This is a genomic window from Agrobacterium sp. 6Ca8 (genome assembly GCF_055382765.1).
Genome location: NZ_AP026433.1, coordinates 2,394,381 through 2,449,920, shown reverse-complemented (window position 1 = coordinate 2,449,920; position 55,540 = coordinate 2,394,381). Strand labels below are relative to the sequence as shown.

The following is a 55,540-nucleotide window of genomic DNA, read 5'->3' as shown; positions in this document are numbered from 1 at the left end:
TCTTTCGCTTGTCTGTATGAAGACTTCGGCCGGCATGCCCGGATACAACCGTCCACCTGGTATATGGTCCATTCCAGTTTTGCTCGGCTTGATGCGCAGTGCGTAAAATGACGCACCGCTTCGGGAATCTGTCTGCAAGTCCGGGGCGACGACTGCGACTTCAGCGCTTACATCCGGCGTCGTGCTCTGATTGAAAGCCGTGAAGCGAATGGTCACTGGCTGCCCGACATAGATCTGGTCTATGTCGTTTGGAAGAACATTGGCGTCGATTGCAAGATCTTCCTTTGCCGGCACCACCAGCATAAGCACTTCGCCCGGCTGGATGACGCCGTTTATGTTGTGCACCGACAGCTGGTAGATACGCCCCGCAATCGGCGAGCGAATATCGAGGCGGTCGAGCTGGTCGCGTGTTGCCGCAAGCCGTTCCTCGTATTCCGCAACGGTGGCTTCGATTGACGTCAGATCTTTTGTGACCTCGGACTTGCGGTCCTCGTCAAGCTGAAGCGACTGCAAGTCCATTTCGCTCAGCTTGCCTACCGTCTGCGCACGCGCGGCCATATACTGGCCCTGTTGACCTTCGAGATTGGAAAGCTGCCGCTTGAGAAGGTTGAGGCGCTGAAGCGTTACCAGCCCCTTTGCATATAGCTCCCGTGTCTTTGAGACGTCTTCCCTTACGATAGCAAGTTCATTGTTGGTCGCCTCAATCTGCACGTCCATGCCCCGCGCTTCATCGGCTAGCTGATCCTTGCGCGTTACCAATTGCTTCTTCATGCCGATCAGTGCACTGCGACGGCTGTTGAAAAGGTTCTGCTCACTGTCGATGAATGTTTTGGCAGCCTTCGAATTGGTCAAGACGGCCAGATCTTCCGGCGTTGTGAAAGAGGTGGCGTCGGAGATTTCGGCACGCAGACGCGCGCGGCGTGCATAAAGCTGCGCGAGCGTATTTTCGACAATGGACAGGTTTGCCTGAACGATCGTGCCACTCAGCCGCAGCAAAACCTGACCGGCCTCCACCGTGTCACCTTCCGCAACATTGATCTGGCTGACGATACCGCCGGAAAGGTGCTGAATTTTCTTGGAGTTGCCTTCGACAACGACCCGGCCCGTGGCGACGACCGCCCCCGAAAGCTTCGCGAGAGCCGCCCAGCCACCCAGGCCGAAAAGAAGGCCGGCAGCGAGAACGACTACGGCGGTTGAGTGTTTGACGATAGATGTTTTCGTCACGCGGGTTTTTTCTCCCTCAACCATTTTCACCCACCCGGCTTTCCAGCTTACGTACTTCTTCTTCTGTTTCCGGCACCTGGCGAATATTTTGACGCAGGATTTGCGCAAGCACCTCTTCCTTGGTGCCGAAGCGAAGCATGCGGCCGTTGCTCATCACCATCACAAGATTGACGCTTTCGATGGCGCTCGGACGATGGGCAATGACGACCACGATGCCGCCCCGCGCCCTTATGTCGCCAATGGCGTTGCGCAAGGCTGCCTCGCCTTCGCTGTCCAGATTGGAGTTCGGCTCATCGAGGATGACAAAGAATGGCTCACCGAAAAGTGCCCGCGCTAGGCCGATGCGCTGTTTTTGTCCGCCTGATAATGCCTCTCCACGGTCGCCGATATAGGTGTCGTAACCGTTGGGCAGGTTCAAGATGAGATCATGAACCTGAGCGGCCTTGGCTGCCGAAACGATGGCTTCCGCCGTTGCGTCACGGTCGAAGCGCGCGATATTTTGCGCGACCGTGCCTGGCATCAGCTCCACCTGCTGGGGCATGTAACCGATGGACTTACCGAGAACCTCGAAATCCCACTGGTTCAGTGCGGCCCCATCGAAGCGCACGGAGCCGCGCTCATAGGGCCAGATACCGGTTATCAAACGTGCCAGCGTGGATTTACCGGAAGCGCTCGGCCCAATGATGCCAAGGCCATCGCCCGCGTTCAACGTGAAGGAAATATCGGCCACGGTATCTCGCGCACCATTGGGCGGACCGCCGGTCACGCGATCGATGGCAACGGTATATTTCGGTGGCGGCAGGGAAAGCGGCTGTGCGGGTTCCGGTACGAGTTCGAGAAACTCGTTGATGCGTTTCCAGCCCTGTCTCGCAGTCATGAAGCTGCGCCAGTTTGCAATTGCGTGTTCGACAGGGCCCAGCGCTTTGGCCGAGAGGATGGAGCCTGCGATGATGCTACCCGCTGACGCATGCCCCTCGATAACCAGCAGGGCGCCGATTGCCATCACACCCGACTGTAACAAAAGGCGGAATGTTCGGGAAATCGCGGCGAGCATGCCCGCCGTGTCCGACGTCGAGAGTGTGACGGCGCGGTAATTGGAGTGCAGATCGTCCCACATCGACGTCACCGCATTCATCATGCCCATGGTTCTTATGGATTCGATGTTGCGCTGGCTGCTGCCGACGAGTGCATTTCTCTGCCCGCGCACGGTGTAGGCCTGTTTGGTCGCCCTTTCGGTCAGCCAGTTGGTTACGAGCGTCAGCACAACAAGGACCAGGGCGCCGCCAAGCACGGCAAAACCGATCCAGGGATGCAAGGCAAAACAGATCAGCAGATAGATGGGCAGCCAGGGAATATCAAAGAAAGCTGCTGGTCCCGGCCCGGACAGAAATTGACGTATCTGATCGAGATCGCCGACGATCTGCAGCCCGTCTACCTTGCCGTAGGCGGCAAGTGGTGCGCTGATTGATGCCCTGAAGAGCTTTTGATTGAGCTCGTCGTCCATATTGTCCGAGATGCGAGCCAATATCCGGCCGCGCAGAGCATCGAACCCCACGAGAAAGGCATAGAGAATAACCAGCAGAACAACGAGAGCGACAAGAGAAGGAATACTCTTGCTCGGCAGAATCCGGTCATAAACCTCCAGCATGAAAAGGGAGCCGGAAAGATTGAGAATATTTATGAGTGCGCTGGCAAGGCCGACAGCGAAGAAAGCGCGCTTATTTTTTGTTAAAAAAGAATTAAAAAAAAACATATCAACACCTAAAACTGCGCGAAAATTGCACAATAAGTGAAACTAGGCAATGCTATTAGAGAATGTTCTAAATAAATTAGGCAAAGAGATAAGTAGCAATACGACTTTGATCTTGATCTGTCGATACGGAGATGGGGTCGAAGGCTGGACGTGACGCTATGTCGCCCACCAGATTGTTATGGCGCATCGATGCAACAAAAAAGGCGGTCCAAAGACCGCCTTCTCCGTAAATCCATCAAAATGGAAATCTTATTCCGCTGCAGTTTCCGCAGCCTTTGCTGCTTCTTCCGCTGCCTTGGCTTCTGCTGCTTCGGCTGCTGCCTTTTCGGCGGCGAGAGCCTGTGCTGCTGCTACCTTTTCAGCTTCCAGACGTGCCTTTTCTTCGGCGACTGCCTGGCGCTCGGATTCGTTCAGCTTGCGGGCGCGCGTACCGGTGTTTTCAACGATACGGGCAGCCTTGCCGCGACGGTCGCGCAGGTAGTAGAGCTTCGCGCGGCGAACCTTACCGCGGCGAACGATTTCAACGCCTTCGACCAGCGGCGAGTAGATCGGGAATACGCGCTCGACGCCTTCGCCGTAGGAGATCTTGCGAACGGTGAAGCTCTCGGAAAGGCCGCCGCCGGAACGGGCGATGCAAACGCCTTCGTAAGCCTGAACGCGGGTACGGTTACCTTCGGTAACGCGCACGTTGACGCGCAGCGTGTCGCCCGGAGAAAACTCAGGCAGGGTGCGCTTCGCTTCGATCTTGGCAGCCTGTTCGGCTTCCAGCTGCTGAATGATATTGGTCATGTTAACCTCTGATTTCTTCTGAAACAGCCAGAGCGCTCAACGTTTCGTCTGTCGGTCAATGCCTTCAGACCATGCCGTGCGGCAGGAGCGGGTTCGCCATTCTTTGCTTGTGGTTAAAGGGGAAAACCCCAATTCCACGCGGGCACATACACGAGGCAGCGCCATTTGTCATCCCTTCATGACAATATTTTATCAATTGTGGGCGACGTACGGGCTGTTGCGAAGGTGCGTTTCCCCGGTTATGGCATGAAAACCTTGGGAGGGGCCATGTCCGTACTTATTATCATGATGCTGTTTGCGACCGGCTTTCTATCTGGCGTGGTCAATGCGATCGCCGGTGGCGGCACCTTTTTGACCTTCGGGGCGATGACGCTTGCAGGCCTGCCGCCGATTGTCGCCAATGCCACGTCGGCGATCGTGCAGTTTCCCGGTTACATCACCTCCGTGATCGCCTACGGGCCTGAAATCCGCGCCCACTGGCGCGAGGCGATCCTCCTGTCGGCCGTCTCCATCGTCGGCGGGCTGGCGGGGTCGCTTTTGCTCCTGTCGCTCGACAACCCCTCCTTCCGCCAGCTTGTGCCGTGGTTGCTTCTGGCCGCAACCGTTGTTTTCGCCGCTGGCCCGTGGCTGCGACCGAAGGCCAGTGCCGAGCGTTCACCCGGTAATGTGCCGAGCCTCTTCTTTCAGGGGCTCGCCTCCATCTATGGTGGTTTTTTCGGGGCGGGCATGGGCATCATGATGCTGGCCATCCTCGGAATGGCCTCGGGTGGCAGCTATCACCATCTGAATGCCCTGAAGAACCTGCTCTCGGTGGTGATCGCGATCATCGCCATTACGATCTTCGTCAGCGGCGGCGTCGTTTCCTGGTGGGCCGCCCTCATCATGTTCCCGGCGGCCGCGCTTGGCGGATATGTGGGGGTGCACACGGCAAGGCGGGTGCCGCAGTGGATCATCCGCTGGCTGGTCATTGCCGTCGGGCTGGTGCTGACGGCCTATTATTTTGTCTCGGTTTAAACCTTGGCCTTTTCCAGCAGGTCGGGCCGTCTTTCCTTCGTCAACGCCAGCGCCTGCTCGTGCCGCCATTTGTCGATGACGGCGTGATTGCCAGAGGTGAGAACGGCTGGGATGTCGCGGCCTTCCCAGACCTGCGGACGGGTGTAGTGCGGATGCTCCAGAAGCCCACCCTCGAAGCTTTCATGCACGCCTGAGAGATCGTTGCCCATGACGCCCGGCAGAATGCGGACAATGGCGTCCAGAAGCGTCAGGGCGGCCGGCTCGCCGCCGGAGAGAATGTAATCGCCGATCGACACTTCCTCCAACCCGCGCGCCTCTATGACCCGCTGGTCGACGCCTTCGAAGCGGCCACACACGATAATCGCGCCGTCGCCTGCCGCCAGTTCGCGCACTCGGTCCTGCGACAGTGGCTTGCCGCGCGGGCTCATCAGCAGACGCGGTCGCGTATCTCCATCTGAAACATGGTCGATGGCTGCGGCCAGAATGTCGGGTTTCAGCACCATGCCGGCGCCGCCGCCTGCCGGGGTGTCGTCCACGCTTCTGTGCCTGTCGGTCGCGAATTCACGGATCTGCACGGCCTCAAGCGACCATTGCTCGCGCTCCAGCGCCTTGCCCGCCAGCGAATATCCGAGATGCCCGGGAAACATTTCCGGGTAGAGCGTCAGAACTGTAGCCTTGAACGTCATGGCCTTATTTCTTGCCGAAAGGCGATGCGCCGGTTTCGTCTTTGTCGTCCGGATTGTCGATCAGGCCGGCAGCCATGGGATCGATGAGAATGCGTCTCGCCTCCAGATCAATTTCAAGCACGGCTGCTTCCGAAAAGGGGATGAGGGCGGGACGGCGGCCCGCACCTTTCAGCTCCAGGAGATCGCCTGCGCCGAAATCGTAAACCGCGCTGACGGCGCCATAGCTTTTGCCTTCGGCATCGACGGCTTCCAGCCCTTCGAGGTCGGCATAATAAAATTCGTCGTCGTCCAGCTCGTCATCCGGCAGATTGTCGCGTTCGATGAACAGTTCGAGCCCGTTCAGGCTTTCCGCCGCATTGCGGTCGTTGATACCCCTGAAGCGGACGACAACCACATTCTTGCCCTCGCGGACTTCCAGAATTTCGAAGACGCGGCCATCGGCGCTGACAAGATTGCCGTAATCGCCGAGCGCCATCGGTTCGTCCGTATAGGTGCTGACGCGGACTTCGCCGCGCAATCCCTGTGCGCCGCCGATCTTTGCCATGAGTATCGGGTTTTCCAGCTTTGCCATCGGGCCGTCCGTCTTCTGGTGTTGGTTGCGTCTGGTTTACAGCATCAGCGCGAAAATCGGAATCGATTTTCACAGGGCACGATGCGCAGATCCAACGCGTTAGAGCATAGTTCCTGACGCTCTAAAGTTTGTTGATACCAAAATAAACAAAAAACGGGCGGCATGGAAAACCACGCCACCCGTTCTCTAAAATTCTATTGCAGATTATTCTGCAGCAGAAGCTTCTGCTGCGGCAGCAGCTGCGTCTTCAGCCTTCTGCTTCTTTTCTGCAACGCGTTCCAGAGCGCGCTTGCCCGGCAGTGCCTTTTCCGGGTTGCTGCGAGCGGCGCGATCGGCAAGGCCTGCCTCTGCGAGGAAGCGCAGAACGCGGTCGGTCGGCTGTGCGCCCTTGGCGATCCATTCCTTGATGAGGTCAGCCTTCAGCTCGATGCGCTGCGGGTTGTCCTTGGCGAGCATCGGGTTCCAGGAACCGACCTTCTCGAGGAAACGGCCGTCGCGGGGCGAACGGGCGTCAGCAACGACGATCTGGTAGTACGGGCGCTTCTTGGAACCACCGCGTGCGAGACGAATTTTAAGTGCCATGTTATTTACTCCTTGAGATAGCTTGTCCGCCGGTTAGGCGGTCTTTTCATTACCGCCATGTTCGGCGGCTATTGCTTCATGATGCCGGATGACTTCCTTGATGACGAAGTTTAGAAACTTCTCGGCGAAATCCGGATCCAGATTGGCATCCTTTGCCAGACGGCGAAGGCGTTCGATCTGGTATTCCTCGCGCGCCGGGTCCGCCGGCGGCAAATTGTATTTTGCCTTCAGCACGCCCACCGCCTTGGTACAGCGGAAACGTTCGGCAAGAATGTGAACCAGTGCGGCATCGATATTGTCGATCGACTGGCGGTATTCGGAAAGCTGGGCTTTCACTTCTGCGTTGTTCACTGGCGTCGCCCTCACTTCTTTTTCGGGAAGCCGGGCAGGCCCGGCATGCCGCCAAGACCCGGCAGCTTTGTCCCGCCCAGACCGGGTAGCCCGCCGGGCAGACCACCGAGACCGGGCATTGCGCCCGGCTTGCCAAGACCGGCAGCTTCAGCCTGTTTTTGAAGCGCTTCGAGCTGCTTCGGGTCGATGTTCGACAGATCAGGCATGCCGCCGCCCATCATGCCACCAAGCCCCATCTTGCCCGCAAGGCCGCCCATCATCTGCTTCATGATGCCGCCCTTGCCCTTGCCGCCCATGGCTTTCATCATGTCGGCCATGCCACGGTGCATCTTCAAAAGCTTGTTGATTTCGGCGGCATCGGTTCCGGAACCGGCGGCGATGCGCTTTTTGCGGCTGTGTTTGAGGATATCGGGATTGGCGCGTTCGGCCTTGGTCATCGACGAGATGATGGCGATCTGGCGGTCGAACATCTTGTCGTTGAGGCCTGCGGAAGCCATCTTGTCCTTCATGCCGGCCATGCCGGGCATCAGCCCCATGATGCCGCCCATGCCACCCATCTTCTTCATCTGGGCAAGCTGGTCGGAGAGATCGTTGAGGTCGAACTTGCCCTTGGCCATCTTCTCGGCCATGGCGCGGGCTTTTTCCGCATCAATGTTTTCGGCAGCCTTCTCGACTAGCGAGACAATGTCGCCCATGCCGAGAATACGGTCGGCTATACGGCGCGGATGGAACTCGTCGAGTTCGTTCATGCGCTCGCCGATACCGATCAGCTTGATCGGCTTGCCGGTGACGGCGCGCATGGAGAGGGCCGCACCACCGCGCCCGTCGCCATCCATACGGGTGAGCACGAGACCGGTGATGCCGACGCGTTCATCGAAGTTGCGCGCCAGATTGACGGCGTCCTGACCGGTCAGCGAATCCGCGACCAGCAGGATTTCATGCGGGTTGGACTTCTTCTTGATGTCGGCCATTTCCAGCATCAAGGGTTCGTCGATATGGGTGCGGCCGGCGGTGTCGAGAATGACGACGTCATGGCCGCCGAGCTTGGCGGCCTGCACGGCGCGTGCGGCGATATCTGTCGGCGACTGGCCGGCGATGACCGGCAGCGTGTCGACACCGGTCTGCACGCCCAGTTGGCGAAGCTGTTCCTGTGCGGCCGGACGGCGCGTGTCGAGAGATGCCATCAGCACCTTCTTCTTGTCGCGGTCGGTCAGGCGCTTGGCGATCTTGCCTGTGGTCGTGGTCTTGCCCGAACCCTGCAGACCCACCATCATTATGACGACGGGGGCGGCCGCATGCAGATCGATCGAGACGCCTTCGGTGCCGAGCATCTCGACAAGTTCGTCATGCACGATCTTGACGACCATCTGGCCGGGCTTGATGGATTTCAGAACGGCTGCGCCGACAGCCTTTTCACGCACCTTGTCGGTGAAGGAACGCACGACTTCCAGCGCAACGTCCGCTTCAAGAAGCGCACGGCGAACCTCGCGCAGGGCGGCGGCAACATCGGCTTCCGTCAGCGCGCCACGGCCGGTCAGTCCATTCAGAATGGAACCAAGGCGGTCCTGGAGGTTTTCAAACATCGTTTCTTCCTTCTTCGTTCCGGGGTCTCCGAAACGTCGGTGCTTTCGCTGCCAAAAACAAGACGCAAAGCCAAAAAGCACCCGAGGGCGCATCGCGCTGTCGGGTGTTGACCTCCGGGATCTCTTTATACCTTTGCGGGTCCCGGTCGGCGGCTTGGAGTCATGAAACTGCCAGCTGATTGGCCGCGATAAACAGGAAAGTGCCGTGAAAGTCAAGACAGTGCCGATTTTCATGCGGCAAAGCATGCATTGTCATCTTTGCGTGATCAGACGAAAGCTGCGATGGCGGTGCTTGAACGGCGTCGCCTGGCTTCTTATACCTTTCCCATGAAACGTCGAAACTTCTTTCGTTTTTCCGCACTTGGTCTGCTTGCTCTTGCGGGCGGCGGCCTGTTTGCGCGCCGCTCTAACGCCAGCGCCTATTATAGTGGGCCGGTCTCCGATCATTTCGACGGGGTGCGTTTCTTCAATCCCGGCGGCTCGCCGCCCGGTAATTTCATGGGCCTCCTGAAATGGCGCTTCAACGGCGAGCGCGCCACGTGGCCGGAAAACTACCCCAGCCCGTTTCCGTTCGCAAAGCCGGAGCCCCGCATCGACGGCAAGGACATTCGCGTCACCTTCGTCGGTCACGCCTCCTTTCTCATCCAGACGGCAGGGCTGAATATTCTCATCGATCCGGTGTGGTCGCAGCGTACCAGCCCGTTCAGCTTCGCCGGTCCCAAACGCGTCAACCCGCCGGGCATCCGTTTTGAGGATTTGCCGCCGATCGATCTGGTGCTGGTGACGCATAATCACTACGACCATCTGGATATGGAAACGCTGAAGCGCCTGCATGTGGCGCACAAGCCGCTTTTCATCACGCCGCTTGGCAATGACGCCATCATCCGCACCGGCGTCGAGGCAGCGCGCATCAAGGTGGGGGACTGGGGCGATGTCCTTGAGATTGGTTCGGTCAAAATTCATTTCGAGCCGTGCCACCATTGGTCGGCGCGTGGGCTGAACGACCGGCGCATGGCGCTGTGGGCGGCCTTCGTCATCGAAACGCCTTATGGCAAGATTTATCATATCGGCGACACCGGCTTCCACGACGGCCTCAATTATCACGCCGCGCGCAAGAAACACGGTGAGTTCCGTCTCGCCAACCTGCCGTTTGGCGCCTATGAGCCGCGCTGGTTCATGAAGGGCCAGCACCAGAACCCTGCGGAAGCCGTGGAAGGCATGAAGATCTGCGGTGCGGCACATGTCTGCGGCCACCATTGGGGCACTGTGCAACTGACCGATGAAGCGGTCGAAGCTCCTCTTGTCGCGCTGAAGGCAGCGCTTGCTGAGCAGGGGATAGACGAGAGCCGCTTCCAGCCCATGCGGCCCGGCGAAGTCTTCGACGTACCTTCCGCCTGAGCGGCTCAGCGGTTTGCGCCGCAACAGTCTGGTAATTTGCCGTCCTTTCCGCCATATAGAGCGAAAGTGCGGGCAAAGCCCGTCTTTGTTCCGGTTTCAGGTAGTTTTCAGGTTCAGTACGATGGCGGATACGGTCGAATTTGCGAAGATGAACGGGCTTGGCAACAAGATCCTCGTTGTCGACATGCGCGGCCGCAGGGATATGGTGACGCCTTCGGCGGCCATCGCGCTCAATGCCGATCCCGCCACGCAGTTCGATCAGATCATGGCGATCCACGATCCGCGTGTCGGCGGCACCGATGCATTCATCGATATCCTCAATTGCGACGGCACGAAGGCGCAGGCCTGCGGCAACGGCACGCGCTGCGTGGTGCAGGCGCTGTCCTCTGAAACCGGCAAGACCACCTTCACCTTCCAGACGGTGGCGGGCATCCTGAACGCCGTCGAGCATGAAGACGGCATGATTTCCGTTGATATGGGCCTGCCGCGTTTTCGCTGGAGCGACATTCCGCTTTCTGAAGAGTTCCACGATACCAGCCGCATCGAGTTGCAGATCGGGCCGATCGACGCGCCAATCCTGCATTCGCCCGCCGTCATGTCCATGGGAAACCCGCACGCCATTTTCTGGGTGGATCGCGATCCGATGGAGTTCGATCTGGAACGCTTCGGCCCGCTTCTGGAAAACCACCCGATGTTCCCTGAAAAGGCCAATATCACGCTGGCGCAGGTTATTTCCGACAGTGCGCTTCGCACCCGCACCTGGGAGCGCGGCGCCGGGCTGACGCTCGCCTGCGGTTCTGCCGCATGTGCCGCTGCCGTTTCCGCTGCGCGCACCGGCCGCACGGGCAGGAAGGTCACCATCGATGTCGCCTCCAGCCATGTGCGTGTGCCGCTGACAATTGAATGGCGCGAGGACAACCACGTCATCATGACGGGGCCGGCCGAATGGGAGTGGTCCGGCATGGTCGATCCCATCAGCGGCGCCTGGTCGCGCGATGCCGTGGCTGAGCAGGGGGCCATATGAGCGGCGTCGAGGTCATAACCTTCGGCTGCCGTCTCAATACCTATGAATCGGAAGTGATGCGGGCGGAGGCCGAAAAGGCCGGACTCAACAATGCCGTCTTGGTCAATACCTGCGCGGTGACGGGCGAGGCGGTGCGCCAGGCGCGCCAGGCCATCCGTCGGGCAAGGCGCGACAACCCGCATGCGCGCATCATCGTGACCGGCTGTGCTGCCCAGACTGAAAAACAGACCTTTGCCGAGATGCCCGAAGTGGATGCGGTGCTGGGCAATGAGGAAAAGCTGAAAAGCGCCTCCTATCGCGCACTGCCGGATTTCGGCGTTTCGGCGGAAGAAAAGCTGCGCGTCAACGACATCATGAGCATCAAGGCGACGGCGCCGCAGATGGTCAAGCACATTGACGGGCATGTCCGTGCCTTCATTCAAGTGCAGAACGGCTGCGATCATCGCTGTACCTTCTGCATCATTCCCTATGGGCGGGGCAATTCCCGCTCCGTGCCGATGGGCGCTGTGGTCGAGCAGGCGCGCAGGCTGGTGGAAAGCGGCTATTCCGAAATCGTGCTGACCGGGGTGGATGCTACCAGCTACGGTGCCGACCTGCCGGGCGAACCTTCGCTAGGGCTTCTTGCCAAGACATTGCTGAAGCAGGTGCCGGAAATCTTGAGACTTCGGCTATCCTCGATCGACAGCATCGAGGCCGACCACCATCTGATGGATCTGATTGCAGGTGAGGCGCGTTTCATGCCGCATCTTCACCTGTCCCTCCAGCATGGCGACGACATGATCCTGAAACGCATGAAACGCCGTCATCTGCGGGCCGATGCCATCCGTTTCTGTCACGAGGTGCGGTCGCTCCGGCCGGATATCGCATTCGGTGCTGATATGATCGCCGGTTTTCCGACCGAGAACGAAGAGATGTTCGAAAACGCCGCGACGCTTGCGGAAGAATGCGGCATTTCCAGCCTGCACGTATTTCCCTACAGCCCGCGTGCCGGCACGCCGGCGGCGCGTATGCCGCAGCTCGACCGTGCGCTGGTGAAGGAGCGGGCGGCGAGGCTTCGTGAACGTGGCGAGGCACTCAGGCTCGTGCATCTGCAAAACATGCTCGGTTCGACGCAAACGATCCTCGTTGAAAACACCGGTTTTGCGCATACCGACAATTTCACGCTGGTGGCGGCGCCCGATCTTCTCCCGCGCACTCTTGCGCAGGTTGAGATTACCGGCCACAACGGCAAACATCTGAACATGAAGCTTCTCGCAGCGGACGCGGCCTGAAGCGGCACAGGAAAAGACACGGGAACGACCATGGCCCTCGGCTTCATCAAAAAAGTCTTTTCTTTCGGCAAGGACAAGGCCGGGACTGACGGCAAGCCGCAAGAGGATTCCGCGCTTGAACGCGCCAGAGAAAATGTCTCTTTCGATGAGGCACTGAGCGAAGCCGAAGCACATCCAATTGTCGAGAAAGACCCGGTTTCCGAACTGGAGATCGAGACGGCCGGTGGGCCTGCTCCGGATGCCGATGCGGCCCTTTCCGACGACCAGGAGGAAGAGGACGCGCCGCTTCTGCCCGGCGCCGAGCAGGCCGGAGACATCGGCGTTGTTCCGCTGTCGCTGTTGCAGGCCGAAGCTGCTGCCGAAGAACAGGCCGAGGTTTTGCCCGAAGCTGCCGATGCCGTGCTCGATGCGGATGCGATGGATGCGCTGCTCGATGAGGCGGAGGCTGCCGGTGCCGTCGAGCCCTCTGCCGTTTCGCCGATTTTGCCGAAAGGTTTTGCGGCGGCAAGCGAGCGCGAAGAGCCTGTCGCCGAAGCGCCGCAGCCGAAGCTCAGCTGGTTCCAGCGCCTGCGGGCCGGGCTTGCGCGCACCTCCTCGCAACTTACCACCCAGATTTCGGCGCTGTTCACCAAGCGCAAGCTGGATGAGGATACGCTCGACGAACTGGAAGACCTTCTCATCCAGTCGGATCTGGGTGTCGAGACCGCCATGCGCATCACCGGCGCCCTGTCTTCGGAACGTTACGGCAAGGATGTCAGCGGCGAGGACGTGGCGCGCATCATGGCAGGTGAGATCACCAAGGTCCTGAAACCAGTCGCCAAGCCGCTGGAACTCGATCTTTCACACAAGCCGCATGTCATTCTCGTCGTCGGCGTGAACGGTACGGGCAAAACCACGACCATCGGCAAGCTCGCCTCCAAGCTCTCGGGCTCTGGCCTCAAGGTTATGCTCGCGGCCGGCGATACGTTCCGTGCGGCGGCAATCGAGCAGCTCAAGATCTGGGCGGATCGCACCGGCTCGCAATTCATTGGCACCAAACTCGGTGCGGATGCCTCGGGTCTCGCTTACGACGCCTATGAGCAGGCGCGTGCGCAAAAAAGCGATGTGCTCATCATTGATACTGCCGGCCGTTTGCAGAACAAGACGGAGCTGATGGCGGAGCTGGAAAAGATCGTGCGCGTGCTCGGCAAGCTCGATCCCGATGCGCCGCATACCGTGCTTCAGACACTGGACGCCACGACCGGGCAGAACGCCTTGAACCAGGTGGAGATATTCCGCAATGTTGCGGGTGTTTCGGGCCTGATTATGACAAAATTGGATGGCACGGCGCGGGGCGGTATCCTCGTGGCCATTGCCGCCAAACACAAGCTGCCGGTGTATTTTATCGGTGTGGGTGAAGGCGTGGACGATCTGGAGCCCTTCGAGGCGGAAGATTTCGCCAAGGCCATTGCGGGAGTTTGAGTATGGATATTGAAAGCAATTCCAAGGAAAGCGAAAAGATGGTGGCGGAAATCAGCCCGCTCCTGAAATTCGTGCTCGAGCTTGGCCCGCTTATGGTGTTCTTTTTCGCCAATTCCCGCGGCGAATGGCTGGCCTCCACTTTTCCGGTACTGACGGAGTTCGGCGGGCCGATCTTCATCGCCACCGGCCTGTTCATGATCGCAACCGCAATTGCGCTTTCCGTCTCATGGATGCTGACGCGCAAGCTGCCGATCATGCCGCTGATATCAGGCATTGTGGTTCTCGTGTTCGGTGCGCTGACGCTGTGGCTGCAGAACGATACCTTCATCAAGATGAAGCCAACCATCGTCAATGCGCTGTTCGGCGTCATTTTGCTGGGAGGCCTGTTTTTCGGCCAGTCGCTGCTTGGCTATGTCTTCAATTCGGCCTTCAGGCTAAACGATGAGGGCTGGCGCAAGCTGACGCTGCGTTGGGGCGTGTTCTTCCTCTTTCTCGCCGTGCTGAACGAGGTGGTCTGGCGCATGTTCTCAACCGACGCATGGGTTGCGTTCAAGGTGTGGGGCACGATGCCGATCACGATCATCTTCACCATGGCGCAAATGCCGCTCGTCATGCGTCATTCGCTCGAACCGCTGAACAAGGACGAAAAATGACAGTTGCAGAGATGCTGGCTTCCCGTCCGCGCTCGTTCAAATGGTTCGGTGTCGCCGCCGGACTTCTTCTCCTGCAGATCGTCATCCTCTATGCCATGGGCCGCATTCCCATTTGCGAATGCGGTTATGTGAAGCTGTTCGAACCCGGTGTGAACACGCCGGGCAATTCCCAGCATCTTGCCGACTGGTACACGCCCTCACACATTATCCACGGCTTCCTGTTTTACGGGCTCGCCTGGCTGCTGTTTCGCAAGAAACCCCTTTCCATGCGACTTTCTTTTGCGGTTTTGATAGAGGCAGCGTGGGAAATCCTCGAAAACTCGCCGCTCATCATCGATCGTTACCGCACGGCGACCATGGCGCTGGGTTATACCGGCGACAGCATCCTGAACTCCGCGATGGACACCGTTTTCATGGCGCTGGGTTTCCTCTTCGCCGCCCGCGTGCCGGTGTGGCTGACGGTTGTGATCGCCATCTTCTTTGAAATCTTCACCGGCTGGCTGATCCGCGATAATCTGACACTGAACGTAGTGATGCTTGTCTGGCCCGTCGAAGCGATCAAGCAATGGCAGAACGCGCTCCCGCCAATGTGAAGATATCTGCCCGTACGTGCGTCGGAAAGGCACGAAAACCCTGCGTTATATGCAAGTTTTCTTAAGGGCATTGCGGTAGTGTCCGGGCTCAAAGGCTCGTCTTTCCGTCCGGCAGAACACTGTGCAAGATAATTTCGCCTACCTTCTCCCCTTCATCATGCTGACATTCGGTGTGGTATTCCTGTTCCTGCAGAGGACCGGCCACGCTTCGGCGCGATATTGGGGTTTCGGATATCTTTCGGCGGCGTTTGGTTTTGCCGCACCTCTGGTGCTTGGCGGCTTGCCCTTCGAAGTACAGGCGATCGTATCGAACCTGTTGTTTTTCTCTGCCTTTTTTCTCTACGGCCATGCGCTGCTTACCCATTTCGGACGGCCGCTTTATACGACGGCGCGACTGTCGATCGTGGCTGCGGCGGTTTTGCTGGTCTCGTTCCATGTCTTCGTCACACCGGATCTGAAACGTGAGCTGGTCATCGGTGATCTTGTCTGCGCCCTGCTGCTCGCCATCCCGGTCTGGATCGTGCGGAAGCGGCCCCTGGCGCTTGCAGACAGGCTGATGGTGGCGATTGCGTCACTCGTGGTGCTCGAAACGCTGGTGCGCATCGGCATGTTGCTGGTGATGACGCCGAACGGTTCGATGATCGAACTCAGTGAATTCTTCGAATCCGATTATGCTTTCTACATGCAGCTTGCCGCGAGCATATTCGGCTTTCTGCTTGCGCTATCCGTACTCGCGAGCCAGATTTCCGTGACTGTCGACCGGCACCTGCAAGCGGCTGAGCACGATCCGCTGACGGATGTGCTGAACCGCCGTGGGTTCGACCGGCGCGTTCCCGATTTTCGCAGCGGGACACCAATAGGCGCAGTAATTGCGTGCGACATAGACCATTTTAAGCGTATCAACGATGACTATGGCCACGCCGCCGGCGATATCGTTCTCATCGGCCTTTCAGACCTTCTCAGGAAAAGCGCGCGTAGCGACGCTCTGGTGGCGCGTTTCGGTGGCGAGGAATTCGTGGTTTTCCTGCCCGGCCACACCGCCGCCGCGGCCGGTCACCTTGCCAATGCCATGCGTTTGAACCTTCTGTCGCTGGATTGGCGTAGCCGTGGCGTGGCCACCAAGGTCACGGCAAGCTTCGGCGTTTCAGCTGTCGCGAGGGGAGATCATTCAATTCACGATGCGATCAAACGCGCTGACGACAGCCTGTATGCGGCAAAGCGTGGTGGCCGCAATCAGGTCGTGCTTGAAGGAATGGGTTTGCAGGCGACAGCCGAAGGGCCGTCGCTAAGGGTGATTTCCAAGGTATAATACCGTTCGGCGCGCGGGCTACTTTCCGGCCGCAGCGGTGATCGCCGGCAATAAATCCCGCTCGACGCTGCGGGCATCGAAGGGGCCGACCTTTTTGTAGAGGATCGTGCCGTCGGCGCCGACCAGATAGCTTTCAGGGATACCATAGACACCCCAGTCGATCGCGGCCTTGCCGTTCGGGTCGACGCCTATCGCGGCAAAGGGATTGCCGAGTTCGCCGAGAAAACGAAGCGCGTTGTCCGGTTTGTCCTTATAGTTGATGCCGACGACGGTGATGCGTTTGTCTTTCGCCAATTCCTGAAGGATGGGATGCTCCTGACGGCACGGAATGCACCAGGAGGCGAAGACGTTGACCAGCGTCAGCTTACCCTTGACGGCGGCATCGTTGAGGGCCGGCAGGTTTGAGCCTTCCAGCGGCGGCAGCGACAGTGCGGGCGCCTTGGTTCCGATGAGCGCCGATGGAATGGCGCTGATATCCAGCCCGTTGACGTCCTGATCGTAGAGCATCTTGCCGGCGATAATGGCAAAACCGCCGAAAAGCAGAAGCGGCAGAAGCGCCAGGGCATATCGTGTGCGCCCCGTGCTTTTGGCTTTGGTGTTCTGGTCCTGGCTGGCCTGCGTCATCGGGTTTCACCCGCAGAAGCGGCTTTTGCCCTGCGGCGCACGCCGGATGCTTCCAGTTCTTTCAGTTCCCGTTTGCGCGCCTGACCATCCAGAATGACCCAGGCGATGAGACAGAGGACGACAAGGCCGGTCGCCGCATAGGACATGCCGATATAAAAGGCGTGTGTCATGGCCTCATGCCTCCCGGTTTGCCATGCGGGCGGCAAGCCGCCGTTGGGCTGCCACGCGCCGGCGCCAGATTTCGTTACGCATTGCGGCGATGTGCAACGTGAAGAACAGTAGCGTGAAGCCGATCGCCATGGTCAGAAGCGGCCAGAGAAACTCCGAATCGATTGCCGAGCCGCCCATGCGGATGACGCTTGCCGGCTGGTGAAGCGTGTTCCACCATTCAACTGAAAACTTGATGATGGGAATATTCACAAAACCAACGAGGATGAGCACGGCGCTGACACGGGCGGCTCTGGAAGGGTCGTCCATGGCGCGGTTGAGCGCTATCAGGCCAAGATACATCAGAAAAAGCACGAAGACGGACGTCAGCCGCGCGTCCCATACCCACCAGGTTCCCCACATGGGTTTACCCCAGAGCGAGCCGGTAACAAGCGCAATCAGCGTGAAGGCAGCGCCTATGGGTGCGGCCGCCTTGTGGCTGACATCCGCAACCGGATGACGCCAGACGAGCGTGCCGATCGCTGAGACCGCCATGACGGTATAACACATCATCGAAAGCCAGGCGGAGGGGACATGCACATACATGATGCGCACGGTATAACCCTGCTGGTAGTCGCCCTCTGTCGTGAAAGACAGATAGAGACCGGCGGCCAGCACCAGTGCCGTCAGGACCGCAAGCCAGGGCAGAATGCGTGCCGAGAGCGCCAGAAACCGCGTGGGATTGGCGAGATCACTGAATTTGGTGATGGTGAAAGTCTGCTCGTTCATGCCGTTTGTGTAACCCGAGAATGGCTGCCCCGCAATTGATCGCCGTCAATCGTAGATCGGCAATTGCGGTTTCATCAATCCATAACATTGCGCAATGCCAAAGCGGCAAAGAAAGGACCGGTCACGGCTGAAAATAACGTGATCGCGCAGAGAATGAGGAAGGGCGGCAGAAAGGGTGCCGGATCCTGCACCGCCGCATAGGACGCGCTGACGCCGAAGATCAGTACCGGAATGGCCAATGGCAGCACAAGGATGGAGACCAGAAGGCCGCCGCGCGGCAAGGCAACGGCGACAGCGGCACCCACCGCGCCGATGAAGGTAATGGCGGGCGATCCGACAAGGAGTGTGAGCATCACCGCGCCGATCGCCACTTCGTCCATGTTCATGAACAGGCCGATGAGCGGCGAGGCGATGACCAGTGGCAGACCCGTTCCCACCCAATGTGCCAGGCATTTGACGAGCACGGTCAGCACAAGCGGGTTTTCCTGCATGAGTATGAGGTCTAGCGAGCCGTCATCCCGCTCTGCCTGAAACAGCCTGTCGAGGCCGAGGAGGGTGGAGAGCAGCGCGCCGATCCAGACGATGGCCGGGCCAATGCGCGCAAGCAGATTGAGATCAGGCCCGACACCGAAGGGGATGACGGCGACAACGGTCATGAAGAACAAGACGCCGATCAGCGCGCCACCGCCGGCGCGGATGGAGAGTTTCAGGTCGCGGAGGAAGAGGGCGGTCATTGGAGGCGCCTCGGTAGGCGGGCATACCCCGCACACGCACCCATCACGCCCAAGCCTCCACACCTGCAAAGCCCGTCATCTGCAATTCCCGCGCATTTTCGAGCCCAAGCGGCTGATGGGTCGCAGCCATGACGATGCCGCCTCTCCTCAGGTGGCTCTTGACCAGATCCGTAAACATGCCGTCCGCTGCTTTGTCGAGCGCCGCTGTCGGCTCGTCGAGAATCCACACCGGCCGCCACGCGACCAAAAGCTTTGCCATGGCAAAACGTCGCTGCTGACCCGCGGACAGGTAACCGAAGGGCAGGTGGGTGATGCCCGCAAGGCCGACGATGTCTGCCGCCTCATCAATATCGACACCGGCGCCGCCGGCGAAGTCACCGAGAAAGTCTTTCCAGAACCACAGATTCTCCGAAACCGTCAGTTCCGTTTTCATTGCGTTGCGATGGCCGAGATAATGGCAGGCCTCCGATGGGCGCATGTCCGTTTCTATTCCTTTGCCGGCTATCTTTACCCAGCCCTGCTCGGGGCGCAGCAGGCCGGCCACAGTGCGCAGAAGCGTGGATTTTCCCGAGCCGTTGCGGCCGGTCAGCACCAGCGCTTCGCCGTCACTTAACTTGAAGGAAATGTTCATGAATATGAAATCTTCGCCGCGCCGCACGCCAAGATTTTCCGCCGTCAAATCCATGCTGCGTTTCCGTATAAGATTTTCATCGTCTCACATAAAAAAATCGATTTGATTTCCTGAATGGTCTGGCACGTTTCTGAGAAATTATCTATATGGGTGTCAACCACGCCAGCGGCCGGCGTGAACATCATCTTGCGCCGGACTTGACGATTGCGAGGAGCAATTTTCACGTGCGGACAGCGGAAATGGTCGTACCCGCATCCTGATGTGCATGAGTGCATAGGTGTCCGCACGCACGTGTTGGCTATCAGAGTAAGCGGGGTTTTTTATCCATGCCCAAATCACTCGACAGTTTTCATTGTCGTTCCGTCCTTACCGTTGATGGTAAGGACTACGTCTATTTCAGCCTTCCCAAGGCTGAGGCAAACGGCCTGAAGGGCGTTTCCAAGCTCCCCTATTCCATGAAAGTTCTTCTGGAAAACCTGCTTCGTTTCGAGGACGGCCAGTCCGTCACCAAGGAGCATATTCTGGCCGTTGCAGAGTGGCTGAACAATAAGGGCCTGACCGAAAACGAAATCGCTTATCGTCCCGCCCGCGTTCTCATGCAGGACTTCACCGGCGTTCCGGCTGTGGTCGATCTCGCCGCCATGCGCGATGCCATGGTGTCGCTCGGTGGCGACCCGGAAAAGATCAATCCGCTCGTTCCCGTCGACCTCGTGATCGACCACTCTGTTATCGTTGACGAATTCGGCACGCCGACTGCGTTTGCCCGAAACGTCGAGCTTGAATATGAGCGCAATGGCGAGCGTTACCGCTTCCTGAAGTGGGGCCAGCAGGCATTCAAGAACTTCCGCGTGGTTCCGCCCGGTACTGGCATCTGTCACCAGGTCAACCTCGAATATCTCGGCCAGACCGTCTGGACCAAGGAAGAGGACGGCGAAACGATCGCTTATCCGGATACCTGCGTCGGCACCGACAGCCACACCACCATGATCAACGGTCTTGGCGTTCTCGGCTGGGGCGTTGGCGGTATCGAGGCTGAAGCAGCGATGCTCGGCCAGCCTGTCTCCATGCTCCTGCCTGAGGTCATCGGCTTCAAGCTGACCGGCAAGGTGAAGGAAGGCGTGACTGCGACCGACCTCGTGCTGACCGTCGTGCAGATGCTGCGCAAGAAGGGCGTGGTTTCCAAATTCGTCGAATTCTTCGGCCCCGGCCTCGATTCGATGACGCTGGCCGACCGTGCCACGATCGGCAATATGGGTCCGGAATATGGCGCTACCTGCGGCTTCTTCCCGGTTGATGGCGAGACCATCAACTATCTGACCATGTCCGGTCGCACCAAGGACCGTATCGCGCTTGTCGAAGCCTATTCGAAGGCACAGGACATGTGGCGGACCGGCGACGGTTCCGACCTCGTCTTCACCGATACCCTTGAACTCGACCTCGGCGACGTCGTGCCATCCATGGCCGGTCCGAAGCGTCCGGAAGGCCGCCTGCCGCTCGAAACCATTGCACCGAATTTCGCAACGGCTCTCGAGAACGACTACAAGAAGCCCGGTCAGCTCCACAGCCGCTATGCGGTTGAGGGCGAGGAGTTCGATCTCGGCCATGGCGATGTGGCGATTGCCGCCATCACCTCCTGCACCAACACGTCTAACCCCTCCGTTCTCATCGCTGCCGGCCTTCTCGCCCGCAATGCGGTTGCCAAGGGTCTGAAGTCCCAGCCGTGGGTGAAGACCTCGCTGGCGCCGGGGTCGCAGGTCGTTGCCGAATATCTCGACAAGTCGGGTCTGCAGAAGGATCTCGATGCGATTGGCTTCAACCTCGTCGGTTTCGGTTGCACCACCTGCATCGGCAACTCCGGCCCGCTGCCCGCACCGATCTCCAAGACGATCAATGACAAGGGCCTGATCACGGCCGGCGTCCTCTCCGGCAACCGCAACTTCGAAGGCCGTATCTCGCCCGATGTTCAGGCGAACTATCTCGCCTCGCCGCCCCTCGTCGTGGCCTACGCGCTTGCCGGTACGGTCCAGAAGGACTTGACGAAGGAGCCGATCGGCGACGACCAGAACGGCAATCCGGTCTATCTCAAGGATATCTGGCCGACCTCGCAGGAAATCCAGGAATTCATCCTGAAATACGTCACTCGCGAACTTTACGAATCGAAGTACGCTGATGTCTTCAAGGGTGACGCGAACTGGCAGGCCGTTCAGGTTCCCCCGGGCCAGACCTATGCCTGGGACGACAAGTCGACCTATGTTCAGAACCCGCCTTACTTCGTGGGCATGGGTAAGACCGGTACGGGCCTTACGAACATCAAGGGCGCCCGCGTTCTCGGTCTCTTCGGCGACAAGATCACAACCGACCACATTTCCCCGGCCGGTTCGATCAAGGCTGCTTCGCCCGCCGGCGCCTATCTGACGGAGCACGGCGTGGGCGTTGCCGACTTCAACCAGTACGGTACGCGTCGCGGCAACCATGAAGTCATGATGCGCGGCACCTTCGCCAATATCCGCATCCGCAACCACATGCTCGGCCCGAACGGCAAGGAAGGTGGCTACACCATCCACTATCCGTCGAAGGAAGAGATGTCGATCTACGACGCTGCCATGAAGTACAAGGCGGAGGGCGTTCCGCTCGTCATCTTCGCCGGTGTCGAATATGGCAACGGTTCTTCCCGCGACTGGGCGGCGAAAGGCACCAACCTGCTCGGCGTCAAGGCGGTCATCGCACAGTCCTTCGAGCGTATCCACCGCTCCAACCTCGTCGGCATGGGCGTCGTTCCCTTCGTCTTCGAGGAAGGCACGACCTGGGCAAGCCTTGATCTCAAGGGTGATGAAGTCGTCGAGATCGATGGTCTCGAAGGTGAAATCAAGCCGCGTGAAAAGAAGATCGCCAAGATCACCTACAGCGACGGTTCGGTGAAGGAAGTTCCGCTTCTATGCCGCATCGATACGCTGGATGAAGTGATCTACATGAACAATGGCGGCATTCTGCAGACGGTTCTTCGCGATCTGGTTGCCTGACAAAGCTCAGACCAACAAAGGACGCCGGGATTTTTCCCGGCGTCTTTGCGTTTCATCATCTCTTTTTTTGTGATTGCCACTCACCCCTTCGTGACTTTCTATTGAAGTGGAATAGACGTTATTTTCCGGTTTGCATCCGGTTGGGTTGATCGCATCAATTCGTCTGGATATCTGCTCCGGACAAAGGTTCTTGTAATGCCGCTGAAATTGCCCCTGTCGATATGTCTTCTCGGCACGTTCCTCGTCACATCCGCGCATGCGCAGGAGGCTGTGAAGGGCGTTGTCGAGTTGTTTACATCGCAGGGATGCGCGTCCTGCCCGCCGGCGGACGAAGCATTGCGCAAGATGATCCAGAAGGGTGATGTGGTCGGCCTCTCCTACCATGTCGACTACTGGAATTATCTTGGCTGGACAGATTCCCTGGCATCGAAGGAAAATACAGAGCGGCAATATGGCTACATGCGCGCTCTCGGCCGCAACGGTGTCTATACGCCGCAGGCCATCCTGAACGGTCGCGACCACGTCAAGGGTGCGGATGTCCGCGGGATTTACGACAGGCTGGATGCTTTCAAGCGCGAGGGCCAGGGGCTGAACGTGCCGGTCGCGTCCAAATTTGCCGGTGACGAGGTGGAGATCGATATTGGCGCCGGTAGCGGCAAGGCCGACGTCGTGGTCGCCTATTTCACGCGCGAGCAGACGGTAGACGTGCAGAAGGGCGAAAACCAGGGGAAGAAAATGTCCTACTGGCACAGCGTCTATGACGTGCAGACCGTCGGCATGTGGGATGGTTCACCGATGACGGTGAAGCTTCCGGCAAGCGTGGTGGCAAAGGTGAAAAAGGGCGGCTGCGCCGTGCTGTTGCAAACGGCAAATGCCAGCGGCGATCCGGCGGCAATCGTCGGTGCAAGTATTTTACTGGGGAATGAAACACCCTGATCGCCTGTCTGGCGATGGAAGATCCGATCCGGGCATTGGGGGCTGGGGGTAAAGGGTCAATGCACCGGATCGGGTCATCTTGGTGCCTAGGCATCAATTGACAATAGGACTATTCCATTCAATTCGGGCCATGGTTTGACCGAAATACGGCAGGCCATGCTAAAATGGCTGCCTAAATGGTTACCTTTTTTACCCCTGCTTTTTTCTAAGGCAGCGTCCTTATGGACATCGGCTGGTGTCTTTCTGCGTCGCAGACGCCGGGTTTCGCTGCCGTCCTAAGACCGTAAAACCCTTCTCCAAAGTTGCGATCTCACGTTCAATGGCTGTTCGAGACTTGCAATTTTGTCTTCTCCGGCTCACATTAATCGGACGACTTGGGTGGAATCGGAGGTATTGGATGACCGATCAACCGGATGTGCAGCAGGTTCAGACCGCTTCACGCGACAGTTCCACCGTTGTCGATCTCCGCGAGTACAAAAAAGACAAAGACCCTCTGCCAATCACATTCCATCGGCGCGAGCTGGATGCGATCCTGCGCATCTATGGCCGCATGGTGGGAGAGGGCGAGTGGCGCGACTATGCCATCGACCACTTGAGGGAAAAGGCGGTATTTTCAGTCTTTAAACGCTCGGGTGAAATGCCGCTCTACAGGATCGAGAAGAACCCCAAGCTGGCGGCGAAACAGGGCGCCTATTGCGTGGTGAATACGGATGGCCGCATTCTCAAACGTGGCCACGAACTGCCGCAGGTTCTCAAGGTTTTCGACAAGGTCCTGAAGCTTATCGAGTGAGATGGGACGACGGGTTACCCATTCCGCCGCTTGATGCCACAGCGGGTTGGGAGACGGTCAGGTTTCGAATTTCTTGTAAATAAAAAGGCGGCCGAATGGCCGCCTTTTGCATGTTTGCCAGTTGGGTTCCTGCCCTTACTTGTCACGGTTGCCCATGAACTGCAGGAGGAACATGAACAGGTTGATAAAGTCGAGATAGAGCGTCAGCGCACCCATGATCGCCTTGCGGCCAGCCACGGCAACTTCGTCGCCATCGAAATACATTTCCTTGATCTTCTGCGTGTCATAGGCGGTGAGGCCAGCGAAGATCAGCACGCCAATCGCGGAGATCGCGAACTGAAGCGCGGAAGAGGCGAGGAAAATGTTGACGATGGACGCGATGATCAGGCCGAACAGACCCATGATCAGGAACGAACCCATGCCCGAAAGGTCTTTCTTCGTCGTGTAACCGTAAAGCGAGAGCGCGCCAAACGAGGCAGCGGTCACGAAGAACGTCTGTACGACGCTCTGGCCGGTATAAACCATAAAGATCGAGGACAAAGAAACGCCCATCAGCGCCGCATAGATCCAGAAGGTTGTCTGGGCGGCGGAAACGCTCATGTTCTGGATACGGAAGCTAAGGAAGAACACCAGTCCGAGCGGTGCGAGCATGACGACCCAGCGCAGCGGTGACGCAAAAAGCAAAGTGGCAAAAGCTTCGTTCGAAGCTGCAAGCGTATATGTGCCGAACGCTGCGATGCCGGTGATGACCAGAGCCAGCGCCATCAGGTTGTAAACCTTGAGCATGTAGGCGCGAAGACCTTCGTCGATCATCGCACCAGTCTGTGCACGGGTCTGGGCCATGCGGTTCTGGTAGTTATTGAAGTCAGCCATTGTTTCCTCTTTTGAGCTCCGTAATTGCTACGGTGTCGGGATACCTCCCGGGCGCCGCTGCGGAGCTTCAGCAAGCCTGCCCAAGAATATGATGGCAGAACGTGTCCGATACAAGGCCTTTCACAGTCGAAAAGACACCATATGCGCGAAAAGCGCTCACGTTTCAGCGATCATTACAAAGAATTAATCGTTAAAGTTAAGCAGCGCACAACCGAAGATTATTCACCCGCCTGCCGCAAAACCGGAGCGGCCTTCTGCCCGAGAATTCGCCATGTGCCCATGAGGCCGATGCCTACCGTCATGACGAGGGCGACGACGACCGTGCCGATCGCCACATCCGGCAGGAAGCTGGAGGGCAGCTTCATGATGCGGGAAATGACGAACCAGGCGGAGACGCCGCCGGCAAAAAGCGCAAAAACGGCGGTGGCGAGACCGAGCATCATATATTCATAGGAGAAGGCGCGGATCAGCAGGCTGCGTGTACCGCCCAGTGTTTTCAGGATGACCGCATCATGGGTGCGGGCACGGTTTCCGGCGGCAAGAGCGCCGGCGAGGACGAGGACGGAGGCTATGAGCGCAACGGCCGCTGCGGCGCGAATTGCGGTGGCAAGCTGGCCGACCAGCCGGTTGACCACATCGAGGGCGTCCTTCACGCGTACGCTTGTTATCGTCGGGTAGGCGTTGGTAACGGCGCGCAATATCTGGCCCTCCTCGCTTGCGGATGCGGAGGGGTCGGCGAGTGTGGCAAGCCAGGCATGTGGTGCGCCACGGAAGGTATTGGGTGAAAACACCATGACGAAATTGATCGACAGCGATTCCCATTCGACATTGCGCAGATTGGCGATCTTTGCCGTGATGCTGCGGCCGAGCACGTTGACGGTAACGGTGTCGCCGATCTTGAGGCCCAGTTCCTGCGCCTCTTTCGCCGCAAAAGAGACCAGCGGCTCGCCGCTATAATCTGGTCCCCACCATGTTCCTTCGGTCAGCTTGGCGTTTTCGGGAGCATCCTGCGAATAGGTTATGCCCCGATCACCGCGCAGCAGCCAGCGGCCGGATGGCGGCACGTCTATCTTCGTCACGTCCTCGCCATTGAGCGCCAGAATGCGGCCGCGCAGCATCGGCACCTCGGTCAGCGTGCCCTGAGGTGCTTCTTGCCTGAGAAGATCGCGGAAACCCTGCAACTCGGTGCCCTGAATATCCACGAAGAAGAAATTCGGCGCTCGTTCCGGCAGGCTGTCGGTCAGTTCGCGGCGCAGATTGCCGTCGATAAGCGTCAGGGTCACCAGCAACGTCAGCCCAAGGCCGAGGGAGAGAACGACCGAGGGGGTGAGCGCACCCGGCCGGTGAATATTGCCGATCGCCAAGCGAAGGGCGGCGGAATGAACGCGCGGGCTGCGTTTGGCAATGGCCTTGACGCCTGACGCCACCAGTCGCAGCACCACAAACGCGAAGGCGATGGCGGCAAGGAAAACCGAGGCGATGAAACGTTCTTCTGCCGAAAAGATGGCAAGTATGGCCAGCGCAGCCAACAACAAGCCCGTCACTGCAAAATAAGGCCAGGACGGCCAGCTGCCCTCCTCGAACCCCTGCTCTCGAAAAAGGGCGGTCGCGGGAACTTCGCGCGCCTGGCCGAGTGGCACGATGGCGAAGGCAAGTGTCGTCAAGATGCCGAACAGGGCGGCAAGACCAAGTGCTGCTGGATAAAAGGCAAGCTCTTTCGGCACCGGAAGCACACCCTCCAGAAACCGCATGGCGATCAGCGGGGCGATGGCGCCCACAGCGAGGCCGATGATGATGCCAACGGCGGCAATGAACACGATCTGGAAGAGATAGGTCATGGTGACCACGGAAGCCGGCGCGCCGAGGCATTTCAGCGAGGCGATCGTGGTGCGCTTGGAATCAAGAAAGGCGCGAACGGCGTTCGCAACGCCGACGCCGCCAACGATGAGGGCGGTCAGGCCTACCAGCGTCAGGAATTGCGAGAAGCGGTTGACGTTTTCGGTAAGCGATGGCGCTGCCCGGTCACTCGTGCGGATGGACCAGCCGGCATCGGGAAACGTCTTGTTGGCTGCATCGGTCATAGTTGCCCGCGCTGCAGGATCGTTCAGCATGATCTTGTAGGCGTGTTCGACCAGACTTCCGTTCTGAACGAGGCCTGAGGCGAAAAGCGCATCGCGGCTGACCATCAGCCTTGGGGCAAAACCGAAGCCGTCGGACAGGGCATCCGGCTCGTCGACAACCGTGCCGGTCAGTTTCAGCTTCACATTACCGAGAAGGATGTCGTCGCCGACCTTAATGCCCAGCCGCTCCAGGAGAAGCGGCGCGGCCACGGCGCCATAGGTATCGCCGTTCGCAGCCAGAAGCTCGCTCAGAGGCCGGTTTGGATCTGCCACGAACGCGCCGTAGAGCGGATAGGCGCCGTCTACGGCCTTCACTTCCGTCAGCGTCTGTTCGGAACCATCGGCAAGGCGCGCCATGGAGCGCAGCCCTGTGGAAACGGCGATTTTGCCGAGGCCATCGAGGTAGGCCCGTTCCTCTGCGGTTGCCTCCCTGTTGCGCAGCTCGAAGCGCACATCGCCAGCCAGTATCGATTGGCCTTCCGTCGCAATCGCGCTGGTGACGGCGCGTGACACGGAGTTGACAGCGGCAATGGCGCCGGTTCCGAGCGCGATGCAGGCGAGGAAAATATAGAAGCCACGAAGGCCGCCGCGAATTTCGCGCCGCGCGAGCCTCAATGCGTTTTTGATGTTGGCAACAGACGGGAGAATGGAGCCGATCATGCCGATACCGCCCGGGCCATATGGGCAGTGGCGCTGTCACCCTCTATCTCGCCGGAGCGCACTTTGATCTGTCTTGAGCAACGGGCGGCCAGTGACGGATCATGGGTGACAAGGATCATCGTCATGCCGCGTTCGGCCTGTTTTGAGAAAAGAAGATCGGCGATCTGCTGGCCCGTATCCGCATCCAGATTGCCGGTCGGTTCGTCTGCGATCAACACGGCGGGGGAGGGTGCAAGCGCGCGGGCGATTGCAACACGCTGCTGTTCGCCACCCGAGAGCTGGCCGGGATAATGGTTGAGGCGTTCGCCGAGACCGACAGCAACGAGTTCCCGTTTGGCGATCTCGAAGGGGTTCGGCACGTTGGCCAGTTCCAGCGGAACGGCTACGTTTTCCAGCGCCGTCATATTGGCGATGAGGTGGAAAGACTGGAAAACGATGCCGATATTCTTGCCGCGGAAATCCGCGAGAGCATCCTCGCCGAGCTTATGCAATTCCGTGCCCGCTATGACGATCTCGCCGCTATCCAGCCTTTCGAGACCGGCAAGCACCATCAGAAGGGTCGATTTTCCCGAACCGGAAGGGCCGACGATCCCCACCGCCTCGCTTTCGCCAATGGCAAGATCGATGCTCTTGAGAACGTGAACGGAGGCGGCGGCGTTGCCGAGCGTGAGGTCGGCCTTCTTAAGCTCTATGATGCTTTTCGTCACAATTCTCGTTCCTATATATGATGAAAACAGTCTGGCGGTGTCGATGCGGACGGTATTTCAGACAATGCAAACCAAGTTAGGAAAGCCGTGATGAGATTTAAAGCTGCCCTGTTTCACTTCATCGTCATTTTCGCCGCCGCCTTTTCCGCCTCGGCGGCCATGGCGCAGGAGCGGACATTGCAACTGGTTGGCCTGGGCGACAGTCTCATGGCGGGTTACCAGTTACCCCCCACCGATGGCTATACGGCACAGCTTGAAGCTGCATTAAAGGCCAAGGGCATCAATGTTACCGTCACCAATGCCGGTGTGTCCGGCGATACGTCCTCAGGCGGTCTGGCTCGGGCGGAGTGGTCGGTTCCCGATGGCACGGACGGGGTCATTCTGGAACTCGGCGCCAATGATGCGTTGCGCGGTATTGCGCCGGAACAGACGGAAAAGAACCTCGACGCCATCATTTCCGGCTTTCAGAAACGCAACATAGCGGTGCTGCTAGTCGGCATTATGGCACCGCCGAACATGGGTGACGATTACGCCAAGCGCTTCAACCCGATCTATCCGAAGCTTGCAGAAAAATACAACCTGCCGCTTTATCCGTTTTTTCTGGATGGCGTGGTGACGGATGATAAGTTGAAGCTGGAGGACAAGATGCATCCCAATACGCAGGGTGTGGCGATGATGGTGGAGAAATCTTTGCCGGCTGTTGAAAGCTTCATCAAGACAATCGGTGCGCAAAAAAAATAAGCACTTGCGCCCGCCTGCATTGCATGATTCGCTATGCTTGTTCTGCCAAGAGATTCGGGGAGCTCGCCATGCCGAGACTGTTTATCGCCCTCGAAATTCCGCGCAATGCGGCTATGAGCCTGTCATTGTTGCGCGGTGGTCTGCCGGGAGCCCGGTGGATCGATGTGGAGAATTATCACATAACCCTGCGTTTTATCGGCGATATCGACGGGAGAACTGCCGATGAAGTCGTTGACAGGCTGGACCGGATCGACAGGCCGGAATTCCAGCTCAGTCTCAACGGGATGGGTTCCTTCGGCTCCAAGAAACCGCATTCGATCTGGGCGGGGGTTTCCCCCTCGCCGGAAATGAATGCGCTTCAGGCGGAGGTCGAGAGGATCTGTCAGAGGATCGGCCTGCCGCCGGATCCGCGCAAGTTCATGCCGCATGTGACGCTGGCGCGGTTGCGCTCTTCACGGCTGGACGATGTGGTGCAGTATCTTTCCGGGCGCGGCAATTTCCGCACATCCGCCTTCACGGTCGGTCGTTTCGTGCTGATGTCGTCCAAGGAATCGGTGGGTGGCGGACCCTACATCGTGGAAGAGGTGTTCCCGCTTCACGAAGCGCGGTCCAGCGCCATCTTCTCGAGCAACGAGCTGCATCCTGCAAAAAGCATGTTGTAGACGGCCAGAAATCCGTCGTCGCCACCGAAGTAGGGATCGGGGACGTTTTCGTTGCGTCCCGAAGCGTAGTCCAGGAACAGGTGGATTTTGTGCTTCCGGTTTTCGGGCGCCTTTCGGAGCAGTTTCGCGAGATTTCCTCCGTCCATGGCAAGGATGAGATCGAAGGTCTCGAAATCGGCCTGGCTGACCTGCCGCGCACGCTGCAGGGAAATATCGATCCCATGCTTGCGGGCGATTGCGATGGATCTGCGATCCGGGGCGGTACCGGTGTGCCAACCGCCGGTGCCGGCGGAATCGACAGTGAGTTGGCGAGACAGGCCTCCGGTTTCGGCAAGGTTTGTCAAAATGCCTTCGGCAAGCGGTGAGCGGCAGATATTGCCCATGCAGACAAAAAGAACGGCTGTATGTTTCATTGAATATGCGTCGATCCGGTCGTTGAGGCGCTAATGTTTGTCCGAAACAGCGGATCGCATGTCAAGCGGAGGCAAGATGCATGAAATATCCCAGACTTGAACCGGAAGCCATCCGGCAGGCGCTTTTAAAACTCGAAGGCTGGTCCTTGCGCGAGGACGGGGCGGCAATCGTCCGGTCGTTCAAATTTGCGAGTTTTGCGGAGGCTTTCGGTTTCATGGCGGAGTCCGCACTCGTGGCAGAAAAGCTCAATCATCATCCAGAATGGTCTAACGTCTATTCGCGCGTCAGGGTCTGCCTCACCACCCACGATTCGCAGGGCGTTACCGAGCGGGATTTCCTGCTCGCGGAGGCCATGCAGAAGGCGGCAACGGGCCGTGGGAATTGAACGGCGGGCTTTACCTCCCATATAATAACCGTGACCGGAGGACCGTCGATCATGGATGATGTGAAAATCGGTGAAATTCTTTTGCCCGGGGAAACGGGCAGCGAGGGCGAACGCGAACGCGTCGTGCGCGCCAAATTCTGGCCGAAGCTGAAGCGTGTGATGACCAAGGTGCCCTTCGCGCGCGATGCGGCAGCAGCCTATTATTGCGCGATCGACCGGGATACTCCGCTGCGTGCCAAGGGCATCATTCTGGCCGCGCTTGCCTACTTCATCATGCCGTTTGATGCCATACCGGACATGCTGGCGGTCGTTGGGTTTACCGACGACATCGCGGTCATTACGGCCGCGCTTGCGATGATCCGCGCCCACATCAAGATGGAGCATTACGATGCGGCGGATGCCATGCTGAAACGGCAGCAGGAGGCCGAATAACACGTCTGTGATGACGAGGCTCCTCGGAGCCGGGCAGGTGACAAATTGTTGCCTGAATTTGTGTGTCATAGACATGACGGGGAGGGCGTGCCACGCCTTTCTTCTCAGGGCGCGGGCGTAGCCGATCTGTAACACTTCAAGACGTTTTCGGCATTTTATACGTGTTGTTGACGGTTTGGTAACCGCTTCCTGACCACAATGAGAAAAGACGATCCGCACCTGAACGTGGCCGATCCATAAACATGGAGCCCGCCGCTGCTTCGGGCCAATGGAAGACAATAACCCGGCAGGAAATTCTATGTTTGTAAGAAGTGTAGCAACCGCAGTGGCCATTTTGCTGACCAGCGTCGGCGTAGCATCTGCACAGTCGCCCACGCGCATCCAGCAGTTCAATGCATGGGGCGCCTATTCGTACAAATCGGGCAACAGCACCGTCTGCTACGTTCTTTCCATCCCAACTTCCAAGGAACCGGCGAGCGTCGATCACGGCGATATCTTCTTCATCGTGTCGCAGCGTCCGGGCCAGAATATTTCCTACGAGCCGCAGGCCATGGTGGGTTACCCGCTGAAGCAGGGCTCCAAGGTCAATGTCACGATCGACAACAAGAACTTCGTGATGTTTACCAAGGACAAGGCTGCCTGGGTTGAAAATGCTGCCGAAGAACCCGCTCTCGTGGCTGCGATGAAGGGCGGCAAGTCGATGACGGTGAAGGCGGTGTCCGGCCGCGGCACCGCGACTTCGTATTCCTATTCGCTTTCTGGCATTTCGGCTGCTTTTAAGCAGATCGAAAGCTGCAAGTAATCCTGACGCTTCGTCAGCTTCGTGATTGGCCGGTCATCGACCGGCCATTTGCGTTTTTGCTTGTTTGATGCTAAAGGCGCGGCAACATTGACAGGCGGATGCGCGAAAAGTGCTCCGCCTTTGATTTTCTCGACATGCAGACGATTTTCCGCCTTTCCTAAAGGCCGGTCGTGCGATGCATTGGATGATGGGATAGCGTGATGTCCGTATTGCATGCCCCTGCCGGTCTGGCAGTCAAAACTCCCCTGATCGCCAATAGCGATCTCATGTCCGGCAAGCCGTCGCTGATCGGCATGACGCGTGAGGAAATGGGCGAGGCGCTGGCCGAGATCGGCGTGCCGCAGAAGCAGGTGAAGATGCGTGTCAGCCAGTTGTGGAACTGGCTGTACGTGCGCGGCGTCTCGGATTTCGACAACATGACCAATGTTGCCAAGGAACTCAGGGAAAAACTGAAAGCAGCCTTCACCATTGCTCGCCCGGAAATCGTCGAGGAGCAGATTTCCAACGACGGCACCCGCAAATGGCTGATGCGTTTTCCGCCGCGCGGTGCGGGACGTCCTGTCGAGATCGAGACGGTCTATATTCCCGAAGAAGGACGCGGCACGCTTTGCATTTCGAGCCAGGTGGGCTGTTCGCTGACGTGTTCCTTCTGTCACACCGGCACGCAGCGTCTGGTGCGGAACCTGACGGCCGAGGAAATTCTCTCCCAGCTTCTGCTCGCCCGCGACCGGCTCGGCGATTTTCCTGACGGTTCGACGCCGGTCGGCGCCTATGTGCCGAGTGAAGGCCGCAAGGTCTCCAACATCGTGATGATGGGCATGGGCGAACCGCTTTACAATTTCGAACATGTGAAGACCGCACTTCTGATTGCCACCGATGGTGACGGCCTGTCGCTCTCCAAGCGTCGCGTGACCCTGTCCACCTCGGGTGTCGTGCCGGAAATCTTCCGCACGGGCGATGAGATCGGCGTCATGCTGGCGATTTCACTGCATGCGGTGCGCGACGATCTGCGCGACATGCTGGTGCCGATCAACAAGAAGTACCCGCTGAAGGAGCTGATCGAGGCTTGCCGCAATTATCCGGGTGTCTCCAACGCCCGCCGCATTACTTTCGAATATGTGATGCTGAAGGATGTGAACGACAGTCTGGAAGACGCCAAGATGCTGGTGCAGCTTCTGAGGGGCGTTCCAGCCAAGATCAATCTCATTCCTTTCAATCCGTGGCCAGGCACTAATTACCAGTGCTCCGAATGGGCGCAGATCGAGAAGTTTGCGGATTTCATCAATCAGGCGGGTTACGCTTCGCCGATCCGTACGCCGCGCGGCCGCGATATTCTCGCTGCCTGCGGTCAGCTGAAATCGGAATCCGAGCGCATGCGCAAAACCGAAAGGCTGGCTTTCGAGGCGATGATGATTGCCAACCACGGTGCGGACGACTGAATCGACGCCAATCGCGGCAGAAAGCTTGGTTCGTTACGGTTCTTTGATTGATTTCGGGCGGTCTTGTTTCTAATAAGACGGCAATAAGAAACCAACTGGAGGATACCTATGCGTGCATTCATTCTGGCGCTCGCAGCCGCGAGCGCCCTCGTTCTGCCGGCCAAGGCTGAAAACGTCACCGTTGCCGTCACCGCCATTGTCGAACATCCGGCGCTTGACGCCGCACGTGACGGCGTCAAGGCAGCGCTTGCCGAAGCCGGTTACAAGGAAGGCGAGAACCTCAAGTTCCTCTACGAGTCCGCGCAGGGTAATCCAGGCACCGCAGCGCAGATTGCGCGTCAGTTCGTGGGCGAAGCCCCCAATGTCATCGTGCCGATCTCCACACCGTCCGCCCAGGCTGTCGTTGCAGCGACGCGCGACATTCCGGTTGTCTTCACGGCTGTTTCCGATCCGGTTGGCGCACAGCTCGTTAAGGACATGCAAAAGCCCGGCCGCAACGTGACCGGACTTTCCGACATGCTGCCGGTTGCTGAGCATCTGGCGCTGATCAAGGAAATTTCGCCCAACGCCAAGTCCATCGGCTTTATCTACAACTCCGCCGAGGCCAACTCCGTCTCGACGCTTGCAGCGCTGAAGGCTGAGGCCGAAAAGGCCGGCCTGAAGGTCGTTGAATCTGTCGCCACAAAATCCGCCGAAGTGCAGGGCGCGACGCGCGCACTGGTCGGCAAGGCCGACGTGATCTACGTGCCGACCGACAATACCATCGTTTCCGCTTTCGAGGCGGCAGCTGGCGTTGCGAGTGAGGCGAAAATTCCGCTTTATGCCGCCGATACGGATTCCGTTGCGCGCGGTGCGGTTGCGGCTCTCGGCTTCAATTATTTCGACGTTGGCAAGCAGACCGGCGCTGTCGTTGTTCGCATTCTTAAGGGTGAGAAGCCCGGCGACATTCCGGCAACCGTTGCCGTCGGCACCGATCTGGTGATCAACAAGAAGGCTGCTGAAAAAGCTGGCGTCACCTTCCCCGAAAGCGTGACGAAGCGCGCCACCAAGGTCATCGACTAAACCGGACTTCGGGCGGCGGTCACTCGCCGCCCGCTTTGCGCGGCACGCAACGGTGCCCGTATCCGCCGACGCGGCGGCAATAACAAGGACATTACCGTGAGCCAAATCGCTTTCTGGGGTGCCGTGGAACTGGGACTGGTCTTCGCCTTCGTGGCGATCGGCGTCTATCTCGCTTTCCGGGTACTTGATTTTCCTGATCTGACCGTTGACGGTTCCTTTCCGCTCGGCGCAGCCGTTGCGGCCGTGATGATCATCGCCGGCCTCAATGCGTGGGTCGCGACGGCGATTGCGATGGTTGCCGGCGCCGGTGCTGGCATCGTTACGGCCACGCTCAACGTTCGGTTCAAGATACTCAACCTGCTTGCGTCAATCCTGACGATGATCGCGCTATTTTCGGTGAACCTTCGGGTGATGGGAAAACCGAATGTGGCGCTGCTCAATCAGGATACGATGATCTCGCCGTTCTACGGTCTCGGTCTTTCCGAATATCTCGTGCGGCCACTCTTTATCGGCGTTCTGGTGTTGCTCGCTGTCATTCTCGTCTGGCGTTTCCTTGAGAGCGACGCGGGCCTTGCCATGCGGGCGACGGGCGCGAATGCGCGGATGGCGCGCGCCCAAGGGGTGAAGACAGGCAACCAGATCTATCTTGGCATGGCGCTTTCGAATGCACTGGTCGCGCTCGGCGGCGCGCTTTTTGCGCAGACCAATGGCTTTGCCGATGTGACTGCCGGTGTCGGCACCATCGTCGTCGGGCTTGCGGCCGTCATCATCGGCGAAACGCTGTTCGGCTCGCGGGGCATTCTGATTGCGCTCATCGGCTGTGTTTTCGGCTCCATCGCCTACCGCCTTGCTATCCAGCTCGCTTTGTCGAGCGATGTGCTGGGTCTCAAGGCCTCCGATCTCAATTTCGTTACGGCGGTATTGGTAGCCATTGCATTGATCCTGCCTCGACTGCGCCGCGGGGGAGCAACATCGTGATTTCCCTTTCCGACATTCAGGTCATCTTCGGGCGTGGCACACCGCTGCAAAAGCAGGCGCTGGCCAAGATTGATCTTACCATCGAGGATGGTTCCTTCGTTACCGTGATCGGCTCCAACGGTGCCGGCAAATCCACGCTTCTCGGCGTTCTCGCGGGCGATGTCCTGCCGACGGCCGGAAAGGTGATGGTTGGTGGCGCCGATGTCACACGCAAAACAACCGCCAGCCGGGCTGGGCGGGTGGCGCGCGTGTTTCAGGACCCACTGGCTGGCAGCTGTGGCGCGCTCACAATTGAGGAGAACCTTGCGCTTGCGGCGTCTCGCGGAGAGCGTCGCGGCTTGTTGCCGGCGCTTGGGCGCGGCAGGCGGGATTTCTTCAAAGAGCGTATCGCTTCGCTCAATCTCGGTCTGGAAAATCGTTTGAAGGACCGCATGGACCTGTTGTCCGGCGGGCAACGGCAGGCGGTCTCGCTTGTCATGGCAACGCTTTCCGGTTCGGACGTGTTGCTGCTTGACGAACATACGGCAGCACTCGATCCCGGCATGGCGGAGTTCGTGATGGAGCTGACCCGCAAGGTGGTTTCCGAGCGCAAGCTGACGACACTGATGGTTACCCATTCCATGCGTCAGGCGCTGGACTATGGCGACCGCACGATCATGCTGCACGCCGGTGAGATCGTGCTCGATGTGTCCGGCGAAAGCCGCAAGGGTCTTCAGGTCGAAGATCTTATCGACATGTTCCGCAAGATACGCGGCCAGACGCTTGATGACGATGAGCTATTGATCGGCTGATGAGTTATCCGAAAGGCGCCTGCGGGCGCCTTTTTTATTTGTGCGTCATCGCGTCTGGGTGAGGAAAATCTTGACGGCGAAAAGCGAAAATACACCGGCGATCGTATAATCCAGCCCGCGCAGAACCTTCTTGTTGCGCTGGAGCCAGGCCGACAGCACATCGGCGGCAACGACGATGCCGATGCCGATCGGCAGCGCCACGATGATTGACCAGAGCCCAAGGAAAATAAGCTTGCCGGTGACATGCGGATCGGATGCGCTGACGAATTGCGGCAGGAAGGTCATGAAAAAGATGATGACCTTTGGATTGAGCAGATTGACCCAAATACCGTTCAGCAAGGCGGATTTCAGTGAAGATTGCTGTTTTTCGCCCGTGGTCTTGACCATCACGAAATCCGAGCCCTTGCGGATCGCCTGAATGGCGAGCCAGACAAGATAGGCGGCCCCGCCGGTCTTCAGGATGAGGAAGGCTGTCGGCGATGCGACGATGAGCGCCGCGACGCCGAAGGCAACCAGCATCGTATGCACGGTAATACCGAGATTGGTGCCCACAAGGGTCATGAAACCCGCTGCCCGGCCCTCGCGTATTGACCGGCTGATCCATAGCGTCATGTCAGGACCGGGCGTTACCGCCAGAAGCAGGATGGCGACGGTGAAGGCGGCAAGTGTTGGCAGGCTCGGAACGAAATCCATCGCGGCACCCGTAAAGCTGGAGACTGCCGTTGCTTAACGCGAATTCGCGTTTCTGCCAATGTTTTTGCGCGCCGGGACATTGGTACGAAAACCGGGGATGATCAAAAGTGGATAGCCGCCGCAACTTTCAAAGTGCGGCGGCGTCGGGCGATCAGTTTTTGAGGAAGCTGGTGAAGGCGGCGGAATATTCGGTGTGCCAGCGCGACAGTGGCGGACGATTTTGGACGATGTCTTGAGCTGCCCACAGAATGCGTTTCTCGTCCGTCGGGCGATCCACTTCGCCATCCGGGCAAAGAATATAGAAATCGCCCCTGGCGATGCTCTCGATCATGAAATCAACGGTCTGCTCGCCGGTCCAGGCTCCTGCTGGTTTTTCCGTCCTGCCATTTGCCGTGAGGCCGGTAAAGACGAAACCGGGGATCAGGAGATGGGCGGAAACCGCGCTGTTCGGAATATTGCGCAGCTCGTGCTGTAGCGCTTCCGTGAAGGCTTTGACGCCGGCCTTCGAGACATTATAGGCCGGATCGCCCGGCGGGGTGGTGATGCCCTGTTTCGAACCGGTATTGATGATGAGCGCGGCCTCGCCATGGGCGACCATGCCCTGCCCAAACACCCGGCTGCCGTTCACGACACCCATCAGGTTGACGTTGATGACTTTTTCCCAGTTGGCCTGAGCGCCGAAGATGGCGCTGCCCGGCTGGATGCCGGCATTGTTCATCAACACATGAACCCGCCCGAAACGCTGGATGACAGCGCGTTCCAGCGCCTCAAGCTCATCGAGTTTCGACACGTCGGTCGGTATTGCGACGATCTGTGCTTCGCCGTCCTTTGCGATGGTCAGAATATCAGCATGCGCTGCGGCAAGCCTGTCACCGTCGAGATCGACGAGGACGACGCTCATGCCGAAACCGGCGAATTTCCGGGCCGCGGCAAGTCCGATACCGGAGGCCGCGCCGGTGATGACGGCGACATTATCTTCCTTGAATGCGGGATGGATGGTCGTCATAGGTTTTCCTTTCGCGTCGTTTTGTGCTGTTTCCAGCCGTTTGCAACGTTGCCTGAACCCTGAGTGGCTTCATTCACGGTCTTCAAGTTGATCGCGCCGCTTCATGTTAAAGCGCGAAATCGCATAATGCATGTGACAATTCGTTCGTTCCAGTCATGACGCGCTGTTGCGGGGATCTGACCTTTCGCAAATGCCTATTGCCCTTTCGTCCTATTCGTTGTTTTGTCGGGCATCTTTTCCGAAAATCGCTTCACAGTTTTCGGGTTGCACTGTAAAAGTGCCGAAATCCCAAGGAAATGGCGGTACCCCGATGCCGTCATCATGCAGATGGACATCATAATGGCACTCCCGAAAGACGTTAAGAAAGTCGTTCTCGCCTATTCCGGCGGCCTCGACACCTCGATCATCCTGAAGTGGCTTCAGACGGAACTCGGCGCTGAGGTCGTGACCTTCACCGCCGATCTCGGCCAGGGCGAAGAGCTTGAGCCGGCGCGCAAGAAGGCCGAGTTGCTGGGCATCAAGGAAATCTTCGTCGAGGACGTCCGCGAAGAGTTCGTGCGTGATTTCGTTTTTCCGATGTTCCGTGCCAACGCCGTTTATGAAGGTGTCTATCTGCTCGGTACCTCCATCGCCCGCCCGCTGATTTCCAAGCACCTGATCGAGATCGCCAAGAAGACCGGCGCCGATGCCATTGCGCATGGTGCCACCGGCAAGGGCAACGACCAGGTCCGTTTCGAGCTTTCGGCCTATGCGCTGAACCCGGATATCAAGATCATCGCCCCATGGCGCGACTGGACTTTCAAGAGCCGGACCGACCTTCTGGAATTTGCCGAAAAGAACCAGATTCCCGTGGCCAAGGACAAGAAGGGCGAAGCGCCGTTCTCCGTCGACGCCAACCTGCTGCACTCCTCGTCCGAGGGCAAGGTTCTGGAAGACCCGGCTAAGGAAGCTCCGGAATATGTGCACATGCGCACCATTTCCCCGGAAGCGGCGCCTGACAAGGCAACCGTTATCAAGGTCGGTTTCCGCAAGGGTGATGCCTGCTCCATCAACGGTGTGGAAATGTCGCCTGCCACGCTTCTGGCGACGCTCAACAATTATGGCCGCGAAAACGGCATCGGCCGTCTCGATCTGGTCGAGAACCGCTTCGTCGGCATGAAGTCGCGTGGCGTCTACGAAACGCCCGGCGGCACCATCCTGCTGGCTGCGCATCGTGCGATCGAATCCATCACGCTCGACCGGGGTGCCGCGCATCTGAAGGACGATCTGATGCCGCGTTACGCCGAACTCATCTATTACGGCTTCTGGTTCTCGCCCGAGCGCGAGATGCTGCAGGCCCTGATCGACAAGAGCCAGGAGCATGTGGAAGGTGAAGTGACGCTGAAGCTCTACAAGGGCAATGTCATGGTGACCGGCCGCGAGAGCGCGAAGTCGCTCTATTCCGACGCGCTGGTGACGTTCGAGGACGACCACGGTGCTTATGACCAGAAGGACGCAGCTGGCTTCATCAAGCTCAATGCCCTGCGCCTGCGCACCCTGGCGAAGCGTAATCTCGGCAAGTAATTCTGCTGAAGTATGAGTTGGAAAAACCCGCAGGTGGCAACGCCTGCGGGTTTTTTCATGTCTCTCTTCTGGAAACGGCGCGAAAGCCGATGTAGCTGGCAACGGCCACGAATTCCATAACCGGAATGATGATGCCGAAGCTGGTCAGCGGAGAACCAATGAGCGAGGCCATTGCCCCACCCGCAAAACCAGATCCCATCTGGATGAAACCCATCATGGCCGATGCCGAGCCGGCGATATGCGGGAAGGGGGCGAGGGCCGCCGTGACCATCGAAGGCGTCAACAGCGCGATCCCGACCGTCGCCACCGCGACGGGTCCCATGATGGAGAGGAAGGATGGCGGCACGAGGAAAACCGACAGCATGATGAGAAGACCGCCCGTGCCGGAAAAACAAAGGCCAAGCACGACGGAACGCCGGTCGCCCAGTCTTGGCGCGATGTAACGCAACGCAATCGAACCGAAGAAATAGGCGCCTGTTTGCATCAGCATGCCGACACCGAAGGCCGTGGGGGACATGCCGACTTCGTTGATGAGGATGAAGGTCAGCATGGTGGCTTGCGCATAAAGTGCGCCGATGGAGCCGCCGAGCACCAGGGCGGCCAGAAGAAAACGCGGCTGCTTCAGCAATGTGCCATAGGCAGACAGAAGGTGTCGGGGTCGGATCCTGGTTTTGTCAGGCACCGTCGTTTCACGCAGAAAAAGCACCACCGAAAGGATGGCGATAGCTCCGAGACCGGCCATGAGGAAAAACACCGATTGCCAGCCAAAAGCCGCAAGCGACAGACCACCGATCGTCGGCCCCATCGCAGGGCCGATCGCCAGCATGATGCCGATGAGGTTCATGATGCTGGAGGCTTCCGGGCCGGTGAACTGATCGCGCACCACGGCGCGCGCAACAGTCATGCCAACGGAAGCGCCGATGCCCTGAACGAGGCGCGCGAACAGCAGCACTTCGATGGTTGGGGCCAAGAGGGCGAGCACACCACCGCCCAGAAAGATCGACAGGAAGACGAGGCTCGCCTTGCGCCGCCCGAAGGCATCGGATGCCGGCCCGGCAAGCAATTGGGCTAAGGCAAAACCGGCAAAATAGAGCGAGAGGCTGAGTTTTATGGCAGATTCGCTGGTTGCGAAAACCCGTGTCAGTTCCGGCATGGCCGGCGTGTAAATCGACATGGAAATGGGCGCCAGCGCTGTCAGCAATGCTCCGAGCAAAGCCGTGCGTTTTCTGGACATGATCGTTTTCGACATTGCGATCAGCCGTTCTGGCCCTGCTGTTCCGGTTGCAGATTGTTGCGAAGCGTCTGCAGGAAGCTACGGAAAAGCGCGACTTCCTCTTCGTTCAGTCCCTGTGTGGCCTGAAGAACGAGCTGGTCGATTTCATGACCGACAGCTTCCAGCATGTCGGCGGAGGTTTTCGTCAGGACGATACGTTTGGAACGCCTGTCCTGCGGGTCCTGCTGGCGTTCTATCAGATTGAGTGACTGCAACTTGTCGAGATAGGCGCAGATCGTCATGGGTTCGATGCCGAGACGGGCGGCGATGTCAGCCTGCTTGCTGCCATCGATAACCGCAACTGTCAGCAATGCTCTTGCCTCGCCGGGGGTAAGGCCCAGTCCGGCTTCCGAGATACGGCGCTCAAATGCACTGTTCAGCAGGCGTGCGCCGCTGTTCAGCAAAAATGCCAATGAATCTTTTTCGCGTGTGCCCATGCTTCGCCTTTTGGTAAGTCAGCCTTACTAAGTTTCGGACGATAAGCAATGGCGCATAAATCATATTATCGAAAATTGCGTAAAGTATTCGTCAGTTTGATTGCGGGACGTCCAACAACATTGCCTGTCATCGTCACGTCGAAGCAAAAAAAGACAATACACCCTGCATTTTTTCCACTTCATCCGTCGTGCCAATGGAACGGGCAATCTCGATCCGGTCAGAAAAATACGTCACAAAGTCGAAATCCGTGTCGTCGGTCACGTCGGCAATGTCAATCACCTCGCCATTGGCATTCAGCGTCTGTGCCGGAAGTTCGGACGAAAGCTCAAGCCAGGTATCGTGGCTGATTTTTCCGGTATCGTAATATTCCTGCGCGATTTCCCGCAATTGCCGGGGGCTGACGCGGGTGAAATCGATTCGGTCTATCGTTTCTTCAAAGCCGGTGGCCGCGTCGGATGGGGCTGCCTTGCCGAAATCGGGGCTTCCCACGGGTCTGCTGTTTTTGGAATTGTCCCTGAAAAGGAAACTATTGGCAGACCTTAAAGAATAAATCTCCATAATACATATCTCCATCATGGGATATTATTACGATAAATCAAAACATGCCGTCGACATGCCAGTCAATACTTGGCGGTGTTGACGATCATGTCTTCCACACCAAATTCCGGCATATTGAATTGGCGGTGGAGGCATGCCCATATGGGCGTAAACCGGAATTGTACAAGGAAGATGAAATGCCATCCACGACCGCGCCCTATCCCGCACTCGTTACCTGGAACGGTCAGAACGGTCTGCCGAAATTCGATGCGGTCAAGGATGAGGATTTTGCTCCGGCCTTTGAGGCCGCCCTTTTGTCCCATGAACAGGAAATCGATGCGATTGCCGGCAATCCGCAGGCGCCGACCTTCGAAAACACCGTGACCGCGCTTGAAATCGCAGGCGACGAACTCTCGCGCATTTCGGCGCTGTTCTGGAACAAGGCGGGTGCCCACACCAACGGCGTCATTCAGGCACTGGAGCGGGAAATCGCGCCGAAAATGTCACGGCACTATTCCAAGATCGGCATGAACGAGTCGCTGTTCAGACGCATCGACACGCTATGGGAAACGCGCGATGCGCTTTCCCTGACCGGCGAGGAAAAACGCGTTCTCGAACGGCACTGGAAGGGTTTCGTGCGCTCCGGCGCAAAGTTGCAGAAGGACCGTCAGGAGCGTCTGGCTGCCATCAATGAAGAGCTTGCCGGTCTCGGCGCCAAATTCGGGCAGAATGTTCTGGCGGATGAAAAGAGCTGGAAACTTTTGCTCTCCACCGATGACGAGCTTTCCGGCATTCCCGGTTTTCTGCGTGATGCCATGGCAGGCGCCGCGCGCGAACATGGCGAAGACGGCAAATTTGCCGTTACCCTTTCCCGCTCCATCATCGAGCCATTCCTGACCTTCTCCGAACGCCGCGACTTGCGCGAGCAAGCCTTCAAGGCCTGGGTGGCTCGCGGCGAAAATGGTGGCGATACAGACAACCGCGCAACCGTCCGCCGTACGCTGGAACTGCGTGAGGAAAAGGCACAGCTTCTCGGCTACAAGAATTTTGCTGCCTACAAGCTGGACGACACGATGGCAAAAACGCCGGATGCCGTGAACGGTCTTCTGGGCCAGGTCTGGGAAAAGGCCGTGCTGCGCGCAGGTGAGGAGGAGGCTGAACTTGCCGCCATCATCGCCGCAGAGGGCAAGAACCACGAGGTGATGCCCTGGGACTGGCGCCATTACGCCGAAAAGCTGCGGGCACAGAAATTCAGCTTCTCCGAGACCGAATTGAAGCCGTATCTGCAATTGGAAAAGATCATCGATGCGTGCTTCGATGTGGCCAACCGGCTTTTTGCAATTCGTGCCGTCGAGATCAAGGGTGTCTCCGCCTATCATCCCGATGTGCGGGTTTTTGAAATCCGCGACGACAAGGGCGACCTGAAGGCCATGTTCCTCGGCGATTATTTCGCCCGCCCGTCCAAGCGTTCCGGCGCGTGGATGAGTTCGTTCCAGTCGCAGCACAAGCTGCCTTTGAAGAACGGCACCGTCGGTGAAATGCCGATCATCTACAATGTCTGCAATTTTGCAAAACCGGCAGAGGGGAAGCCTGCGCTGCTTTCGCTCGATGATGCGCGCACGCTGTTTCACGAATTCGGCCACGCCCTGCACGGCATGTTATCTGATGTCACCTATCCTTCCGTTTCCGGAACGGGTGTGTCGCGCGATTTCGTCGAGTTGCCGTCGCAGCTTTACGAACACTGGCTGACCGTGCCGGAAATTCTGGAGAAATATGCCCTGCATTATGAAACCGGGGCACCGATGCCAAAGGCGCTGCTGGACAAGGTTCTGGCAGCACAGACCTTCAATGCCGGTTTCAGCACGGTGGAATTCACTTCTTCGGCTATCGTCGATATGGCGTTCCATACCCGTGACAGCGTCGGCGATCCCATGGTCGTACAAGGTGAGGTGCTTTCCGCCCTGAACATGCCGAAGTCCATCGTCATGCGGCATGCGACGCCACATTTCCAGCATGTGTTTTCCGGTGATGGTTATTCGGCCGGTTATTATTCCTACATGTGGTCGGAGGTGCTGGACGCCGACGCGTTTTCTGCCTTCGAGGAAACCGGCAACGCCTTCGATGGTGAAATGGCGCGCAAGCTGAAAGAGAATATCTATTCAGTCGGTGGCTCGATCGATCCGGAGGAGGCCTATCTCGCTTTTCGAGGCAAGATGCCAAGTCCCGATGCCATGCTTTTGAAGCGCGGCCTCGTATAAAAGACTGTCATATTCTTGAGCTAGAACCTGAGCGCAGGGGGCATATGACAATGCCCCCCTTTCGCATTTGCAAAAAAAAGGTTATGAGCGCGCCAAACTAAATTGGCGCATCTCACGACGGTAGCGCCCAACCTCAGAGATTTTGAACAATGGCAATTCGCAACATCGCGATTATCGCGCACGTTGACCATGGAAAAACGACGCTCGTTGACGAGCTTCTGAAGCAGTCCGGCTCGTTCCGCGACAACCAGCGCGTTGCGGAACGCGTGATGGATAGCAACGATCTCGAAAAGGAACGCGGCATCACCATTCTTGCCAAGGCGACTTCGGTGGAGTGGAAGGGTGTTCGCATCAACATCGTCGACACCCCCGGCCACGCCGATTTCGGCGGCGAAGTTGAGCGTATCCTGTCGATGGTGGATGGCGCGATCGTTCTGGTCGATAGTTCCGAAGGCCCGATGCCGCAGACGAAGTTCGTCGTCAGCAAGGCGCTGAAGGTTGGTCTTCGTCCGATCGTGGCGATCAACAAGATCGACCGTCCGGATGGCCGCCATGAAGAAGTCATCAACGAAGTTTTCGACCTTTTCGCAAACCTCGATGCTACCGACGAGCAGCTCGACTTCCCGATCCTTTACGGTTCCGGCCGTGACGGCTGGATGAACGTCAACCCAGAAGGTCCGAAGGATCAGGGTCTTGCACCGTTGCTCGATCTGGTTCTCGAGCATGTTCCGGAGCCTACTGTTGAAGAAGGCCCGTTCCGTCTGATCGGTACCATCCTCGAAGCCAACCCCTTCCTCGGCCGTATCATCACCGGCCGTATCGCTTCCGGTTCGATCAAGCCGAACCAGGCCGTGAAGGTACTTGGCCAGGACGGCAAGACGATCGAAACCGGTCGTATTTCCAAGATCCTCGCATTCCGCGGCATTGAGCGCACGTCCATCGATGAAGCCCATGCAGGTGACATCGTTGCCATCGCTGGTCTTTCCAAGGGCACTGTTGCCGATACCTTCTGTGACCCTTCCGTCACTGAGGCGATGACCGCACAGCCGATCGATCCGCCGACCGTTACCATGTCCTTCATCGTCAACGACAGCCCGCTTGCTGGCACCGAAGGCGACAAGGTCACGAGCCGCGTCATCCGCGACCGTCTGTTCAAGGAAGCCGAAGGCAACGTCGCGCTGAAGATTGAAGAAGCTGAAGGCAAGGATTCGTTCTTCGTTTCCGGGCGTGGCGAATTGCAGCTGGCAGTTCTCATCGAAACCATGCGTCGCGAAGGCTTTGAGCTTGCAGTTTCGCGTCCGCGCGTTGTCATGCACAAGGATGAGAACGGCGCCATGATGGAGCCGATCGAAGAAGTCGTGATCGACGTCGATGAAGAGCATTCCGGCGTCGTCGTTCAGAAGATGTCCGAGCGCAAGGCTGAAATGGCTGAGCTCCGTCCCTCCGGCGGTAATCGCGTTCGTCTGAAGTTCTACGCTCCGACCCGCGGCCTGATCGGCTACCAGTCGGAACTTTTGACCGACACGCGCGGCACGGCGATCATGAACCGCCTGTTCCACGACTATCAGCCGTACAAGGGTGCGATTGCTGGTCGCGTTAACGGCGTTCTTTTGTCGAACGGTTCGGGCGAAGCTGTCGCCTACGCCATGTTCAACCTGGAAGATCGTGGCCCGATGATCATCGAGCCGGGTGAGAAGGTTTATGCCGGCATGATTATCGGCATTCACTCTCGCGATAACGATCTCGAAGTGAACGTGCTGAAGGGCAAGCAGCTGACCAACATCCGCGCCGCCGGCAAGGATGAAGCCGTAAAGCTGACGCCGCCGATCCGCATGACGCTCGACCGCGCGCTTTCCTGGATCCAGGACGACGAGCTGATGGAAGTGACGCCGAAGTCCATCCGTCTGCGCAAGATGTTCCTCGACGCCAACGATCGCAAGCGTTTCGAAAAGGCGAAGCTGGCAGTTTGATTGCGGCTTCCCGTCAAGAATTTGAAAAAACCCGGCCGCGAGCCGGGTTTTTTTATGCGCATGTTTTATTTGTGCATGAGTCGAAAGACCCTTGTGTCAAAGGTTAAGGATGCGTTAATTTTTCTCGGTCGTCCACATGAATAGGCTGTGGGTAAGCTTGCTGTCGTTAACCTTTATGGCTGGCAAGTTTTCATGGTCGGGGCCAGAATCGCGTTATGAAAACGTTATCCATAGATGTTCGCCGAGCCGAACCGCAAGATGCGCGCGCAATAGCCGAAGCGCACCGTCTGTCATGGCAACAGGCCTATGCCGGGCTGATCCCGCACCGACCGCTGACGCAGATGCTGGAGCGCCGCGGCGAAATCTGGTGGAAGAAGGCGACCCGGGGTTCCGCAACCATGCTGGTGGTGGAAGTGAAGGGCGTGGTTGCCGGATATGCCACGCTGGGCTTAAGCCGTGCGCGTGGGCTGCCGCATGACGGCGAGATCTACGAGCTTTATCTGCGGCCGGAATATCAGGGCATCGGGCTTGGCTCGCTGCTATTCACGGAAGCTCGCCGGCTGCTAACCTCGCTCGGCTGCAACGGTGTTGTGGTCTGGTGCCTCGAAGATAGCGAGGTTGCCAATCGGTTTTTCCGTTCGCATGGCGGCCGGGACATCGCCGAGGGCATGGAAGATTTCGGCGGCAGGTCGCTGCGCAAGATCGGTTTCGTCTGGAACTAAGTACGCAGCCGGGTGATTTCACGCCGGTTTCATTTTTTCCGGTCGGCCATTCGCAATCCCGATGCCCTCAAATTCGGCATTCTGCCTTATCCGCCTAAAGCCATGTTGCAATACGGCGACTTTCCCAGTATCGAAAACCAAATCCAACCCCGTCGAATGAGGGAAGCGAATGCGTATCGATGCAATTTCCATTGGCAAGAATCCGCCGGAAGACGTGAATGTTATTGTCGAGGTGCCGGTTGGCGGCCAGCCGATCAAGTACGAGATGGACAAGGACGCCGGTGCGCTGATCGTCGATCGCTTCCTCTACACGCCTATGACCTATCCGGGTAACTATGGCTTCGTGCCGCACACGCTTTCCGACGATGGCGATCCGATCGACGTTCTTATCTGCAATACCCGCCCGCTGGTTCCTGGCTGCGTGATCAATGTGCGCCCCATCGGCGTCATGATCATGGAAGACGACGGCGGCAAGGACGAGAAGATCCTCGCCGTTCCGGTTCCGAAGCTGACGCGCCGTTACGACAAGGTCCACAACTACACCGACCTGCCGGAAATCACGCTGAAGCAGATCGAGCACTTCTTCGAGCACTACAAGGATCTGGAGCCCGGCAAGTGGGTGAAGATGGGCGGTTGGCAGGATGTCGACGTTGCCAAGAAGCTGATCGTCGAAGCCATCGAGCGCTACAAGACGCAGGGCTGATTTCAGCCCGTTGCCTTAGACTTCCAGCTTTCTAAAAAGCTTTTCGAAATCCTCCGGGTCGGTATCGATCCGGAGGATTTTTTTACGCGCTGTTTCACCTGAAATGAAGGTGATGGACGATTTGGGCAGGCCGAATTTTTTCGCCAGCAAAATGACCAGGGCCTTGTTCGCCTTGCCGCCTTCAGGCACTGCGCTGACGCGAGCCTTCAGATGGGCATTTCCGTCAGCATCCTGCTCCACGCCGTCAATGGCATCGCGTCCCCCGTTCGGGGTGAGGCGAACGGACAGGCGTATGTGATCGCCGTGTTTTTGCCAGAGGTCGCTCAAGCGACCATGGGATAGAGCGTATTCCACATGAAGGAGCGGATGAAGAAGATGATCAGCAGAAGGATGATCGGCGAAATATCGATGCCGCCGAGATTAGGCAGAATGCTACGGATTGGGCGCAGAACCGGCTCGGTGACGTTGACCAGAAAGCTGCCGATGGCATTCACGAACTGGTTGCGGGAGTTGATGACGTTGAAGGCGTAAAGCCAGGAAAAAATGGCGCTGGCGATCAGCACCCACGTATAGAGGTTCAAAGCCAGATCGATGGTCTGAAACAGGGCAAGCATCAATATCTCCGTATCTTGATTGCAAGACATTTAGACATTCGCTCGTGAACCGGCAAGTGTTGCGCCTATAGGGCTGGCGATTCTTGTCGTATCGCTCTATTGCAGACTTCTCATATTGTCTCGAGAGCACCCAGCCGATGTCCCTGCCTTCTGCCGAAAACCGCTTCGGTGCATTCCGGCATAGTTCCTATCGCCGTTTTTTCAGCGCCCGGTTTTTTTCGGCCTTCGCAATCCAGATCGTCAGCGTTTCCGTGGGCTGGCAGATGTATGAGGTCACCGGCAATGCCTTTTATCTCGGCTTGATCGGTCTTTTCCAGTTTCTGCCATCGCTGCTTTTGATCCTTGTCACTGGAACGGTGGCGGACAGGCACAATCGCCGGCGCATTATGGCCGTATGCCTTCTGATCGCGGCCGGTTGCGCGGCGGCTCTGCTTGGCCTGACGCTGGCACACAGCTTTTCTCCCTGGCCGGTCTTTGCCATTCTCGTCGTGTTCGGCATAGAGCGGGCTTTCATGGGGCCGGCGGTGCAATCGCTGGCTCCCAATCTTGTGCCTGTCGAGGATTTGCCGAACGCCATCGCCTGGAACTCCTCTTCATGGCAGATGGCGTCCATTCTTGGCCCTGTCGCCGGTGGCCTGCTTTATGGTCTCGGCGCTGCCGTGGCCTATTGCGTGGCGCTCGTGCTGTTCATCGTGTCCGCTATGCTGGCGGTGACGATCCGCAAACCGGAGCAACGGGGTCCGGCGAAAGCGATCAGCCTCGAGACCATGCTGGCCGGGTTCAAATTCATCTCGCAGGAAAAAGTGGTTCTCGGCGCCATCTCGCTCGATCTTTTTGCCGTGTTGCTCGGCGGCGCTGTCGCCCTGATGCCGATTTTCGCCAAGGAAGTGCTGACACTCGGGCCTTGGGGGCTTGGGCTTCTGCGCGCGGCACCCGGTATCGGCGCCATAACCGTCGCGGTCATTCTGGCGTTCAGGCCCATCCGCCACCATGCCGGCCTGCTGATGTTCGTCGGTGTCGGGTTTTTCGGCATTTCCACCGTGGTATTCGGACTTTCTCAAACCGCATGGGTGTCCATTGCCGCATTGGTGGTCATGGGCGCATCGGACATGGTGTCGGTTTATGTGCGGGAAACGTTGATTGCGCTCTGGACGCCGGATGAGGTGCGCGGGCGCGTGAATGCGGTGAACATGGTGTTTGTCGGGGCGTCCAACGAGCTGGGCGAGTTCCGCGCCGGCACCATGGCCCATGTCGTCGGGGCCGTGCCAGCAGTCGTCATCGGCGGGGCGGGCACGCTTGCGGTTGCGGTCATCTGGGCACTCGGCTTTTCGAAGCTGCGCAGGATCGATAATCTCGACGCACCACGCTGACGCGCCTCAGCGCTGCGGTTTGCCTTCGAAAACCAGATCAAGGAAATTGCCAAGCCAGGACCGGAGCGGTGTGTCGAACAACATGCGCCCCTCCAGATGCTGGCTGCCGACCTGCGCATTGGGCATGCCGAAACGCTGTGCGCCACGCACCACCCAGCTGTGCATCATCGCGCGGGTCAGTTCTGCGTGAAACTGAAGGCCCCAGGCGTTTTTTCCGTATCGGTAAGCTTGGTTGGGATAGGTTTCGCCCGATGCCAGAAGCTCAGCTCCCCGCGGCAAATCGAACCCTTCGCGGTGGAAATGATAGACCATCTTCGGCCAATGCGGCATCAGCAATCGCCCGTGTTCGGTCGCATGAAGCGGATACCAGCCGATTTCCACCTTGCCTTCACGGTCGGCCTCTACGTTACCACCCAGATGTTTGGACAGCATTTGTGCGCCGAGGCAGATGCCGAGAAAGGGTTTGTTTTCCTTCAGCGGCACTTTCAGCCAGTCAATTTCGGCTTTGATATAGTCATGCGGGTCGTTGGCGCTCATCGGGCCGCCGAAGATGATGGCGCCCGCATGTTTCTCCAGCGTTTGCGGCAGATCGTCTCCAAGCGCGGGGCGCCTTATATCCAGCCGATAGCCTTTTTCCACCAGCATCTGGCCGACGCGGCCGGGCGTGGACCGTTCCTGATGCAGGATGACGAGCAGCGAAGGTTGTTTTCTCTGTTGCCTGGAGGGGTCAAACAGCATCGTCTTCGTTTTCGCTTTCTTCAGCGGGTCCGGACCTGGTGGCGGCCTGCTGACGTTGCAGAACCCTGTCGCGCACGGAAACACCGAGTAGATCGGCCACGCGCCAGATCACATGATCTTCCATCTCGCTTCGTTCGCCGTCAGCGTAAACAATATCCCAGAGGATGCCAATAAGCTCCACGCGCTGCTCTTCATCGAGATGGCGGCGGATGTCGGTGGTGAAGCGATAATAGTCTACGGCTTCCTTGCCGGCCTCCTGGCCGGCGGCAAGAAGCGCGTCCAGCTTGCCGGCATCAAGATGATAATAGTCGTGGAGGATCTCACGAAGGCGATCACGCTCGCTTTTGGAGACCGTGCCGTCCGCTTCCATTACCTGAAAACAGAGGGCGGCCACCGCGACCCTCAGATCATCGGGGCTGAATTCATCCGCATGCTGGCCAACGAGGTTTTGAATAAACGACTGGATCTGGTTGAACATCGATAGCCTGTCAGAAGAGTTTTAGCCGGGTTTTGGGTTCGGCTTCCACGCCGGGTTTCTTGACGCCGGGATCATCCGGTGCACCACCGAAAAATGGCACCGGTTCTGTCTTCGCATCCGCTGGCCTGGCTTCCACCGGAACTTCATTTGTTGCCGGCTTTTTCTCCTTCGGGGCAGATACGTCCGGCTTGACCTCGATGGGTGCGGGTTTTGTCACAACAATGGGCTGAGGTGCCACTTCAACAACGATCGGGGTCGGAGCCTGTTCGGTCCTTGCCGGTGCTGCTGCAATCGCATTTTCGATTGTCAGGTCTTCGACAGGTCCTTCAAGCTGGCCAAAAGGCGCCTTCCACTCGAAGGCGTCGAGACGGCCCGTCACGGGCGAAACCGGAAGCCATTTTTCCGAAGTGACACCATCTGCCACCCAGACGGGATCACGCGGTGCGCGCAGAGCCTGCGCCATCCAGTAACGCACCCGGCCCTGATCGCCGGTTTCGGCTTCCTCGATGTCGGCCATCAGCAGGAAGATGCTTTCGCGCGGCTCGATCCGGGCGGCGGCTTCCGCTTTGGCACGCGCCTTGGCAAATTCCTTGGCGTCGAGAGCTGCCTGCGCCACGGCAAACAGGGATTCGATGTTGTTGGGTTTCAGGCTCTCAAGCCGTTCGGCACGTTTAAGGCGATCAATGGCCGTATCGCCGCTGCGCGCCCGAACATAGAGATCGGCGATCTGCGAGTGGGGATCGTTCTTCCATACTGGTTCCAGAACCGCTGCGGCCTTGCGTAGATTGTCATCGCGCAGATAGGATTTTGCTGCGATCAATGCTGCGGGCACAAGGCTTTTTGCAAGCTTGAGGGCTTGTTTTGCGTCTTCGCGCGCACCCACCGGGTCGCTCTCCAGTTTTTCACCGGCCTTTGCGGTAAGAAGCACAGCTTTCAGCCGCTCAGCCTCGCCGCGTTGGATGACGCCTGCTGCTTTTTGCTGGTCGAGCAGGCGGATCGCGTCATCCCACTCGCCATTGCGGCAGCGGGTTTCCAGCGTCGCCTGTGCTGCCCAAGGCAGGTAAGGGGCTTTTTCGGCTGCGTCCTCGGCATATTGCTGGGCTGCTTCATGGGCTCCCTGTCGGCGCGCCTCGATATAAAGGCCGCGAAGGCCAAGTTCGCGGGTTTCAGGATCGCGGGCCATCGCCTCGAATTTGCGCCGCGCCTCGTCATATTTGCCTTCGATGAGGTCGGCTTGCGCATCGAGCAGGTGGATCAGCGGCTCCTGATCAGCACTGAGAAGCCCCTGCGTGCGGGCCGTCATCTTGCGGGCCAGAATGGCGTTGCCGGCGCCGGCGGCGATGAGGCCGGTGGAGAGCGCCTGATAACCACGGTCGCGCTTGCGGGCGCGAAAATAGCGTCGTGCCGCGTTCGGCGATGTCCATATGGCATTGACGACCCACCAGACCAGCATGACGGCCGCAACGAATGCAGCAACGATGGAGGCGGCGACCATCAGGCTCATTTCGATCAGCTGGCCCTGCCAGACGATTGAGAGGACACCGGGCCTGTCCGCCAGCCAGGAGAAACCGAAACCGAGCGCCAGAACGATGAGGACGAAAGTCAGAATTCTGGTCATGCCTTACCCCTGCTTGCCGGTGCTGGTGATGGCGCGGTTTAACGTGCCTCCCACCAGGTTTTCGACCTCGATGCGCGCATCCAGAGATTTTTTATAGTCGGCGGATGCTGTCTTGGCGGCCTCGGGAAGCCCATTCCATTCAAGTGCCGCACCCTGCAGATCTCCGTTGCGCAACTTGTTTTCCATGCGCGCGATCATGGCGTCGGGGGTCTCGCCTTCGATGTTTCCGACGGGGCGGACCTTCACTAGCGAAAAGGCGCTTTCCGTCAGACGTTCCATGATGCCCTGATTGGGGTCGGGCCGATTGATCGCCAAGAGCATCGCATTCGCAACGTCGGGGAATTTCTGCATCAGCTCCGAGCGCGATGGCACGCCGGTTGCGGCGAAAGACTGCAAGGATGCGATTGCCGGATCGTCCGGGGTTACCTTAGACAATGTGTCGAGTTCAGTGAGGAACGGCCCACCGCGATCGATCGTGGCTTTCAGTGCGGCCGACGCAATGGCGCGGGCGACTTCTATATCGTCGCGCGGCTCATTGATCTTGGTTTCCGCGTCAGTCAGGCGGCGTGTCAGCTCCGCCGTTGCCGAGGCCTGCGCGGAACGCTCTGACGTGAGCGCGGATTCCAGCGCGGTTATTTTTTCCGAAAGTGCGTCCACCTGCGGTGCTTCGCCCTTTGCGCCCTCAAGAGCGGCGATGCGCTGTTCCAGCGCCGAGGTATCCCCTCCTGCTGCGGGAACATTGGCGAGCTGCTGACGCAGGCTCCCTAGCTCGGTTCTCAATGCGGCAATCTCATCGCTTCCGGTCTTGCTCACATTAAACGAGGGTAGAATGCCGGCATATTGCATGCTGCCAGCAGCTGCGAGCGCCACGAGGCCACCCACGATACCCGCCGCGATCACACCGGAGGTTGCCGCCTGTTTGCGCGCGGGTTGCTGTGGCGTGGATGGCTTGGCCGGTCCGGAGGATGACGCGCCTGTCGATGGCTTTGCACCAGTAGTCGCGCTTCCGGATGCTGCGGACGACGATGTGGAAGCAAAAGTCGCAGGCTTTGCGCCCGCCGAGGAAGCGGAAGCAGCGCTTGCGTCAGTCGCGCTGGTCACCGGTTTCGCTTCGGGTTTTGGCGAAGCTGTCTCGGGCTGTTTGTCGGCAGGTTTTTCCACCTGGGGCTTGCCGGTTGCCGGTTCCGCCTTGTGAACGTTCGGTGCAGGCTCCATGGGTGTTTTATGCGTCTGTTCCCAAACGGGAGCCGGGCTGGACGTTTCGGCTGCTTCTGGCTTGGGAGGAACGTTTGGCTGAGCTGCTGCCGGTGTCGTCTCGCCGGTCTTGTCATCAGTCTTCGCAGCATCCACGTCGGCGGAAATTGCTTTCACGTCTTTTGCGTCCAGGTCGATGGTGACCGGTTCGGCGTTGGACTTGGAGTGGCGTGGCGGCTTTCCCGATACCATGACAACCTCATTTCTGCCTGCAATAGTCTAAACCTAGTCAGTGACGGCGGCAAAGGAAAGAGGCGAGCCTGAATTAGGTTCCAGACTTTCGGTGGAGAAGTTCAAACATGGCTGCCTCGTTTGCCCCTTCGGCGGCTGCGGCGTTCGCGCGGAAGATTTCCGGAACCAGTGAAAGCACATTGCGGCTGATGCAGACGAATTGTGTGGTGGTCAGCGCCGCCACATATTTTTCCGACGATGCGTGGCGGAAAAAGGCCCGTGCGGCTTCCGACGAATAGAGCAGGACCACATCGGCAGCTGTCTTCACAAGTGCTGTTTCGAGCATATCGTCTGAAAGATCTGACGGCTGCATTTCGTAACAATCGACGGTCCGGAAGGAAATTCCCGCAGCGGCAATTCCGTCCTCGAACACGGCGCCTCGCGGCGTGCCGGCAAGATAGAGCAATGGATCTGTGCTCTCCGTTAGGGGGCGATGCTCCGAGACAAGCCCCGCGAGAGCCACCGCATCGCCAGATCCGGTGAGGATGTTTTGGAAGCCGATTTCCCTCGCCGCTTCCGCCGTCGCCTCGCCGACGGCGAAAAGCGGTTTTGAAAGATGGGGCGCAAGTCGGTGGCGGAAATCTCTAAGCGCCCGCAAGGCCTCGGCGCTGGTCACGGCGATGGCCGAGAGCGGCTCCGATAGCGCTGGTATGGCGCGCTGGCCGTGGTGGACGGGATGAAACAGCGGAAGAAGCACCGGCTCGTGACCGAGGGCTTCAAGCTTTGCGGCCGTCTTTTCGCCCGAACGAAGCGGCCGGGTGACGACGATCCGCATCGGCTCAGCTCCAGCCGTCGAAGAAGTTGCTGCCTGCCCTGGCGCGCACGTCTTCACCGGCCTTGCGACCCAAGTCCTTGGCATCCTTGCGAGCGCCTGAAATCTCGACGCTGTGGCTCGTCTGTCCGTCCGGTGTGAGGATCACGCCGGAGAAATGAAGTTCCTCGCCGTGGCAGGTAGCAAAGCCTGCAATCGGGGTGCGACAGGAACCATCAAGGGCGGCCAGAAAGGCGCGCTCGCAGGTAACGGCATCGTAGGTGGGTATGTCGTTGATAGGTGAAAGCAACTCGTCCATGCGTGTGTCGCCAATACGACTCTCGACGCAGATCGCGCCCTGCGCGGGGGCTGGTGGAAATTCCTTCGGGTCAAGAATGTCCGTCGGGACGTTCTCCATGCCCAGCCGTATCAGGCCGGCAAAGGCGAGAAGCGTGGCATCCGCCTGGCCTTCCTCCAGTTTGCGCAGGCGGGTTTCGACCTGGCCGCGAAAGATGATGACGCTCAGGTCCGGACGCAGGCGGCGGATCAGCGCTTGGCGGCGCAAGGATGCGGAGCCGACAACGGCGCCCTGCGGTAGTTCCAGAAGCTTTGGTGCGGTGCGACCAATGAAGGCGTCGCGCATATCCTCGCGCGGCAGGAAAGCGGAAAGATAAAGGCCCTTCGGCAAAACGGTCGGCATGTCCTTGGAGGAATGCACGGCAATATCGAGCTCGCCGGAAAGAAGCTGGCTCTCCAGTTCTTCCGTGAACAGACCCTTGCCGCCGATCTCCGACAAAGCGCGGTCGGTTATCCGGTCACCCTTGGTGGAAAGCACGACGATTTCGAACATATCTTCCGGCAGACCATGTGCCGACATCAGCCGGTTACGGGTCTCGTAAGCCTGTGCGAGCGCCAGAGGGCTGCCGCGCGTGCCGATTCGGAAAGGTTTTGTTTGCATCCGCGTCTATCCATTGTTACCGGAGTTGTCTTAGACCAACTCAGCGCATGATCGCAATGAACGAACAGAATTGATGACCCCCTTTCTTCGTATCCTCGGCATAGAGACAAGCTGTGACGAAACCGCTGCATCCATTGTGGTTCGGCATGCGGACGGACGTGGCGAGATCGTGTCCGACGTCGTTTTGTCGCAGCTTGAGGAACACAGCGCCTATGGCGGCGTGGTGCCCGAAATTGCTGCCCGCGCCCATGTCGAGGCGCTGGACACGCTGGTGGAAGAAGCGCTGGAACAGGCGGGTGTCACCCTTGCGGACGTCGATGCCATCGCGGCCACATCCGGCCCCGGCCTCATTGGCGGTCTGCTGGT

57 protein-coding genes (2 of these 57 only partly in view) are annotated in these 55,540 nt (G+C 58.5%); 27 read left to right on the top strand and 30 right to left on the bottom strand.

The annotated features are described in order from the left end of the window. The 3 genes from ACZ5A6_RS12030 to rplS all read right to left on the bottom strand — a co-directional run. Positions 1-1,248, bottom strand: partial view of an HlyD family type I secretion periplasmic adaptor subunit gene (locus ACZ5A6_RS12030; protein WP_003516603.1) — the 5' portion only. It extends 66 nt beyond the left edge of the window; 1,248 of the gene's 1,314 nt are visible here — the first part of the coding sequence; the start codon lies at positions 1,246-1,248; the stop codon falls past the left edge of the window. Then, on the bottom strand, positions 1,241-2,977 hold the full coding sequence (locus tag ACZ5A6_RS12025) for a type I secretion system permease/ATPase (RefSeq protein WP_174060539.1): 1,737 nt from the start codon (positions 2,975-2,977) through the stop codon (positions 1,241-1,243). The genes ACZ5A6_RS12030 and ACZ5A6_RS12025 overlap by 8 nt, the downstream gene beginning before the upstream one ends. Before the next feature lie 249 nt (positions 2,978-3,226). Continuing rightward, positions 3,227-3,766 carry a 50S ribosomal protein L19 gene (gene rplS, locus ACZ5A6_RS12020; RefSeq protein WP_003492508.1) on the bottom strand — a complete coding sequence of 180 codons (540 nt, stop codon included), beginning with the start codon at positions 3,764-3,766 and terminating at the stop codon, positions 3,227-3,229. 267 nt (positions 3,767-4,033) lie between these two features. Here rplS and ACZ5A6_RS12015 point away from each other — a divergent pair, with 267 nt between their 5' ends. After that, positions 4,034-4,780: a sulfite exporter TauE/SafE family protein gene (locus ACZ5A6_RS12015; RefSeq protein ID WP_464110945.1), complete on the top strand. Its 747-nt coding sequence runs from the start codon at positions 4,034-4,036 to the stop codon at positions 4,778-4,780. Here the strand turns inward: ACZ5A6_RS12015 and trmD are convergent. The 5 genes from trmD to ffh all read right to left on the bottom strand — a co-directional run bounded on the left by trmD (position 4,777) and on the right by ffh (position 8,553). Then, positions 4,777-5,466 (bottom strand): tRNA (guanosine(37)-N1)-methyltransferase TrmD, encoded by a 690-nt coding sequence (gene trmD / locus ACZ5A6_RS12010; RefSeq protein WP_038492438.1) that lies wholly within the window; start codon positions 5,464-5,466, stop codon positions 4,777-4,779. The two genes, ACZ5A6_RS12015 and trmD, sit on opposite strands and share 4 nt — an antisense overlap. 4 nt (positions 5,467-5,470) lie before the next feature. Then, entirely contained in the window at positions 5,471-6,037 is a 567-nt protein-coding gene (rimM, locus tag ACZ5A6_RS12005) for a ribosome maturation factor RimM (protein ID WP_003516610.1), read from the bottom strand. A gap of 204 nt (positions 6,038-6,241) precedes the next feature. Next, positions 6,242-6,619 (bottom strand): 30S ribosomal protein S16, encoded by a 378-nt coding sequence (gene rpsP / locus ACZ5A6_RS12000; RefSeq protein ID WP_003516612.1) that lies wholly within the window; start codon positions 6,617-6,619, stop codon positions 6,242-6,244. Between the two features lie 33 nt (positions 6,620-6,652). Then, positions 6,653-6,970, bottom strand: coding sequence for a chorismate mutase (locus ACZ5A6_RS11995; protein ID WP_013636924.1), 318 nt, complete (start codon positions 6,968-6,970; stop codon positions 6,653-6,655). Positions 6,971-6,981: 11 nt separating this feature from the next. Beyond that, positions 6,982-8,553 carry a signal recognition particle protein gene (gene ffh / locus ACZ5A6_RS11990; RefSeq protein ID WP_003516616.1) on the bottom strand — a complete coding sequence of 524 codons (1,572 nt, stop codon included), beginning with the start codon at positions 8,551-8,553 and terminating at the stop codon, positions 6,982-6,984. Between the two features lie 282 nt (positions 8,554-8,835). On the opposite strand from ffh, the gene ACZ5A6_RS11985 reads away from it, so the two are divergent. The 7 genes from ACZ5A6_RS11985 to ACZ5A6_RS11955 all read left to right on the top strand — a co-directional run bounded on the left by ACZ5A6_RS11985 (position 8,836) and on the right by ACZ5A6_RS11955 (position 16,262). Then, the gene (locus ACZ5A6_RS11985; RefSeq protein ID WP_013636923.1) at positions 8,836-9,951 is read left to right on the top strand and encodes an MBL fold metallo-hydrolase; all 1,116 of its coding nucleotides are present in this window, start codon (positions 8,836-8,838) and stop codon (positions 9,949-9,951) included. 121 nt (positions 9,952-10,072) lie between these two features. After that, a complete protein-coding gene (gene dapF / locus ACZ5A6_RS11980; protein ID WP_065662978.1) occupies positions 10,073-10,975 on the top strand; it encodes a diaminopimelate epimerase in 903 nt (300 codons plus the stop codon). Then, the gene (mtaB, locus tag ACZ5A6_RS11975; protein WP_113291845.1) at positions 10,972-12,246 is read left to right on the top strand and encodes a tRNA (N(6)-L-threonylcarbamoyladenosine(37)-C(2))-methylthiotransferase MtaB; all 1,275 of its coding nucleotides are present in this window, start codon (positions 10,972-10,974) and stop codon (positions 12,244-12,246) included. The genes dapF and mtaB overlap by 4 nt, the downstream gene beginning before the upstream one ends. Positions 12,247-12,276: 30 nt before the next feature. Beyond that, positions 12,277-13,707 (top strand): signal recognition particle-docking protein FtsY, encoded by a 1,431-nt coding sequence (gene ftsY, locus ACZ5A6_RS11970; protein WP_065705167.1) that lies wholly within the window; start codon positions 12,277-12,279, stop codon positions 13,705-13,707. Between the two features lie 2 nt (positions 13,708-13,709). Further along, positions 13,710-14,360, top strand: a complete 651-nt coding sequence (locus ACZ5A6_RS11965) for a septation protein A (protein ID WP_003516625.1) — start codon at positions 13,710-13,712, stop codon at positions 14,358-14,360. Beyond that, entirely contained in the window at positions 14,357-14,953 is a 597-nt protein-coding gene (locus ACZ5A6_RS11960; RefSeq protein ID WP_174060537.1) for a DUF2585 domain-containing protein, read from the top strand. Before ACZ5A6_RS11965 ends, ACZ5A6_RS11960 begins: the two co-directional genes overlap by 4 nt. 121 nt (positions 14,954-15,074) lie before the next feature. Beyond that, complete coding sequence (locus tag ACZ5A6_RS11955) at positions 15,075-16,262, top strand: GGDEF domain-containing protein (protein ID WP_162690645.1); 1,188 nt, start codon at positions 15,075-15,077, stop codon at positions 16,260-16,262. 18 nt (positions 16,263-16,280) lie between these two features. On the opposite strand, the gene ACZ5A6_RS11950 is transcribed toward ACZ5A6_RS11955, so the two are convergent. The 5 genes from ACZ5A6_RS11950 to ccmA form a co-directional block, all read right to left on the bottom strand. After that, entirely contained in the window at positions 16,281-16,886 is a 606-nt protein-coding gene (locus ACZ5A6_RS11950; protein WP_013636917.1) for a DsbE family thiol:disulfide interchange protein, read from the bottom strand. After that, complete coding sequence (ccmD, locus tag ACZ5A6_RS11945; protein ID WP_003516630.1) at positions 16,883-17,056, bottom strand: heme exporter protein CcmD; 174 nt, start codon at positions 17,054-17,056, stop codon at positions 16,883-16,885. Before ccmD ends, ACZ5A6_RS11950 begins: the two co-directional genes overlap by 4 nt. Before the next feature lie 4 nt (positions 17,057-17,060). Further along, positions 17,061-17,822 carry a heme ABC transporter permease gene (locus ACZ5A6_RS11940; RefSeq protein ID WP_019566029.1) on the bottom strand — a complete coding sequence of 254 codons (762 nt, stop codon included), beginning with the start codon at positions 17,820-17,822 and terminating at the stop codon, positions 17,061-17,063. 74 nt (positions 17,823-17,896) lie between these two features. Next, on the bottom strand, positions 17,897-18,556 hold the full coding sequence (gene ccmB / locus ACZ5A6_RS11935; protein ID WP_003516632.1) for a heme exporter protein CcmB: 660 nt from the start codon (positions 18,554-18,556) through the stop codon (positions 17,897-17,899). 43 nt (positions 18,557-18,599) lie between these two features. Then, positions 18,600-19,241, bottom strand: coding sequence for a heme ABC exporter ATP-binding protein CcmA (ccmA, locus tag ACZ5A6_RS11930; RefSeq protein WP_145166741.1), 642 nt, complete (start codon positions 19,239-19,241; stop codon positions 18,600-18,602). Positions 19,242-19,513: 272 nt separating this feature from the next. Here ccmA and acnA point away from each other — a divergent pair, with 272 nt between their 5' ends. The 3 genes from acnA to ACZ5A6_RS11915 all read left to right on the top strand — a co-directional run bounded on the left by acnA (position 19,514) and on the right by ACZ5A6_RS11915 (position 23,933). Further along, the gene (acnA, locus tag ACZ5A6_RS11925) at positions 19,514-22,207 is read left to right on the top strand and encodes an aconitate hydratase AcnA (protein WP_003516634.1); all 2,694 of its coding nucleotides are present in this window, start codon (positions 19,514-19,516) and stop codon (positions 22,205-22,207) included. Between the two features lie 195 nt (positions 22,208-22,402). After that, complete coding sequence (locus ACZ5A6_RS11920; RefSeq protein WP_003516643.1) at positions 22,403-23,143, top strand: DUF1223 domain-containing protein; 741 nt, start codon at positions 22,403-22,405, stop codon at positions 23,141-23,143. Positions 23,144-23,540: 397 nt separating this feature from the next. Next, a complete protein-coding gene (locus ACZ5A6_RS11915; protein WP_003516645.1) occupies positions 23,541-23,933 on the top strand; it encodes a DUF2794 domain-containing protein in 393 nt (130 codons plus the stop codon). Positions 23,934-24,068: 135 nt separating this feature from the next. Here ACZ5A6_RS11915 and ACZ5A6_RS11910 read toward each other — a convergent pair whose 3' ends face one another. The 3 genes from ACZ5A6_RS11910 to ACZ5A6_RS11900 form a co-directional block, all read right to left on the bottom strand. Further along, positions 24,069-24,806: a Bax inhibitor-1/YccA family protein gene (locus ACZ5A6_RS11910; RefSeq protein WP_149910413.1), complete on the bottom strand. Its 738-nt coding sequence runs from the start codon at positions 24,804-24,806 to the stop codon at positions 24,069-24,071. A 218-nt stretch (positions 24,807-25,024) separates the two neighbouring features. Then, complete coding sequence (locus tag ACZ5A6_RS11905; protein WP_174060535.1) at positions 25,025-27,586, bottom strand: ABC transporter permease; 2,562 nt, start codon at positions 27,584-27,586, stop codon at positions 25,025-25,027. Next, positions 27,583-28,293 carry an ABC transporter ATP-binding protein gene (locus ACZ5A6_RS11900; protein WP_003516652.1) on the bottom strand — a complete coding sequence of 237 codons (711 nt, stop codon included), beginning with the start codon at positions 28,291-28,293 and terminating at the stop codon, positions 27,583-27,585. The genes ACZ5A6_RS11905 and ACZ5A6_RS11900 overlap by 4 nt, the downstream gene beginning before the upstream one ends. Positions 28,294-28,383: 90 nt before the next feature. Here ACZ5A6_RS11900 and ACZ5A6_RS11895 point away from each other — a divergent pair, with 90 nt between their 5' ends. Both ACZ5A6_RS11895 and thpR read left to right on the top strand, forming a co-directional pair. Further along, entirely contained in the window at positions 28,384-29,034 is a 651-nt protein-coding gene (locus tag ACZ5A6_RS11895) for an arylesterase (protein WP_003516653.1), read from the top strand. 68 nt (positions 29,035-29,102) lie between these two features. Beyond that, complete coding sequence (thpR, locus tag ACZ5A6_RS11890; RefSeq protein WP_003516655.1) at positions 29,103-29,696, top strand: RNA 2',3'-cyclic phosphodiesterase; 594 nt, start codon at positions 29,103-29,105, stop codon at positions 29,694-29,696. Here thpR and ACZ5A6_RS11885 read toward each other — a convergent pair. Next, entirely contained in the window at positions 29,630-30,109 is a 480-nt protein-coding gene (locus tag ACZ5A6_RS11885) for a low molecular weight protein-tyrosine-phosphatase (RefSeq protein WP_174060534.1), read from the bottom strand. The genes thpR and ACZ5A6_RS11885 overlap by 67 nt on opposite strands. Positions 30,110-30,189: 80 nt before the next feature. Here ACZ5A6_RS11885 and ACZ5A6_RS11880 point away from each other — a divergent pair, with 80 nt between their 5' ends. From ACZ5A6_RS11880 to ACZ5A6_RS11850, 7 genes are all read left to right on the top strand, one after another. Then, positions 30,190-30,495: a 4a-hydroxytetrahydrobiopterin dehydratase gene (locus ACZ5A6_RS11880; RefSeq protein WP_013636908.1), complete on the top strand. Its 306-nt coding sequence runs from the start codon at positions 30,190-30,192 to the stop codon at positions 30,493-30,495. A gap of 51 nt (positions 30,496-30,546) precedes the next feature. Continuing rightward, positions 30,547-30,927 (top strand): YkvA family protein, encoded by a 381-nt coding sequence (locus tag ACZ5A6_RS11875; protein WP_038492401.1) that lies wholly within the window; start codon positions 30,547-30,549, stop codon positions 30,925-30,927. A 298-nt stretch (positions 30,928-31,225) separates the two neighbouring features. Continuing rightward, positions 31,226-31,729 carry an invasion associated locus B family protein gene (locus ACZ5A6_RS11870; protein WP_003516662.1) on the top strand — a complete coding sequence of 168 codons (504 nt, stop codon included), beginning with the start codon at positions 31,226-31,228 and terminating at the stop codon, positions 31,727-31,729. A gap of 266 nt (positions 31,730-31,995) precedes the next feature. Beyond that, positions 31,996-33,168, top strand: a complete 1,173-nt coding sequence (gene rlmN / locus ACZ5A6_RS11865) for a dual-specificity RNA methyltransferase RlmN (protein WP_075807724.1) — start codon at positions 31,996-31,998, stop codon at positions 33,166-33,168. A gap of 108 nt (positions 33,169-33,276) precedes the next feature. Further along, positions 33,277-34,230, top strand: coding sequence for an ABC transporter substrate-binding protein (locus tag ACZ5A6_RS11860; protein ID WP_003516666.1), 954 nt, complete (start codon positions 33,277-33,279; stop codon positions 34,228-34,230). A 96-nt stretch (positions 34,231-34,326) separates the two neighbouring features. Beyond that, on the top strand, positions 34,327-35,208 hold the full coding sequence (locus ACZ5A6_RS11855) for an ABC transporter permease (protein WP_003516669.1): 882 nt from the start codon (positions 34,327-34,329) through the stop codon (positions 35,206-35,208). Then, positions 35,205-35,999 (top strand): ABC transporter ATP-binding protein, encoded by a 795-nt coding sequence (locus ACZ5A6_RS11850; protein ID WP_003516671.1) that lies wholly within the window; start codon positions 35,205-35,207, stop codon positions 35,997-35,999. The genes ACZ5A6_RS11855 and ACZ5A6_RS11850 overlap by 4 nt, the downstream gene beginning before the upstream one ends. 45 nt (positions 36,000-36,044) lie before the next feature. Here the strand turns inward: ACZ5A6_RS11850 and ACZ5A6_RS11845 are convergent, their stop codons facing one another. Next, positions 36,045-36,692, bottom strand: coding sequence for a LysE family translocator (locus ACZ5A6_RS11845; RefSeq protein ID WP_003516674.1), 648 nt, complete (start codon positions 36,690-36,692; stop codon positions 36,045-36,047). 151 nt (positions 36,693-36,843) lie between these two features. After that, positions 36,844-37,698 carry an SDR family NAD(P)-dependent oxidoreductase gene (locus ACZ5A6_RS11840; protein ID WP_003516675.1) on the bottom strand — a complete coding sequence of 285 codons (855 nt, stop codon included), beginning with the start codon at positions 37,696-37,698 and terminating at the stop codon, positions 36,844-36,846. Between the two features lie 339 nt (positions 37,699-38,037). Between ACZ5A6_RS11840 and ACZ5A6_RS11835 the strand changes: the two genes are divergently transcribed. Continuing rightward, positions 38,038-39,261, top strand: a complete 1,224-nt coding sequence (locus ACZ5A6_RS11835) for an argininosuccinate synthase (RefSeq protein ID WP_003516677.1) — start codon at positions 38,038-38,040, stop codon at positions 39,259-39,261. Between the two features lie 55 nt (positions 39,262-39,316). Here ACZ5A6_RS11835 and ACZ5A6_RS11830 read toward each other — a convergent pair whose 3' ends face one another. The 3 genes from ACZ5A6_RS11830 to ACZ5A6_RS11820 all read right to left on the bottom strand — a co-directional run bounded on the left by ACZ5A6_RS11830 (position 39,317) and on the right by ACZ5A6_RS11820 (position 41,530). Next, a complete protein-coding gene (locus ACZ5A6_RS11830; protein WP_003516679.1) occupies positions 39,317-40,495 on the bottom strand; it encodes a multidrug effflux MFS transporter in 1,179 nt (392 codons plus the stop codon). Positions 40,496-40,515: 20 nt separating this feature from the next. Next, the gene (locus tag ACZ5A6_RS11825) at positions 40,516-40,971 is read right to left on the bottom strand and encodes a MarR family winged helix-turn-helix transcriptional regulator (protein WP_003516681.1); all 456 of its coding nucleotides are present in this window, start codon (positions 40,969-40,971) and stop codon (positions 40,516-40,518) included. Positions 40,972-41,104: 133 nt separating this feature from the next. Further along, complete coding sequence (locus ACZ5A6_RS11820) at positions 41,105-41,530, bottom strand: hypothetical protein (RefSeq protein ID WP_003516682.1); 426 nt, start codon at positions 41,528-41,530, stop codon at positions 41,105-41,107. Positions 41,531-41,706: 176 nt separating this feature from the next. On the opposite strand from ACZ5A6_RS11820, the gene ACZ5A6_RS11815 reads away from it, so the two are divergent. The 4 genes from ACZ5A6_RS11815 to ppa all read left to right on the top strand — a co-directional run bounded on the left by ACZ5A6_RS11815 (position 41,707) and on the right by ppa (position 47,162). Beyond that, the gene (locus ACZ5A6_RS11815) at positions 41,707-43,767 is read left to right on the top strand and encodes a M3 family metallopeptidase (RefSeq protein ID WP_003516683.1); all 2,061 of its coding nucleotides are present in this window, start codon (positions 41,707-41,709) and stop codon (positions 43,765-43,767) included. Positions 43,768-43,916: 149 nt separating this feature from the next. Then, complete coding sequence (typA, locus tag ACZ5A6_RS11810) at positions 43,917-45,737, top strand: translational GTPase TypA (protein ID WP_003516684.1); 1,821 nt, start codon at positions 43,917-43,919, stop codon at positions 45,735-45,737. Positions 45,738-45,952: 215 nt separating this feature from the next. Beyond that, on the top strand, positions 45,953-46,459 hold the full coding sequence (locus ACZ5A6_RS11805) for a GNAT family N-acetyltransferase (RefSeq protein ID WP_003516685.1): 507 nt from the start codon (positions 45,953-45,955) through the stop codon (positions 46,457-46,459). Between the two features lie 169 nt (positions 46,460-46,628). Beyond that, positions 46,629-47,162 (top strand): inorganic diphosphatase, encoded by a 534-nt coding sequence (gene ppa, locus ACZ5A6_RS11800; protein ID WP_003516686.1) that lies wholly within the window; start codon positions 46,629-46,631, stop codon positions 47,160-47,162. A 15-nt stretch (positions 47,163-47,177) separates the two neighbouring features. Here ppa and ACZ5A6_RS11795 read toward each other — a convergent pair whose 3' ends face one another. Both ACZ5A6_RS11795 and ACZ5A6_RS11790 read right to left on the bottom strand, forming a co-directional pair. Then, on the bottom strand, positions 47,178-47,489 hold the full coding sequence (locus ACZ5A6_RS11795; RefSeq protein WP_025594563.1) for a DUF167 domain-containing protein: 312 nt from the start codon (positions 47,487-47,489) through the stop codon (positions 47,178-47,180). Beyond that, the gene (locus ACZ5A6_RS11790; protein ID WP_003516688.1) at positions 47,486-47,776 is read right to left on the bottom strand and encodes a YggT family protein; all 291 of its coding nucleotides are present in this window, start codon (positions 47,774-47,776) and stop codon (positions 47,486-47,488) included. The genes ACZ5A6_RS11795 and ACZ5A6_RS11790 overlap by 4 nt, the downstream gene beginning before the upstream one ends. 137 nt (positions 47,777-47,913) lie before the next feature. On the opposite strand from ACZ5A6_RS11790, the gene ACZ5A6_RS11785 reads away from it, so the two are divergent. Further along, the gene (locus tag ACZ5A6_RS11785) at positions 47,914-49,146 is read left to right on the top strand and encodes an MFS transporter (protein WP_174060533.1); all 1,233 of its coding nucleotides are present in this window, start codon (positions 47,914-47,916) and stop codon (positions 49,144-49,146) included. Between the two features lie 6 nt (positions 49,147-49,152). Here ACZ5A6_RS11785 and ACZ5A6_RS11780 read toward each other — a convergent pair whose 3' ends face one another. From ACZ5A6_RS11780 to hemC, 6 genes are all read right to left on the bottom strand, one after another. Next, complete coding sequence (locus ACZ5A6_RS11780; RefSeq protein WP_113048310.1) at positions 49,153-49,884, bottom strand: glutamine amidotransferase; 732 nt, start codon at positions 49,882-49,884, stop codon at positions 49,153-49,155. Further along, positions 49,874-50,362, bottom strand: coding sequence for a tellurite resistance TerB family protein (locus tag ACZ5A6_RS11775; RefSeq protein WP_003516699.1), 489 nt, complete (start codon positions 50,360-50,362; stop codon positions 49,874-49,876). The genes ACZ5A6_RS11780 and ACZ5A6_RS11775 overlap by 11 nt, the downstream gene beginning before the upstream one ends. A 10-nt stretch (positions 50,363-50,372) precedes the next feature. Next, positions 50,373-51,980, bottom strand: a complete 1,608-nt coding sequence (locus ACZ5A6_RS11770; RefSeq protein WP_003516701.1) for a heme biosynthesis protein HemY — start codon at positions 51,978-51,980, stop codon at positions 50,373-50,375. 3 nt (positions 51,981-51,983) lie between these two features. Beyond that, positions 51,984-53,426 carry a mitofilin family membrane protein gene (locus ACZ5A6_RS11765; RefSeq protein ID WP_174060532.1) on the bottom strand — a complete coding sequence of 481 codons (1,443 nt, stop codon included), beginning with the start codon at positions 53,424-53,426 and terminating at the stop codon, positions 51,984-51,986. A 73-nt stretch (positions 53,427-53,499) separates the two neighbouring features. Further along, a complete protein-coding gene (locus ACZ5A6_RS11760) occupies positions 53,500-54,240 on the bottom strand; it encodes a uroporphyrinogen-III synthase (protein WP_174060531.1) in 741 nt (246 codons plus the stop codon). Positions 54,241-54,244: 4 nt separating this feature from the next. Beyond that, complete coding sequence (hemC, locus tag ACZ5A6_RS11755; protein WP_174060530.1) at positions 54,245-55,174, bottom strand: hydroxymethylbilane synthase; 930 nt, start codon at positions 55,172-55,174, stop codon at positions 54,245-54,247. Positions 55,175-55,247: 73 nt separating this feature from the next. On the opposite strand from hemC, the gene tsaD reads away from it, so the two are divergent. Beyond that, positions 55,248-55,540: the start of a tRNA (adenosine(37)-N6)-threonylcarbamoyltransferase complex transferase subunit TsaD gene (gene tsaD / locus ACZ5A6_RS11750; protein WP_013636893.1), read on the top strand. 805 nt of this gene lie beyond the right edge of the window; the window shows 293 of its 1,098 coding nt (coding positions 1-293); its start codon is at positions 55,248-55,250; its stop codon lies beyond the right edge, outside the window.

Coding starts and splice junctions, on each gene's coding strand:
- ACZ5A6_RS12025 (WP_174060539.1), bottom strand. CDS start 2,977: ATGTTTTTTTTTAATTCTTTTTTAACAAAAAATAAGCGCGCTTTCTTC.
- rplS (WP_003492508.1), bottom strand. CDS start 3,766: ATGACCAATATCATTCAGCAGCTGGAAGCCGAACAGGCTGCCAAGATC.
- ACZ5A6_RS12015 (WP_464110945.1), top strand. CDS start 4,034: ATGTCCGTACTTATTATCATGATGCTGTTTGCGACCGGCTTTCTATCT.
- trmD (WP_038492438.1), bottom strand. CDS start 5,466: ATGACGTTCAAGGCTACAGTTCTGACGCTCTACCCGGAAATGTTTCCC.
- rimM (WP_003516610.1), bottom strand. CDS start 6,037: ATGGCAAAGCTGGAAAACCCGATACTCATGGCAAAGATCGGCGGCGCA.
- rpsP (WP_003516612.1), bottom strand. CDS start 6,619: ATGGCACTTAAAATTCGTCTCGCACGCGGTGGTTCCAAGAAGCGCCCG.
- ffh (WP_003516616.1), bottom strand. CDS start 8,553: ATGTTTGAAAACCTCCAGGACCGCCTTGGTTCCATTCTGAATGGACTG.
- ACZ5A6_RS11985 (WP_013636923.1), top strand. CDS start 8,836: ATGGCGGTGCTTGAACGGCGTCGCCTGGCTTCTTATACCTTTCCCATG.
- dapF (WP_065662978.1), top strand. CDS start 10,073: ATGGCGGATACGGTCGAATTTGCGAAGATGAACGGGCTTGGCAACAAG.
- mtaB (WP_113291845.1), top strand. CDS start 10,972: ATGAGCGGCGTCGAGGTCATAACCTTCGGCTGCCGTCTCAATACCTAT.
- ftsY (WP_065705167.1), top strand. CDS start 12,277: ATGGCCCTCGGCTTCATCAAAAAAGTCTTTTCTTTCGGCAAGGACAAG.
- ACZ5A6_RS11965 (WP_003516625.1), top strand. CDS start 13,710: ATGGATATTGAAAGCAATTCCAAGGAAAGCGAAAAGATGGTGGCGGAA.
- ACZ5A6_RS11960 (WP_174060537.1), top strand. CDS start 14,357: ATGACAGTTGCAGAGATGCTGGCTTCCCGTCCGCGCTCGTTCAAATGG.
- ACZ5A6_RS11950 (WP_013636917.1), bottom strand. CDS start 16,886: ATGACGCAGGCCAGCCAGGACCAGAACACCAAAGCCAAAAGCACGGGG.
- ccmD (WP_003516630.1), bottom strand. CDS start 17,056: ATGACACACGCCTTTTATATCGGCATGTCCTATGCGGCGACCGGCCTT.
- ACZ5A6_RS11940 (WP_019566029.1), bottom strand. CDS start 17,822: ATGAACGAGCAGACTTTCACCATCACCAAATTCAGTGATCTCGCCAAT.
- ccmB (WP_003516632.1), bottom strand. CDS start 18,556: ATGACCGCCCTCTTCCTCCGCGACCTGAAACTCTCCATCCGCGCCGGC.
- ccmA (WP_145166741.1), bottom strand. CDS start 19,241: ATGGATTTGACGGCGGAAAATCTTGGCGTGCGGCGCGGCGAAGATTTC.
- acnA (WP_003516634.1), top strand. CDS start 19,514: ATGCCCAAATCACTCGACAGTTTTCATTGTCGTTCCGTCCTTACCGTT.
- ACZ5A6_RS11920 (WP_003516643.1), top strand. CDS start 22,403: ATGCCGCTGAAATTGCCCCTGTCGATATGTCTTCTCGGCACGTTCCTC.
- ACZ5A6_RS11915 (WP_003516645.1), top strand. CDS start 23,541: ATGACCGATCAACCGGATGTGCAGCAGGTTCAGACCGCTTCACGCGAC.
- ACZ5A6_RS11910 (WP_149910413.1), bottom strand. CDS start 24,806: ATGGCTGACTTCAATAACTACCAGAACCGCATGGCCCAGACCCGTGCA.
- ACZ5A6_RS11905 (WP_174060535.1), bottom strand. CDS start 27,586: ATGATCGGCTCCATTCTCCCGTCTGTTGCCAACATCAAAAACGCATTG.
- ACZ5A6_RS11895 (WP_003516653.1), top strand. CDS start 28,384: ATGAGATTTAAAGCTGCCCTGTTTCACTTCATCGTCATTTTCGCCGCC.
- thpR (WP_003516655.1), top strand. CDS start 29,103: ATGCCGAGACTGTTTATCGCCCTCGAAATTCCGCGCAATGCGGCTATG.
- ACZ5A6_RS11885 (WP_174060534.1), bottom strand. CDS start 30,109: ATGAAACATACAGCCGTTCTTTTTGTCTGCATGGGCAATATCTGCCGC.
- ACZ5A6_RS11880 (WP_013636908.1), top strand. CDS start 30,190: ATGAAATATCCCAGACTTGAACCGGAAGCCATCCGGCAGGCGCTTTTA.
- ACZ5A6_RS11875 (WP_038492401.1), top strand. CDS start 30,547: ATGGATGATGTGAAAATCGGTGAAATTCTTTTGCCCGGGGAAACGGGC.
- ACZ5A6_RS11870 (WP_003516662.1), top strand. CDS start 31,226: ATGTTTGTAAGAAGTGTAGCAACCGCAGTGGCCATTTTGCTGACCAGC.
- rlmN (WP_075807724.1), top strand. CDS start 31,996: ATGTCCGGCAAGCCGTCGCTGATCGGCATGACGCGTGAGGAAATGGGC.
- ACZ5A6_RS11860 (WP_003516666.1), top strand. CDS start 33,277: ATGCGTGCATTCATTCTGGCGCTCGCAGCCGCGAGCGCCCTCGTTCTG.
- ACZ5A6_RS11845 (WP_003516674.1), bottom strand. CDS start 36,692: ATGGATTTCGTTCCGAGCCTGCCAACACTTGCCGCCTTCACCGTCGCC.
- ACZ5A6_RS11840 (WP_003516675.1), bottom strand. CDS start 37,698: ATGACGACCATCCATCCCGCATTCAAGGAAGATAATGTCGCCGTCATC.
- ACZ5A6_RS11835 (WP_003516677.1), top strand. CDS start 38,038: ATGGCACTCCCGAAAGACGTTAAGAAAGTCGTTCTCGCCTATTCCGGC.
- ACZ5A6_RS11830 (WP_003516679.1), bottom strand. CDS start 40,495: ATGTCCAGAAAACGCACGGCTTTGCTCGGAGCATTGCTGACAGCGCTG.
- ACZ5A6_RS11825 (WP_003516681.1), bottom strand. CDS start 40,971: ATGGGCACACGCGAAAAAGATTCATTGGCATTTTTGCTGAACAGCGGC.
- ACZ5A6_RS11820 (WP_003516682.1), bottom strand. CDS start 41,530: ATGGAGATTTATTCTTTAAGGTCTGCCAATAGTTTCCTTTTCAGGGAC.
- ACZ5A6_RS11815 (WP_003516683.1), top strand. CDS start 41,707: ATGCCATCCACGACCGCGCCCTATCCCGCACTCGTTACCTGGAACGGT.
- typA (WP_003516684.1), top strand. CDS start 43,917: ATGGCAATTCGCAACATCGCGATTATCGCGCACGTTGACCATGGAAAA.
- ACZ5A6_RS11805 (WP_003516685.1), top strand. CDS start 45,953: ATGAAAACGTTATCCATAGATGTTCGCCGAGCCGAACCGCAAGATGCG.
- ppa (WP_003516686.1), top strand. CDS start 46,629: ATGCGTATCGATGCAATTTCCATTGGCAAGAATCCGCCGGAAGACGTG.
- ACZ5A6_RS11790 (WP_003516688.1), bottom strand. CDS start 47,776: ATGCTTGCCCTGTTTCAGACCATCGATCTGGCTTTGAACCTCTATACG.
- ACZ5A6_RS11785 (WP_174060533.1), top strand. CDS start 47,914: ATGTCCCTGCCTTCTGCCGAAAACCGCTTCGGTGCATTCCGGCATAGT.
- ACZ5A6_RS11780 (WP_113048310.1), bottom strand. CDS start 49,884: ATGCTGTTTGACCCCTCCAGGCAACAGAGAAAACAACCTTCGCTGCTC.
- ACZ5A6_RS11775 (WP_003516699.1), bottom strand. CDS start 50,362: ATGTTCAACCAGATCCAGTCGTTTATTCAAAACCTCGTTGGCCAGCAT.
- ACZ5A6_RS11770 (WP_003516701.1), bottom strand. CDS start 51,980: ATGACCAGAATTCTGACTTTCGTCCTCATCGTTCTGGCGCTCGGTTTC.
- ACZ5A6_RS11765 (WP_174060532.1), bottom strand. CDS start 53,426: ATGGTATCGGGAAAGCCGCCACGCCACTCCAAGTCCAACGCCGAACCG.
- ACZ5A6_RS11760 (WP_174060531.1), bottom strand. CDS start 54,240: ATGCGGATCGTCGTCACCCGGCCGCTTCGTTCGGGCGAAAAGACGGCC.
- hemC (WP_174060530.1), bottom strand. CDS start 55,174: ATGCAAACAAAACCTTTCCGAATCGGCACGCGCGGCAGCCCTCTGGCG.